The 57,671-nt window shown below is 58.2% G+C and carries 40 protein-coding genes and 7 pseudogenes; 30 read left to right on the top strand and 17 right to left on the bottom strand.

The features are described 5' to 3' along the window. Positions 1–286: 286 nt before the first annotated feature. The 3 genes from QA645_RS40600 to QA645_RS40590 form a co-directional block, all read right to left on the bottom strand. Entirely contained in the window at positions 287–571 is a 285-nt protein-coding gene (locus QA645_RS40600) for a hypothetical protein (protein ID WP_283046589.1), read from the bottom strand. Positions 572–1,171: 600 nt separating this feature from the next. After that, positions 1,172–2,854, bottom strand: coding sequence for an HrpF/NolX family T3SS translocon protein (locus tag QA645_RS40595; protein ID WP_283053588.1), 1,683 nt, complete (start codon positions 2,852–2,854; stop codon positions 1,172–1,174). A gap of 630 nt (positions 2,855–3,484) precedes the next feature. Next, positions 3,485–4,156, bottom strand: coding sequence for a secretin N-terminal domain-containing protein (locus QA645_RS40590; protein WP_283046588.1), 672 nt, complete (start codon positions 4,154–4,156; stop codon positions 3,485–3,487). 224 nt (positions 4,157–4,380) lie between these two features. Here QA645_RS40590 and QA645_RS40585 point away from each other — a divergent pair, with 224 nt between their 5' ends. The 11 genes from QA645_RS40585 to QA645_RS40535 all read left to right on the top strand — a co-directional run bounded on the left by QA645_RS40585 (position 4,381) and on the right by QA645_RS40535 (position 13,061). Beyond that, a complete protein-coding gene (locus tag QA645_RS40585) occupies positions 4,381–4,896 on the top strand; it encodes a nodulation protein NolB (protein WP_283046587.1) in 516 nt (171 codons plus the stop codon). Between the two features lie 9 nt (positions 4,897–4,905). After that, positions 4,906–5,772, top strand: a complete 867-nt coding sequence (gene sctJ, locus QA645_RS40580; RefSeq protein ID WP_283046586.1) for a type III secretion inner membrane ring lipoprotein SctJ — start codon at positions 4,906–4,908, stop codon at positions 5,770–5,772. An 88-nt stretch (positions 5,773–5,860) separates the two neighbouring features. After that, on the top strand, positions 5,861–6,415 hold the full coding sequence (locus QA645_RS40575) for a nodulation protein NolU (RefSeq protein ID WP_283046585.1): 555 nt from the start codon (positions 5,861–5,863) through the stop codon (positions 6,413–6,415). After that, positions 6,412–7,035 (top strand): type III secretion system stator protein SctL, encoded by a 624-nt coding sequence (gene sctL / locus QA645_RS40570; protein WP_283046584.1) that lies wholly within the window; start codon positions 6,412–6,414, stop codon positions 7,033–7,035. The genes QA645_RS40575 and sctL overlap by 4 nt, the downstream gene beginning before the upstream one ends. A 44-nt stretch (positions 7,036–7,079) precedes the next feature. Beyond that, entirely contained in the window at positions 7,080–8,387 is a 1,308-nt protein-coding gene (gene sctN, locus QA645_RS40565; RefSeq protein ID WP_145669995.1) for a type III secretion system ATPase SctN, read from the top strand. After that, complete coding sequence (locus QA645_RS40560) at positions 8,363–8,914, top strand: hypothetical protein (RefSeq protein ID WP_283046583.1); 552 nt, start codon at positions 8,363–8,365, stop codon at positions 8,912–8,914. The genes sctN and QA645_RS40560 overlap by 25 nt, the downstream gene beginning before the upstream one ends. Then, positions 8,914–10,032, top strand: a complete 1,119-nt coding sequence (gene sctQ / locus QA645_RS40555; protein ID WP_349253161.1) for a type III secretion system cytoplasmic ring protein SctQ — start codon at positions 8,914–8,916, stop codon at positions 10,030–10,032. Before QA645_RS40560 ends, sctQ begins: the two co-directional genes overlap by 1 nt. Continuing rightward, positions 10,025–10,690, top strand: a complete 666-nt coding sequence (gene sctR, locus QA645_RS40550; protein WP_061849753.1) for a type III secretion system export apparatus subunit SctR — start codon at positions 10,025–10,027, stop codon at positions 10,688–10,690. The genes sctQ and sctR overlap by 8 nt, the downstream gene beginning before the upstream one ends. Position 10,691: 1 nt before the next feature. Continuing rightward, on the top strand, positions 10,692–10,967 hold the full coding sequence (locus QA645_RS40545) for a flagellar biosynthetic protein FliQ (RefSeq protein WP_061849752.1): 276 nt from the start codon (positions 10,692–10,694) through the stop codon (positions 10,965–10,967). A 244-nt stretch (positions 10,968–11,211) separates the two neighbouring features. Continuing rightward, entirely contained in the window at positions 11,212–12,027 is an 816-nt protein-coding gene (gene sctT / locus QA645_RS40540; RefSeq protein WP_283046581.1) for a type III secretion system export apparatus subunit SctT, read from the top strand. Then, positions 12,024–13,061 (top strand): EscU/YscU/HrcU family type III secretion system export apparatus switch protein, encoded by a 1,038-nt coding sequence (locus QA645_RS40535; RefSeq protein ID WP_283046579.1) that lies wholly within the window; start codon positions 12,024–12,026, stop codon positions 13,059–13,061. Before sctT ends, QA645_RS40535 begins: the two co-directional genes overlap by 4 nt. A gap of 175 nt (positions 13,062–13,236) precedes the next feature. On the opposite strand, the gene QA645_RS40530 is transcribed toward QA645_RS40535, so the two are convergent. The 3 genes from QA645_RS40530 to QA645_RS40520 are packed head-to-tail and all read right to left on the bottom strand — an operon-like array spanning position 13,237 to position 16,036. Beyond that, positions 13,237–13,869, bottom strand: coding sequence for a CpaD family pilus assembly lipoprotein (locus QA645_RS40530; RefSeq protein WP_283046577.1), 633 nt, complete (start codon positions 13,867–13,869; stop codon positions 13,237–13,239). An 8-nt stretch (positions 13,870–13,877) separates the two neighbouring features. Continuing rightward, positions 13,878–15,323, bottom strand: coding sequence for a type II and III secretion system protein family protein (locus tag QA645_RS40525; protein ID WP_283046575.1), 1,446 nt, complete (start codon positions 15,321–15,323; stop codon positions 13,878–13,880). Further along, positions 15,320–16,036, bottom strand: a complete 717-nt coding sequence (locus tag QA645_RS40520; RefSeq protein ID WP_283053582.1) for a response regulator transcription factor — start codon at positions 16,034–16,036, stop codon at positions 15,320–15,322. The genes QA645_RS40525 and QA645_RS40520 overlap by 4 nt, the downstream gene beginning before the upstream one ends. Positions 16,037–17,605: 1,569 nt before the next feature. On the opposite strand from QA645_RS40520, the pseudogene QA645_RS40515 reads away from it, so the two are divergent. Beyond that, a pseudogene (locus QA645_RS40515) lies at positions 17,606–17,948 on the top strand (HU family DNA-binding protein). A gap of 765 nt (positions 17,949–18,713) precedes the next feature. Here the strand turns inward: QA645_RS40515 and QA645_RS40510 are convergent. After that, the gene (locus tag QA645_RS40510; RefSeq protein ID WP_082813831.1) at positions 18,714–18,920 is read right to left on the bottom strand and encodes a cold-shock protein; all 207 of its coding nucleotides are present in this window, start codon (positions 18,918–18,920) and stop codon (positions 18,714–18,716) included. A gap of 831 nt (positions 18,921–19,751) precedes the next feature. Here QA645_RS40510 and QA645_RS40505 point away from each other — a divergent pair. Next, a pseudogene (locus tag QA645_RS40505) lies at positions 19,752–20,343 on the top strand (helix-turn-helix domain-containing protein); the annotation flags it as partial. Positions 20,344–20,990: 647 nt separating this feature from the next. Here the strand turns inward: QA645_RS40505 and QA645_RS40500 are convergent. Then, on the bottom strand, positions 20,991–23,642 hold the full coding sequence (locus QA645_RS40500; protein WP_283046573.1) for a PAS domain S-box protein: 2,652 nt from the start codon (positions 23,640–23,642) through the stop codon (positions 20,991–20,993). A gap of 884 nt (positions 23,643–24,526) precedes the next feature. Between QA645_RS40500 and QA645_RS40495 the strand changes: the two genes are divergently transcribed. The 8 genes and pseudogenes from QA645_RS40495 to QA645_RS40460 form a co-directional block, all read left to right on the top strand. Continuing rightward, positions 24,527–24,847, top strand: a complete 321-nt coding sequence (locus tag QA645_RS40495; protein ID WP_283046572.1) for a hypothetical protein — start codon at positions 24,527–24,529, stop codon at positions 24,845–24,847. Between the two features lie 1,426 nt (positions 24,848–26,273). Then, positions 26,274–27,113 (top strand): strawberry notch-like NTP hydrolase domain-containing protein, encoded by an 840-nt coding sequence (locus tag QA645_RS40490; protein WP_283046570.1) that lies wholly within the window; start codon positions 26,274–26,276, stop codon positions 27,111–27,113. Beyond that, positions 27,113–28,177, top strand: coding sequence for a toprim domain-containing protein (locus QA645_RS40485; protein WP_283053580.1), 1,065 nt, complete (start codon positions 27,113–27,115; stop codon positions 28,175–28,177). The genes QA645_RS40490 and QA645_RS40485 overlap by 1 nt, the downstream gene beginning before the upstream one ends. A gap of 2,014 nt (positions 28,178–30,191) precedes the next feature. Beyond that, a complete protein-coding gene (locus QA645_RS40480) occupies positions 30,192–31,127 on the top strand; it encodes a DUF2493 domain-containing protein (protein ID WP_283053578.1) in 936 nt (311 codons plus the stop codon). Between the two features lie 749 nt (positions 31,128–31,876). Then, a complete protein-coding gene (locus QA645_RS40475; RefSeq protein ID WP_283046568.1) occupies positions 31,877–32,653 on the top strand; it encodes a DUF4239 domain-containing protein in 777 nt (258 codons plus the stop codon). A gap of 258 nt (positions 32,654–32,911) precedes the next feature. Beyond that, positions 32,912–33,061 (top strand): annotated as a pseudogene (locus tag QA645_RS40470) (transposase); the annotation flags it as partial. Between the two features lie 300 nt (positions 33,062–33,361). After that, positions 33,362–33,718: pseudogene (gene tnpB, locus QA645_RS40465) on the top strand (IS66 family insertion sequence element accessory protein TnpB). Positions 33,719–33,840: 122 nt separating this feature from the next. Continuing rightward, positions 33,841–35,037: pseudogene (locus QA645_RS40460) on the top strand (IS66 family transposase); the annotation flags it as partial. Positions 35,038–35,062: 25 nt separating this feature from the next. On the opposite strand, the gene QA645_RS40455 reads toward QA645_RS40460, so the two are convergent. The 4 genes from QA645_RS40455 to QA645_RS40440 form a co-directional block, all read right to left on the bottom strand. Then, entirely contained in the window at positions 35,063–35,227 is a 165-nt protein-coding gene (locus QA645_RS40455) for a hypothetical protein (RefSeq protein ID WP_283046566.1), read from the bottom strand. Between the two features lie 138 nt (positions 35,228–35,365). Further along, positions 35,366–36,115: a hypothetical protein gene (locus QA645_RS40450; protein ID WP_283046564.1), complete on the bottom strand. Its 750-nt coding sequence runs from the start codon at positions 36,113–36,115 to the stop codon at positions 35,366–35,368. Then, positions 36,003–36,962 carry a recombinase family protein gene (locus tag QA645_RS40445; protein ID WP_283046562.1) on the bottom strand — a complete coding sequence of 320 codons (960 nt, stop codon included), beginning with the start codon at positions 36,960–36,962 and terminating at the stop codon, positions 36,003–36,005. The genes QA645_RS40450 and QA645_RS40445 overlap by 113 nt, the downstream gene beginning before the upstream one ends. Then, positions 36,943–37,134 carry a hypothetical protein gene (locus QA645_RS40440; protein ID WP_283046561.1) on the bottom strand — a complete coding sequence of 64 codons (192 nt, stop codon included), beginning with the start codon at positions 37,132–37,134 and terminating at the stop codon, positions 36,943–36,945. The genes QA645_RS40445 and QA645_RS40440 overlap by 20 nt, the downstream gene beginning before the upstream one ends. A gap of 300 nt (positions 37,135–37,434) precedes the next feature. On the opposite strand from QA645_RS40440, the pseudogene QA645_RS40435 reads away from it, so the two are divergent. After that, positions 37,435–37,629, top strand: a pseudogene (locus QA645_RS40435) (transposase domain-containing protein); the annotation flags it as partial. A 1,080-nt stretch (positions 37,630–38,709) separates the two neighbouring features. Here QA645_RS40435 and QA645_RS40430 read toward each other — a convergent pair. Next, positions 38,710–39,147 carry a VirK family protein gene (locus tag QA645_RS40430; protein WP_283046559.1) on the bottom strand — a complete coding sequence of 146 codons (438 nt, stop codon included), beginning with the start codon at positions 39,145–39,147 and terminating at the stop codon, positions 38,710–38,712. Between the two features lie 1,809 nt (positions 39,148–40,956). Here QA645_RS40430 and QA645_RS40425 point away from each other — a divergent pair. Together QA645_RS40425 and QA645_RS40420 are read left to right on the top strand one after the other, a co-directional pair. Next, on the top strand, positions 40,957–41,178 hold the full coding sequence (locus tag QA645_RS40425; RefSeq protein ID WP_283046557.1) for a hypothetical protein: 222 nt from the start codon (positions 40,957–40,959) through the stop codon (positions 41,176–41,178). Positions 41,179–41,981: 803 nt separating this feature from the next. Further along, the gene (locus QA645_RS40420) at positions 41,982–42,302 is read left to right on the top strand and encodes a DUF736 domain-containing protein (protein WP_283046540.1); all 321 of its coding nucleotides are present in this window, start codon (positions 41,982–41,984) and stop codon (positions 42,300–42,302) included. Between the two features lie 601 nt (positions 42,303–42,903). Here QA645_RS40420 and QA645_RS40415 read toward each other — a convergent pair. Continuing rightward, positions 42,904–43,089 (bottom strand): annotated as a pseudogene (locus QA645_RS40415) (IS5/IS1182 family transposase); the annotation flags it as partial. 104 nt (positions 43,090–43,193) lie between these two features. Between QA645_RS40415 and QA645_RS40410 the strand changes: the two are divergent. Then, positions 43,194–43,919 carry a sulfite exporter TauE/SafE family protein gene (locus QA645_RS40410; protein ID WP_283046556.1) on the top strand — a complete coding sequence of 242 codons (726 nt, stop codon included), beginning with the start codon at positions 43,194–43,196 and terminating at the stop codon, positions 43,917–43,919. Positions 43,920–44,054: 135 nt separating this feature from the next. Here the strand turns inward: QA645_RS40410 and QA645_RS40405 are convergent, their stop codons facing one another. Continuing rightward, a complete protein-coding gene (locus tag QA645_RS40405) occupies positions 44,055–44,567 on the bottom strand; it encodes an Mpo1-like protein (protein ID WP_283046554.1) in 513 nt (170 codons plus the stop codon). A gap of 860 nt (positions 44,568–45,427) precedes the next feature. Between QA645_RS40405 and QA645_RS40400 the strand changes: the two genes are divergently transcribed. The 3 genes from QA645_RS40400 to QA645_RS40390 all read left to right on the top strand — a co-directional run bounded on the left by QA645_RS40400 (position 45,428) and on the right by QA645_RS40390 (position 51,227). Continuing rightward, complete coding sequence (locus QA645_RS40400; RefSeq protein WP_283046552.1) at positions 45,428–47,899, top strand: NEL-type E3 ubiquitin ligase domain-containing protein; 2,472 nt, start codon at positions 45,428–45,430, stop codon at positions 47,897–47,899. 1,111 nt (positions 47,900–49,010) lie between these two features. After that, positions 49,011–50,714: an NEL-type E3 ubiquitin ligase domain-containing protein gene (locus QA645_RS40395; RefSeq protein WP_283053576.1), complete on the top strand. Its 1,704-nt coding sequence runs from the start codon at positions 49,011–49,013 to the stop codon at positions 50,712–50,714. 291 nt (positions 50,715–51,005) lie between these two features. Beyond that, entirely contained in the window at positions 51,006–51,227 is a 222-nt protein-coding gene (locus QA645_RS40390) for a hypothetical protein (RefSeq protein ID WP_283046550.1), read from the top strand. Between the two features lie 500 nt (positions 51,228–51,727). On the opposite strand, the gene QA645_RS40385 is transcribed toward QA645_RS40390, so the two are convergent. Next, positions 51,728–52,693 carry a LysR family transcriptional regulator gene (locus tag QA645_RS40385; protein ID WP_283046549.1) on the bottom strand — a complete coding sequence of 322 codons (966 nt, stop codon included), beginning with the start codon at positions 52,691–52,693 and terminating at the stop codon, positions 51,728–51,730. 163 nt (positions 52,694–52,856) lie between these two features. Here QA645_RS40385 and QA645_RS40380 point away from each other — a divergent pair, with 163 nt between their 5' ends. Both QA645_RS40380 and QA645_RS40375 read left to right on the top strand, forming a co-directional pair. Further along, positions 52,857–53,930 (top strand): aromatic ring-hydroxylating dioxygenase subunit alpha, encoded by a 1,074-nt coding sequence (locus tag QA645_RS40380; protein ID WP_283046548.1) that lies wholly within the window; start codon positions 52,857–52,859, stop codon positions 53,928–53,930. 8 nt (positions 53,931–53,938) lie between these two features. After that, positions 53,939–54,973, top strand: coding sequence for a PDR/VanB family oxidoreductase (locus tag QA645_RS40375; protein ID WP_283046546.1), 1,035 nt, complete (start codon positions 53,939–53,941; stop codon positions 54,971–54,973). 361 nt (positions 54,974–55,334) lie between these two features. Here QA645_RS40375 and QA645_RS40370 read toward each other — a convergent pair whose 3' ends face one another. Continuing rightward, positions 55,335–57,611: a hypothetical protein gene (locus tag QA645_RS40370; RefSeq protein WP_283046544.1), complete on the bottom strand. Its 2,277-nt coding sequence runs from the start codon at positions 57,609–57,611 to the stop codon at positions 55,335–55,337. Positions 57,612–57,671 lie beyond the last annotated feature (60 nt).

Genomic DNA, 57,671 nt, shown 5'->3' with positions numbered 1-57,671 from the left:
GTCGGCTACTTTCTTGATGGTCGTGAGGTTCGTTGAAACGACGCGAAGTTCAACGTCTCTTTCAGTCGCCTGCGTGCTAGCGGTCGTCAGTGCGGTGATCTGCCTTTGGAACGCAGCCTCTGCGGCCACGTCCGCAGCCCCGGCGCCGGCCGCCGCAGAGACAGTGCCAGCAGCCCCGGTTGCAGTCGAGGTATGAGATGCACCAACATTAGGCATGTTATTTCTCCTCTTTCGGAATGTTGCCGCTACCAGCGGCTCCTGTTCCCTAACGGCGCAACATGCGACGTCAGGAATTCTCCTCTGTCTCGGCCATGGTATCTTGGAAACTCGTCATGGCATTGTTTGCAAGTTGGAAGGCCACCGCTCCGAGAGCGACGTTGAACGCTTGTCGCAAAGCGGCATCATGCGAGCCACTGTCTGGATTAGACGCGTCGTTGACAGGACCGCTTGCACTAGGCGATCGGTCATGTTCGTCATGGGGGTCACGTGTGTGCGCCCCTTTTTTGCCGCCACGAGCCGCATGGAGGTCAGTATCAAGGCCCGCACCGGCGTTTGAACTCGGAATGCGCATCGGGTTCTCCTATCTCGATTCGATCCTTCCAAGGGAGGCGATCTCGGTGATCCTATTGTCGGGGCGTTAGCTTTCGACAAGCTGACGAGGGGCAGAAAATTTGGCTGGTTTTGCCGGATCGAAATCCGAGTTGAGAGCGCCTCAACAGGCAGAGATCAGATAGTTCGTACCAACGAAAACCATCCCGATTCTCGGACCGCTTGAGCCGCGCGGCCTCGCGATCATCAAACGAACTGTCTTGACACGAAGATCAACACCTCAAGGGATAAAAAGCTGAGCGGAGATGTTCCGGCTCACCATCGCCGCCACATCTTCACCTCCTTCGGCATTTGCTCGCGGTCAGGTCGTCGGAGACGACGTGCCTCGAAGGCAACCGGAATTGCTAAGGTTGCTGGGACGATTGAACTCGCGATTGTGCGACGCTTTCACCGCAGATCGATTACTTTCTCGCTGCGCCGGCGCAGCGTCGACCGACTAAACAAGTCACCGGCAGTGTGCGTAAGGAGCTCCAGGATGCTGACAAAGCTTGCGGGGCCCATCCACGCGGAGGCCGCGCAAGCTCGCCCAGCTTCTCGACGCGATTAAAAAGAGCCCACCTGACTAAGTGTAAACGGCTTCAGCTTGCATGCCCTCTGACTCAATGCGCCCCTTTACGTTGTTCAAATAGTCTTCCGCGTAAGACTGCGCCATCGAAACCGGCAGGCTGACGCCAGCCGTCGCGGCCTCCTGGATTGCCTGTTTCGCCAAGCCTTCGCGCATAGCTATTTTTACCTCGGGGCCGGAGATACAGCCGACCGCCTGCGCCGCAAGACTGAGCCCCGCTTCTTCCAGCGCTTGCTTTAGGTTGCCGCCTGTGATGGCGGTGTGCAAGAGATTGGCTGCTTGCGACTCGCTCTCGAGCACCATTGAGGCGAGATCCGTCAATTCGCCCAAGCCTGGGATGAAACCAAGTACACCAACTGCCGTCGCTGCCCAGTCGAGCACGTTCGAACCCACCTTCAGCACGCCGTCAAGCGCGTGCATGAAAGCGCCTCCGTTTTTTTTGGGTGATTTGATCTCGGGCTGGTCCGTCACGCCCATCATCATGTCTGCGACGGCGGACTGCTCGACAGCCGTTTGAGCGACATGCGTCTTCAACTGGTGAGCGCTTCGGTTTGCTGCCGACATGTTGTTGAAGAACTGCTTGAAATCGTTGTTGCTGATGTTGCCGGAATCAACGGTATGGCCTCCGCCGAAGTCGAAGAACTTGTGGTGGGTATGATAGCCGGTGATCGCATTGTTCATTAGGCCGAAGATGAGAGGATCCGAGAGCAACTGGGAGGCCGCCTTTCGCACATCCGGAGCGAGACTCTTATCATCGACCATGCTCGCCAGCTTGTCGCGGGTTAGGTCACCCTTCTCGAAAAAAGCCCCTTGGTTCTTGTTGATCGTACCTAGCGTATCCAACTCGGCTTGCGTCAGGTTCATCGATGATGAAGCAACCTGCAAGAAGTCCTCTTTGTGAACTTTATCTACCGAGCCACCGTACAACTGTTTCCATTCGTCCGGATGACTAAGGAAGTATTGCGCCGCCGCGAGAACCTGAGGGGGGGATTTGCCGGTTTTGGCCTCGCCATCGACGATCTGCTGGAAATCGGCCAGGCTCAGGTTCTTGGGCAGGTTATCGGAATACAGGTAGAGTTCGCGTAATGCATCAGTCTGGGTCATGACCGATGGCTGGCCATTTCCGGTGCCATCCGATGGAATGTAGTTATGCTCGTAGCTCTGGGCCTGCTGCCCCTGGAATGCGGCAACCTGTGAGTGATGGTCGGAAAAGCCGGAGAGATCGCCTGCCTTGATCTTTCCGCCGCAGCGGCCATCGCCTTGCGAGCCTATTGCATAGAAGAGCTCCGGGTCCTGCTGCAGTTCCTCGATCGCCCCCTTTAGATCCGGCGGTGTCGAGGGATCGTTGGCCAAATCTCCGAGGGACTTCCAATCGAGCGGACATTTGTCTTTATGGCGGTTCAGCACCGACACAATCCGCAATTCGGCCTCAGTCAGCGTGCCGCTGTTCCATGTGATCCTTGAGCTGGGCACCGGCTCGGTTGCACTCGCAGCGGGGCTGCCAGCAGAGGGGGGCTCCGGGACCTGCCCGGATGCAACCAGTGCGGCCCTGAGATCTGGTGGTAGGATATTCCACGCCTCCTGCGCGAGTCCCTCCGCTAATTGTTTGGCCGACTCTGCCGGCGACAGATCTTGTGGCGCGGGGCCGACGGTATCTTTCAAGGAGTAGTTCGCCAGCATCGTCTCGAAGCTAGAAAGCTCCTGCGCCGACGGCAGCTCGGGAGCGAGCCCTGAGAAAGCTGCGGTTGAAGTAGGGGCTAGCGATAGGTCGGTGAGTGACATTATACATCCTGTGGTGTGAGATAGCGCCACGGTCGTGTGGTGCAGCCCGAGATCGCGAGGAAGTAGTATTGATGGGCAGAGTCCGACAGCTCCGATCAGTTGCCCCCGGTTAATCGGTGCGTCACCAGCCTGACTTCTGCGAGAACCTAGAGCAGCGTCGTCGTCTGTGTACTTTGCTCGATATCGTAGGATTGATTAGCTTTCGAGAAGCTGACGACGCTTAGAAGAATTCACAATCAGACTAGAAGGCGCCTAATGCTGCAGCGTCTTGTTGAGTGCCCCTATTGCGCTGAATTTGTTGCGCGGTCGCGCGTCCTGCTGCGGGCATCGGTAACAACAAGAACTCGGTGGATCAGTCGCATTCGCTGGTTCGTGCAAAAATGCCACCCTGATTTCGCGGCGTCCCATGGTCGACCGGCTGGAACGCGGCACACCGGCGTCTCCGCGGCAGGAGCTACCGAAAAGCTGACCTTGACCAAGCATACGGCGAGCGCACTGCGCTCCTTCGCAAGTCAATCCAGGCGTAGCTCATCTCTGACCTGGACCAGGCGCCTGAACCGCGCTGTCATGTTGTGGCGCCGCAGACGAGAGAGGGATTTCAGGTCGTCCATCACGAATGACCGTACTTGAGGCCCCGCGAAACAGCATCAAAACCGACTCGTGTGCCCGCTTTTCCACCATCGTGGAGTTTGGCCGCGCCTGTGCCTCCGTCACTAGGCCTTTGAGCGTTTCGTCCACAAGCGCGATAAACCGAGGGGGACCGGAAGCGAAGACGAGCCCATCTCCCGGTGCGGCTCTCACGACGTAGCGCTCGTCGGAGATGTTAAGTGCATCCAATGCCGACTTCAACGAATTCAAAGTGATCGGATTCAAGACAAGCAGACGGCTTTGCGCCTCGCTTGCGTGGGATACGTAAAGCACCAGCCCATCGTAGTACCATTGAAGATTGTAGAGATTAGTCAAACGGTCCAGGAACTCTCGCGGTGCAAGGTCCGGCATTCGCCCGCGAATTCGTCCCTTCACCTCGGGGCTGACATTGACTCGGATATTCAAATTGTTGCCGAACTCCTGCAATGCGGCCGCGAGGTCCTGGTCCAGAACCGTGTAACTATAGGGAGCCGATGGCAGCGACAGCGGGGCGGCGAGAGCCCTAACGAGACCCAAAAAAATGAAAATTCCAATGTATAGAAGGCTCTTCAAGATCTGCAGCCTCGTGGCTCGGATGAGGATCAACGGTGTTTGGCGCTAGAGAACGCGCGCCAAAATTTGTCCGTCAATCTGAAGCCGAAAATTCGGCGCAAATTGGAAGCCAAGCGCAATTTTAAATGACGGTGTTCGAGATTCCTGTCAGCTTTTTGTCAGCTGGCTTCTCTAGGCTGGTGGGCCGACGACGGCAACACAGCTAATCTCATCACGAGAGAGCAATGATTTCTTCTACGATGTTGGGCATTATACCGATCTCTGCCAACCCCGCTGAATGTCCCTCTGAGGTCTGTTCATCGGCGCAAGACAGGTTTCATGAGAGTCTTGCGCAGGCGGCTTCGAAGCAAGATCCGGCCTCTTCGGTGAGTGGTGGCGTGCCGGCTCCGTCGGAAGTTGAACGTGCCGTCACACAGGCAAGTCCGCTCGGCGAGCGCGTTCTTCAGAATCTTTCTGCAATGCACAGAGGCAGGCTATTTTCTGCGAATGCACTTCCTTCGGCGGCCGCCGGCGACCCGGCTCGTCCGAAGAGTCTCGAATTCGGGCCGGCCGCGCGGCCGGTCTTGCGTTCGCACGAAGTTGAAATGCATCCGGTCGGCAAGCCGGAAGACGTGGATCATTTCCAATCGACATTGGCAAATCTGAAGGATGCTTACAACGGTGTCATTCAGGTTTCGCTCGTTTCCAAGAGTGCTGGCGCCGTAAGTTCATCTCTGAACAAGCTGCTATCAGCGGGCTAGGCGGCGTCGATGGCTCTCTTGACGCAGAGAAGGATCGATTTCGGGGCTCCGGCAGGAAGGTGGTTTCATGCATTTCTCCTATTCCCGCTTCTGCTCTCGTTGGCCGGTTGCAAGGCCGATCTCTATACTAAAGTTCAGGAGCGCGAAGCCAACGAAATGCTTGCTCTTCTCCTTAGCAAGGGCGTCGATGCCGTCCGTGTTGTCGGTAAGGATGGTACCAGCACGATTCAAGTCGAAGCAAAGCAACTTGCCTTTTCGATCAACCTGCTGAATGACCAGGGCTTGCCGCGCCAACCTTTCAAAAGCCTTGGGGAGGTGTTCAAGGGGGCGGGCCTGGTTGCCTCCCCGGTCGAGGAGCGCGCCCGCTATGTTTACGCTCTAAGCGAAGAGTTGTCGCGCACGATCAACGATATCGATGGTGTTCTCTCGGCTCGTGTGCATGTTGTTCTGCCGAAGAATGACCTTTTGCGACAAGATGCTACTCCGTCCTCGGCGTCGGTCTTTATTCGACATGACTCCAATGCAAAGCTCTCCGCCTTGCTACCCCAGATCAAGATGCTCGTCGCTAACAGCATCGAAGGGCTATCATACGACAAGGTAACAGTCGTGTTCGTGCCGGTTGAGCGGGCTCAACATGAGCTGTTGTCTGTGCCAGCAGCTGCTGCGGGGCAATCAGGCAAGCTTGTGTCGACCCCCTTTCTTGCGGTGGGTATCGGAGGGGCCGGCGCCGCCTTGGGCGTCTTATGCTACTTGCTGCTGAGCACGCGTGTGCGCCAGCTCGGTCAATTCTTGCGGAAAGTGGCAAATCTCGGCCCAGGTGCGAGTATGCGCGCGGTCAAAACTGCCGGTAAAAAGCTGAACTCGGATTCGAGATAGGCGGAATCTAGTGGCAGTATTGATGACATCGACAGAACCAAATCGTTCGCCAGGCCCACATACAGATCGCCCTCGCGAGTTTGCTGCCTTGATCCATCCAAGCCGTTTTGCCGCGCATCTCGATCCGTTACTGACGCCTTCCACAGTGCTGCAGTTGCAGAAAACGCCCAGACTGCAGGAAAGGCTAGCCGCTTTACTGCTCGGCAGTGAACTGGTCTCGAACGGAAGTAACCGGGGAAGAGACGTTCTGCTCGGGCATGATCCGCGTCGCGCGTCACTACTTGCCGGCAGTATCTGGCACGCCCGTTCGGTGCTCAACTTGGTGTCAAAGCATGATCTTGCTCTTCTGATCGAAAATATTGGTGCGGAAGCACATCTTTGCGCTATTCGACACTTGTCCAGTGCCGTCGCAACCGAAGCGATTGTCGATCCGGAGCAACTTTCGCAACGGATTGAACATGACGGATATGCCTGCCTTGGTGCCTGGCTCGAACAAGCGTCGGAACTTGACCGTGCCCGCGTGCTTCTCTGCTTGCCTGTCGGGACCGCCGCGGAGCAGCCAGCCGCCGAACACCACGAGGCCGCAGGCCAATTGCTGTCCTTGGTGATGGCTCAATTGGCCGCGGAGAGACGGCCCGCATGACCAGGAATGACCTAGCATTGCCAGAACGCCCGCAGATACGCCCGCTGGGTCCCCTCATACCAGCCTCGGAACTTGCTATCTGGTCCGATGCGGTACGGACGCGCGCGCTAGCAGAGCGGTATCTACAGCAGGTTCGCAACTGGGCAAGGAAAGCTTATCAGCGCGAGCGGGCACTTGGCCACTCCGAAGGCCTGAGGACAGGCTCGGACGAAATGGCGCGGCTGGTTGCCCGGGTTGCTTGTGAGGTCGCGCGGCGAAAAGCCGTGCTAGAACAGGAATTGCCACAGCTCGTCATGGAGATCTTATCTGGCCTGGTAGGCTCCTTCGATCCGGGCGAGATGTTAGTGAGGTCCGTTCGTCATGCCATCGAGCAAAGATATGGCAGCGCGGAAGTTTGTCTACATGTATGTCCTGTGAACGCCGATGCGCTGATACGCGAATTCGCGGCGTTTGATGGAACGGATGGTCGACCGAAAGTTCGAATTGATTCGGACCCGACTCTGACACCGGATCAGTGTGTATTGTGGAGCGAGTTTGGCAATGTCGATCTAGGACTTGCCGCGCAGCTCCGCACATTGCGGCTGGGCCTTAGCCGGTCTTCACAGGAAGGCCAATCTTGACCACGCAACCAACGGACCATGACGATGCGGCTGGTGAAGGAGCTATGCACGCGGCGTTATCATCTCTGAGATCTACGGCAAAGCACGTCAATACGCGCGCCGTGCGCGGACGGATCACAAAGGCCGTCGGCACCTTGGTTCATGCCGTGTTGCCGGGAGCCCGTGTTGGGGAACTGTGCCTGTTGCAGGATCACAATACCGGATGGTCACTTGAGGCGGAGGTTATCGGTCTGCTCCCCGAGGGCGTGTTGCTCACGCCAATCGGCGACATGATAGGCCTGTCTAACCGCGCGGAAGTGGTGCCGACCGGGCGGATGCAGGAAGTCTCAGTTGGCCCCGATTTGCTTGGCCGCGTCATCGATAGCTTCGGCCGGCCCCTCGACGGCAAGGGTCCGATAAAGACGGCTCACACTCGCCCCCTCCGGGGTAGGGCGCCCAACCCAATGAGGCGGCGTGGCATTGAGCGGCCCTTTGCGCTCGGTGTCCGCGTGCTCGACGGACTTCTGACGTGTGGCGAAGGCCAGCGGATTGGGATCTATGGAGACGCTGGTTGCGGCAAGTCGACACTAATGTCGCAAATTGTTAAAGGCGCGGCCGCCGACGTGACCATAGTTGCGCTCATAGGAGAGCGCGGACGTGAGGTGCGTGAATTCATCGAGCGCCATATTGGCGATGCACTCGGTCGTACGATTGCCGTCGTTGAGACTTCCGACCGATCAGCAACCGAGCGCGCGCAATGTGCTCATATGGCGACGGCACTCGCCGAGTACTTTCGTGATCAGGGATTGCGCGTCGTTCTCATGATGGATTCATTGACACGCTTTAGCCGGGCGATGCGTGAGATCGGGCTTGCCGCGGGAGAACCTCCGACGCGGCGCGGCTTTCCTCCGTCCGTCTTTGCGTTGCTGCCGGGTCTATTAGAGCGTGCCGGTATGGGCGAGCACGGCTCGATCACGGCCTTCTATACCGTGCTTGTCGAAGGTGACGGCACAGGCGATCCAATCGCCGAAGAGTCTCGCGGTATTCTCGATGGTCATATCGTCCTTTCACGCGCGCTCGCCGCACGAGAGCATTTTCCGGCCATCGACGTGCTGTCGAGCCGAAGTCGAGTGATGGATGCGGTCGTCTCTGTGCCACATCGCAAGGCCGCCTCTGTCTTCCGTGACCTGCTCTCGCGCTATAATGAGGCCGAGTTCTTGATCAAGGTCGGTGAATACAAGCAAGGGGGCGATCCGCTAACTGACCGCGCAATAGCCTCCATCGAGGAGCTGCTGAATTTCTTGCGTCAGGGGCAGGATGAGCTGTCCACTTTTGAGGAGACCGTCACGTGGATGTCGCGTCTGATCGCTTGAAACCGCTCGAAGCATCAAAATTGCGGCTGGTGAAGGACATGAGGGAGCGAAGCGCGCTTCGTCAGTTATCCAATATGCAAGCCAAACGCCAGATCGCGGTTGAAGCCGTGGAGAGAGCCTCCGAGAATCTGGTAAGCGCCGAGAAACGCCGCGCAATGCTCGAAGCTGAACTTTATCTGGCCTTGGCATTGTCTGATACGATGTGCGTCAGCGAACTCGATCGTCGGTGCCATCTCGCCATTGGGCGACTCACGGCTGAGATCGCTGTGGCACGTCAGGCGCTTGAACAGGCGCGCATCACTCAAGATGAGGTCCAGGCCGCGGTTGATGAGGCGTGGGCCGTGTGGTCCAAGCGTTCGGCGGCGAGTCAGAAATGGCAGAAGATTGAGTGCGATGCTCAGCGCACGACCAATGCTCGTTCCGAGTACGCAGCTGAAATCGAAACGGACGATGACATCTTGCTGCGGTACAAGGGCGGATCGCGCAGCAGGGCGGCTGGCGATTCAATCTTTGGCGATCCAATCTGATGGCTGCTTGTCTTATGCCGGAGCAAACTTCCCCTTCTGTGGAATTGAGCGCCGATAATGTGCTGGGTGAACCCGCTCTGTTCGATCCTCCGGTAAGATTGTCGCATACCGTTGTCTCATGGCTCAATGAGATCGCCGCTCGACGCACGATTCTGAAGAGCCACCTTGGCGATACGCCGATATCGATGCGGATGAACCGGCTCGTCTGGCAGGCACAGCCATCGGCGGCGTCGATGCTCGACTGCGTATTTCGCATCGGGGCCGAAACGGCCATCGTCTCGTTGCCACGCCCGCTGGTGTTGTCGCTGATTTCGACGGTGCAGCATGGCCTTAGCCTACCTTCGGACCCAGCCCGCTCTCTCGTCCTCGAACTTGCGCTTGAACCGTTGCTCGTTCAACTGGAGAACTTGTTAGCGCAAGATTTGCAAGTTATCCGGATCGACGAAGCAACGACGCAAGGCCCTTATCTGGAACTGGACATCGCCTACGGGTCGCTTACGAGCAAGGCGCGCCTTTTCCTATTCTCGTCCCTCGAGGGTCGGGTCCCGCCTGCATTCTGTACGTTAGGCGAGTTGCTTGGCCAATTGCCCCGAGAGATGCATAAGCTTTCTCCGGAATTGCCTATCATGGTTGCCGGAGAAATTGGCTCGCTATGCGTGTCCGTTGGGCTTGTTCGACAAGCACAAGCTGGCGACGCGCTGTTGCCGGAGGTCATTCCCCTTGCACGCGGCCAGGTCATTCTCACTGCCGACAAATTGTGGGCCCCGGCCGAGGTCGCTGACGACAGACTGATCCTACGGGGACCGTTCCGCCTGCAACTCCACCCTTTAAAGAGTGCATATATGACGACACGACCCCAAGCACAGCCAACCACCGCCCTTTCGGAAACCGACATCGACAGTATTGAGATTACGCTGGTGTTCGAATGCGGCCGTTGGCCAATCCCGCTGGGTACGCTGAGGGGCGTCAACGAAGGACATGTGTTCGAACTTGGCCGCCCCCTTGACGGTCCGGTCGACATTGTTGCCAATGGTCGATTGATCGGTCAGGGCGACATCGTGCGTGTCGGGGAGGAATTGGCTATCAGGCTACGTGGCAGGTTGGCAGTCAATGACTGACATTCAGCCAAGCATCCTTGCACTTGTTGCACTGACGATCGGCCTCGGTCTGCTGGCGTTCGCAGTCGTTACAACGACGGCGTTCCTAAAGGTTTCTGTCGTTCTCTTCCTCGTGCGTAACGCACTCGGGACCCAGTCCATACCGCCGAACATCGTTCTGTACGGTGCTGCGTTGATCCTTACCGTCTTCATTAGCGCTCCAGTGTTGGAGCAGATTTACAACCGCGTTACGGACCCGCAACTTCACTATCAAACCCTCGAGGACTGGGCGACAGCCGCAAAGGAAGGGAGTGAGCCGCTGCGCGCTCACCTGAAAAAGTTCACCTCTGAGGAGCAGCGCACGTTTTTCCTTTCTTCTACAGAACAGGTTTGGTCTGAGGAGATGCGCAGTAAGGCAACAACGGATGACTTTGCGATCCTTGTACCGTCGTTTCTAATCTCAGAACTTAAACGTGCGTTTGAAATCGGTTTCCTTCTCTATCTTCCATTCATAACGATTGATCTAATTGTAACGACGATCTTGATGGCCATGGGCATGTCAATGGTGTCGCCCACAATGATATCTGTTCCCTTTAAGCTCTTTCTGTTCGTCACGATCGACGGATGGTCGCGGCTCATGCATGGATTGGTCTTAAGCTACGCCACGCCCGGAGGTTAATATGGACGAAGCCAGCATTCTTACTCATTTGAGCCGATCTCTCGTCCTCTTTATGATTTGGGTTCTGCCACCGCTCTTGGCGGCTCTCGTGGCCGGATTGGGTGTTGGCATCCTCCAAGCGGCAACACAGCTCCAGGATCAAACCTTGCCTCTTACCGTGAAGCTCCTCGTCGTTGTCGCCGTGCTCGTTCTGTTTTCTCCGGTGCTAAGCGCCCCCCTTATCGAACAAGCCCAACATATCTTCGCTGAATTTCCCTCCCTCACATCGAGATATTAGGAGAGAATCCAAGGCGAAGTTTGTGGTGAAGCCTCACTGGTGGACTGTAGGGACTGCGCAGGCTTATCGAGCGTTAGCCGCAAGCATGAACTATGGAAACGTGAGCGCGCCGCGCAGGACCCGGTTCGGCCGTACTCACGTAAGGGGCCACCCGGCCGTCGATCTCTGAGGCTTTGTCACGTCAAACATCATGGCGCAGCGAGCGGAGCTGCCTTGGATTGGCTAAGGCGTACCAGCACATCAAATGAATGGCTTGCCACCCACCGAGACGCTAAGTCTAATCCAGACCGCGCTTGAATTCGTCGTTGCAGCCGGCCTTAGTGCGGCCCGGGCCCTCGGCATTATGTTGGTGCTTCCCGTATTTACCCGCCCCCACATTAGCGGGATGATCCGCACAAGCTTGACGATCGTGATGGGTCTGCCATGCCTTGCGCATATAGAAGCCGGATTGCAAACGCTGGATCCGGCCACCCGTATGATCGCCGTCGCTTTCCTTGGTCTCAAGGAGATATTTATCGGCCTGGTTTTCGGGATGTTACTAAGCGTACCGCTATGGAGCATACAGGCAGTTGGCGAAATCATCGACACCCAGCGAGGTGTTTCGAACCAGTTGGACGATCCTGCGACGCGCAGCCAAGCCTCGGCCACGGGTCTTTTTCTTGGCACTGCTGCGGTTACGATTTTCGTTCTGTCTGGAGGTCTGGAGACGATAGTCAAATGCCTCTATGGCAGCTATCTGATCTGGCCCGTGTATCGGTTATTACCGTCCCTGACCCTGCAAGGCGCAATGGAGTTTATAACGCTTCTCGACCATATCATGTACACGACCCTGCTGGTCTCGGGACCCGTGCTGGCTCCGCTGCTCTTAATTGAGGTATCTCTCATGTTGCTCGGGCGCTTTGCGCCGCAGATTAAGCTGAACGATCTCTCCGCCATCATCAAGAATGTCGCCTTTGGGGTCATCATGGTCAGCTACACCGTCTTCCTCATTGAATATATGGGAGCGGAGATTATCCAGTTCTACGGCGTGCTGGAGTGGCTCGAGAAGTTCTTCAAATGAACGATTCGGGCGAAGAAAAAAAGCTTCCGCCAACTCCTAAGAAGTTACGGCAGGCGCGCAAGAAAGGACAGATCCCTCGCAGCAATGACTTTGTGAGCGCGCTCAGCATCTGCGCCGGGTTCGGCTGCTTATGCCTCAGAGCGGGCTCGATCGAAGACGTATGGCGTGAAGGGGTGCAGCTCGTCGACAAGTTGCAGGGGCAGCCATTCAATAGTGCGGTCCAGCAGGCATTGGTCGGATTGATCGAACTTTCGATGATCAGCGTTGGCCCAATCATCGGTGCGGCCGTGGCTGCGGGCATCCTCGCCGGTGTCTTGGCTAATGGTGGGCTGACGCTCTCCGTGGAGCCACTAAAACCAAGTCTTGAGAAATTAGATCCTATCAAAGGACTGAAACGGCTTTTTTCTCAGAGATCGCTTGTCGAGCTTTGTAAGTCGCTGATCAAAGTGTTCGTTCTCGGCGCAATCCTGTTCTTCACCGTAATCGCGACTTGGAAGGCGCTGGTATACTTGCCTATCTGCGGTTTGGGTTGTTTTGGCTTTGTCTTCAAAGAGTTCAAGTTCGTGATTGAGATCGCTGCTGGGGCGTTTCTGATCGGCGGCTTGACCGATCTGCTAATTCAGCGGTGGTTGTTTTTGCGTGACATGCGCATGACACAGAGCGAAGCAAAACGCGAAACTAAGGAACAGGAAGGCAATCCTCAGATAAAGGGTGAACACCGTCGCCTCCGTCGCGAATCGGCGAACGAGGCGCCGCTCGGCATCCATCGCGCTACATTAATACTGACGGGACCGGGGATATTGATTGGGCTGCGCTATGTTCGTGGGGAGACTGGAGTCCCTGTATTGGTGTGCCGCGCCGAGGGTGAACCTGCTTCGCAGTTGGTTGACCAGGCGCGGACCCTGCATCTGAGCATTATCCGGGACCCCGCGCTGGCGCGGCAGCTGAGCCGAAAGGCTACGATGGGCAAGGCCGTTCCGATGGAGTGTTTTGAGAGGGTTGCTCAGGCAGTTTTTGCAGCCGGCCTGGCCTAGATTTACGGAAACTCGATGCGTTCGGGCGGCGCAGTCAAAGACCCCAACTGACGGGCTTGGCGGGGTCTGAAACCGACGCGAGGAAGGGTAGCTGCTGTGGCGGCCCACGCCTTAGAGGACTACCGAGATGGTCGACGGTGGCAACCAATGCTCATTCTGCGCAGGTACGAGCCGCTCATTGGGCTTCTGCGGGAACCCGGGTGTGACTTTCGTCTTCCGAGTTGCTCTTGTTGCCCGGCGTGAGGCTCCCCCGTGCGGTAAGGGGAGCTACCGCGCGATCACCGCTGGTTGGCATGACAGCGTTATTCTCCAACAAGTCGGCCGGATCATTGAGCATGACGCCAAGGTTATTCCGGATCGAGCAGCCAAGCGTTGGATTGAAAGAATTGTCGCCCACTGAAGGGCCGACGATTGAAAGGCTTGGACAGAGCGAAGGATGTGCTTCGTGGGTGATCGCTTCGACTCGGACGCCGAAATGGGAGGGCTGATCTACCGGGAAAGCGGACAGGCGAATATTATAAGATGGAACGCCCATCGCGCGTGCCTCGTGTGCCACCTGCGTAACCAGCCGGGGCGAGCCACTGACCTCCAGATGGAGTGCATCCCGTCGACCGCGACTGGCATTCGCAATGAAATCACGCAGGCCGTACCTCTCGGCACGACCAAGAGCCTGTAGTCGCAAGACCGCTGTCTTCTGCTCCACCTGGATTCCTTGCTCAGGCGTCCCAGAATAGGTCGCATCAGTATGAGTGCATCCGCCCACGGTTGCCGCGACAGCGATCAGGTGACCCAGGTTTCGCAGGCTCATCGCGGTTCTCATTCAATAGTTAAGCCGGCCGCGCCGGTTGCGCCTGGTTCGGTGCGGGGAGCATCCCGGCCTCGCGGCGAACTTGCCAACGTATTCGTCAACGTTCGACCCGCGTCTGATGGTGGTCGGATGCGGTCAGTCGGCGCGCTTATCTTGCCGGCAGACGATGCTGGCCGCACGATGTAGGGGGTAACAACGATGACAAGTTCCGTCTCCTGCTTCTGAAATGAGGAGGAGCGAAACAGCGCACCAAGGATCGGCACATCGCCCAACCCAGGAAACGTGGTGATGTCTGTGTTGAAATTGCGCCTGATCAGCCCCCCGATTGCAAAGCTTTGACCGCTGGCAAGCTCGACGACAGTACTGGCACGTCGCGTGGAGAGGCCGGGCAGAGACATTCCGTTGATGCTGACCTCACCTTCTTTAGATAACTCGCTGACTTCAGGCTTCACGCGGATATTGATCTGATTATTGTTGAGAACGGTCGGAACGAACTCCAAGCTGATTCCGAATTGACGGAATTGAACTGAGACTTGCCGATTGTCCTGCATGACCGGTATTGGGAATTCGCCGCCAGCGAGGAAGCTTGCTGATTCGCCGGACATTGCGGTAAGATTTGGTTCCGCCAACACTGACGCGAGGTGCTCGTTGGCGAGTGCGTCAAGAACAGCACTGATGTTCGTGCCGCCAGCGCCAAATCCGATACTTGCAGTGCCGCCGCCCTGACTCGCACCGGAACCGCCAGGCTTGCCACTGCTAAACCCGAAAACGACCGCGCCGTTTTGACCCGATGCAGAAAGGCTGATGCCAAGCTCCTTCATGGCACTGCGTGAGACCTCCGCCACGCGCACGCTCAGATTAACCTGTAACGAGCCGGCGACCTGGATCTTGTTGACGACCAGCGCGCCCGCCCCCAGAAACTGCTCTGTGATCTTCTTGGCACGCTCGACGATGTCTGCACTGGGCGCCGTCCCGCTAAGAATGGCGCCGCGCGGCGTATAAGTGACTTGGATCGGATAGTCTCCGAGCTCGGCCTTCAGTGCGGCACGCAGATCCTCGACAGGTTGGGTGACGACAACGCGAAACTCGGCTAACGCCTCTCCATTGTCGTTCAAAGCGAACAGGCTGGTCCGTCCTGACTTTTTCCCAAAGACGAAGATGGTCGTATTCGATGGCGCCTGGTAGTCTGCTATCGTCGGGTCGGCAACAAATATGCTGGCCGCTGCCGCCGGAAGATGAACGGTCTTGCCCTGCGAGGAGGAAAGATTCAAAGTTCCGCTAAGGCTGTCAGCCGTCGCGCGCGGCGCACCCTGATTAGAGTCGCGGTTTATCTGTGCTGCGGAAGTGGGAGCAAGAACGAGAGGGACCGTGCATACGGCATACAGAAGGCACGCAAGAAACGTGGCTGTAACCGCGATCGGCCGTCGACTGCGAAGATCCAGTGCGAACTTCAAGGGAGCGCCGTTTTCAAGTTTGATCGGCGAGGCAGCGGATCGTTCTTCAGTTCGAGCGCGTATCCGACGCCCCGCGCGGTTTTGATCCGTAGCGTCGCGCCCGACTTGTTCAAATGTGTCCGCAACCGATAGATCCCCACTTCTAAGGCATTGGTTGAGACTTCGTCGTCGAACGCATAGAGGCCTTCCTCCAGCGACGCACGCGGCACGGTGCGGCCTGCTCGGCTCAGCAGATGTTCAAGAATGCAGACTTCGCGGCGTGCAATTCTCAACGGCCGATCGCCAATTGAGACTTGCCGTCCGATAGGATCGAAATGTAAGTTGCCGAAGGAGACGACGGGGGCCGTCATTTGCGTCGATCGTCGCAAAATGGCGCGCATGCGAGCGATGAGCTCATCGAAAGACACCGGTTTGGGCAGGAAATCGTCGGCACCACCATTGAATATCGCAATCCGGGTGCCGAGATCGTTGAGGCTGCTCATGATCATAGCGGGCATTGAACATCCTTCGCGTCTCAATTGTTTCAGCCAGTCCAAGCCATTTCCATCCGGTAGAACCAGTTCGAGCAAAAGAATGTGATAGCTGGCGCAACCTAGCGCCGTCTCCGCTTCGTCAAGCGTGTGGATTACATCAACGGCAAAACCGCGAACCAACATTGTTTCCTTGGCGGCTCGCACAAAGGCGGCATCACGATCTACCAGGAGAATTCGCATTTCATCGCCTATCTTGCGACTGCGCCAGGACCTGGGCGCATTACGATCGACAACGAACGTCGGTAAACCCACCACATGCTTGAGCATGTCGAGTTGGAGAGCAACAGACTGAAGAGAGAATTCAATCGCACGAGTTCCTGATTGCTCCTTCTAAAGCGCGGCCATGACTTATGGGGCTTCAGGTAAGATCGGCAAAATCGTTTTTTTTTATGGTAGGCATCCAACCGGCGAATAGGTCGTAGCGAAATGCACGTAGTCAGCGCGCCGCGTCAGGATCACAGAACGAATCACGGCTTCAGCGCAAGCCGACGATGTCAAGCAATGGCGATTACAGTCCATCACAAGCAATGGCAAATTGGGGGAGCAACGATCTGAAGCTTGATCGTGAAGCGCCGGACGACAGAACTTCGAGCATCTCGCATCGCTGCTGATGGGCCAGTTTGGCACGGCGCTCCGTTATGCGTCCCAGGTCTGCGTCTATGGGCTCAGGCCGTCTTGCCGGATCACTGGTTTGACAGCGTTGGCGTCGGACTCTCGTCCCCGGCGGATCCGCAAGCCTTCGACCGCAATAGATTGCAGCCATGTTGCACGCCCCACGTTGCGGGACTAGTCGAGCCATCAGAGCTGGTGCATCGTGGCTCCAAAGCTAGTGGGGCACGATCATGGAGCATGGCTTTGCCGGTGAGAGCTGGATCAACCTGCCGGACACTATGGTTGGCGGTTATGTGCGCAAGGGAGAAGGATAGTCTATGCTAGCGAACTCGTACCGCACGATAGAAAGCGCTGAGCTGCAGACGCCGGTTAAGAAGCGCTAGCAATTCCGTTCCTCAAGGCGCTTTGCGGTCTTCAATGCCAGTGCGACGGCTCTGCGGAAATCACGGCCAGTGCTGCCACAGCGGCTCGTCGAACCAGCTGTCGAAGCCCTGATCAAGCCGACCGGCTTTGATTCAGCGGCGATCGTATTTCTATGCACCGAAACGTGTAGGGGCCCCGCCGCAAGCCTATCTTAGAGCCGATCGATTGGCATCGCACTGCCCGTCATGAGGTCCGCCATGTGAGCGGTCATTTTCACCGCCGCGATCTTCGACCCCTTTTGGTATCAGACAGCACGCCTTGACAAGCTAGGTCAGCTGTCCGCCGCGCTTGCTGTGCCTCGCTCGGCATCGTTCCGACGTGCGGCACGCCAATTGCTTCGCCATGTGATTAGAAGGCTGCGCGAGGGGACAAGTCTTCGCGCCGCAAACCAGCAAACAGCGGACGACATCCAGGCTATTCGCCCAATGCGATTGTGAGCGCGACAGCGGAGAGTGAGACAGCGTGAGCCTTTGGCGGATTTGAGAAGGAGGGATAGTTGTACCGTTTTACGACCGAGCTTGGTCTGATGTTAGAAGCGATCATAATGCCGGAAATTCAGTTGAAGTCACCTTTGTTGGGGCTCCAATAGGTTTAAGCGCGTAAGTTGAGCAAAACCGACGTTAAATTATCCTCGCGGTCTCGCCCTGCTCGAAGTTATGGGGCCGGCCTAGAACATCTACTTCAAGGGTTCTGCGTCTCGTCTCGGTATGCATCATGGCCAAGATGACCAAAAACCAGCTGATTGACGCAATTGCTGAGAACGCAGCTCTCCAAGGCCGACACAAAGGCCGTCATCGAATAGATGGCAACTGTGGGCTACAAGGAGCTGAACGAGGCCGGTGAGTTTGTTGTTCCGGGTTTCGTAAAAATGTCCGTCGTAAGCAAGCCCGCTACTGAAGCTCGCAGCGGAATCAACCCCTTTACAAAGGAGCCGCTGGAATTCGCGGCGAAGCCGGCTAGCAAATCCGTCAAGGCGTCACCGATCAAGGCTGCTAAAGACGCAGGCGGTATGACAGAGAATGCGCAACCCAAGCTTAGATCTGGCGACTGCAGCTAATCGCTAACGCTGCACCATCGAGCGAGTGCTTTGTCAGTCAGGCCTTGCGATCCTTTTTGCGTGAACGGAAGCGGAATCGGTCGGGCTGTGGGGCGGGAAGCACGCGAAGGATTGCGCGCCCTGAATTCATAATTATCAGCAAGCTTCAAGAGACGTTGTTTGGTGAATGGATCAGCTCTTTCAGCAATGTCACGGACTTGCGAAGCCCGAGCCCGATAGAAATCCTCGTTCATGAAAAACCAATCCCATGTTGCCTCTAAAGGCTCGAGATCTCTCGCCTAATTCGGCAAGCGGCCTCTTCTTCTTTGTGCCATAGCAGAACCGGCTTCTAGTCGTTTAGGCGGTGCCACGAAACAAAGCTCCAGCGATGATATGCATGCCTCTTATAATATACACGTCTAGGAATACGGGTGAGAAAACGTTGTATGTTGATCCCTATCTATCTTTCCAGTTGCTCTCGCTCGCCGGTGAGCTTGTTCATTTGAGGTGACTGCGATGGTCAGAAAAAGCTGGGCAGCTCCGCGTACTCATGCTTCTGCGAATCTCTGGCACAGGGCTGACGCCCGTTTTGCGTCGATGAGCCTGTTCGCTGCCGTGAATGATCATACAGATGCTCGACGGCCCTAGCTCGTGTCTCGACAACGCAATTAGGTTGATGGACGAGGAGGCGGCCTCAACGGCGCAGCGTGTTGAGGCCGGAATGCTTCTTCTTGATCGAGTCCGGGACGCAGTTCAGTTCGCCTTTTGCCATCCCTGCCGACGAGCTCATCCAATTCTGAGGTCTTCGGCAGAAAGTTTCCCAGAACGACTAGCCTTGGGCTCGTAGCTAATTCGGGCGCCTTCCGCCAGGCCGGTATGGCCGGCCCTTTCAACGGCACTAATGTGCACGAAGATGTCTGGGCCTCCATCGTCTGGTTTGATGAATCCGTATCCTTTGGACGTGTTGAACCATTTCACAGTACCCATTGCCACTGCAGCATCTCCAATTGAGTCAACTCAATCTAACCGACAGCTGAGGCCGGCATCAAGGGCGATAAAGCAAGAAGGCTGGCTTCTCATAGCAGGCAACCGATACTACGCGCTTGCATGTGGCGCGACCGTTTAGATGGACCGCAATGACCGACACTTTGTATTGGTTGGTACGGAAACGAACACGGCATTGTCGTGCTCGTAACATCATTAGTGTGAACGTTGTCGGGCCAAGATTCGAAGCGCACATTCGCTGGAAAAATGCAATTTCCAGCCAGAAGCAGCAGGTTTAGTGCATGAGATTTGGATAGGACGCGATATGGTGAAAGACGGCGAATGGTCCGCAAAATTCGCAGTCATTGTGATCTCGTCCTCATCTGCTTTTTTTGATCGCGACCACTGCCGCCTATTTCTCGTCGCCAAAGATCAAAATGGCGGAGGGATCCTGTATCTCACCATGCCTCAACGTCAGTGAGGACACCTCACCGGAGTATTGTTGCGCCACCGCTCCTTATCCGTCAGTCATCCTCAAGCGCCATTCACCACCGCGATTCCGCGGGGTGGCAGCCGCGCCGACTGATAGGGCTCAGTCTGAGCTGAAGCGATGTACACAGTATAGCCTTTGCAAAATCACGGTGCTTCCAGGCGAAGCGGCAAGAGCTGCAGTTTGACTGCAGTGGCGCTAACTTTGCAGGGATGTCGGGTTCATCATTAGCTAAGATCCTCATCGCATAAAGAAGATTGGACATCAAACTGCAATCGGCCTAGCTCAGGAGCGCCTCATGCTTCTGCGCGCCACCCACTAACAACAGATCGCCTCCTTCAACTCGCTTTCTGAACCTAGCGATTGCAAGCAGTTCAAATCCGAGCGTAAAATTGGGTGAGTTGAGTTACAGTAAGGGGAAGGAGATTTACGGCGAGAAAGAACCTGCTGCCTACGTGCATCAGGTTATCAAAGGTGCGGTTCGAACCTACAGGGTGCTTGCGGACGGTCGGCGGCGGATTGGTACGTTTCATCTGGTCCGCGATATCCTCGGACTTGAAAATGGTGAAAGACATTCGTTCGCAGCAGAGGCAGTCGTCGCGACGACGGTTCGCTTGATCAGGCGCACCAGCCTTGAGGCGCGGCCGAGAACGATGCGGTCGTCTTCCGCAATTTGCTCGGGTGACGGCCAAAAATCTGCAGCACGCCGAGAACCGTATGCTTCTGCTTGGACGAAAAACCTCGCTGGAAGAGGTGGCCGCCTTTTTGCTTGAAATGGACGAGCGATCTGCCTCGGCCGGCGCATTGTCCTACCCCCGGGCCCGCCGCGATATTGCCGACTACCTTGGCCTGACACTCGAAACTGTGTCGCGGGCCTTGTCCCAGTTGCACAGGCCGGAGGTCCTCGAGTTTCTCGGAAAAAGTCAGCGCAAAATCGTAATCCGCATCCGTCGGCAGAGCTCGCAAGTGTTGGTTCACAATGATAATCGGCCCGGAGCCACTTCTCGTCCAACTGGAGAGGCCCGGGCCTGGCGATTTGAAGCTGCAAAATAGTGCAGGGGGATCGGCTCCTCCAGGCGCACCGGCTATTGCAGCTGCAAAACGTCGAATCCGGATGGGCCTTGCGGATTGCCAGAACTGCTCAAAAATAGTCCTGATGCCTAGCTCGGCCGGCCCGAGCTCCCGGCTATTTGCTGCTTCGTAGACCGGTAGCCACAGTTCGACGCCGCTTGCTCGCGAAGTCTTAAGGTCGCAAATAAAAGGCTTCGGCTTGTGGCCGTCTGCGGGCCCACAGTCTCTCGCGATTATCGCTGAACGCTCCGCCTTCCTGGGCCCGCGCTTTGGGAGACGTGAATGTTCAACTTGGCCAGCTAAGACAGCAGCCCACTCGTCCTGGCCGTCGGGATCGGAGGGCAAGAGCCGAAGGCCTGCTCTGTAGCATTTTTGCGGGCCGATCCGAATGCGCTGAAGTCCAGATCCCGTCAGTGAAAGGATCCGTTAGAGATCGGCATCTCGCCGTGGGTTTAGACAATGACGCCATCGTCCGTGCGGCCCGTTGACCTTCCTCCGTGCCGCTAGTCAAAGTCCAATCACGACACGACTGGCAGGGCAAATTGAAAGGTCGCGCCCGGCCCTTGCTTGCGGACGATTGAGAGGCGCCCTCCGTGAGCTTCTACGATTGAACGACAAATCGACAAACCCATTCCAAGGCCGGTCGACTTGGTGGTGAAAAACGGATCTAAGATGCGAATCCTATCATCCTCAGCGATGCCGACGCCGCAATCAGTCACGGAGAGCTGCACACGTCCCTTACTGTCCATGGATGATTCTATCACCAGCTCGCGGGCCCGGTCGTCAACTTCTTGCATCGCCTCGATCCCGTTCATCACCAGATTGATGATGACCTGTTGCAGCTGAACCCGGTCACCAAGGACCGTGGGAAGCGCGAGCGCTAACCCAGTTCGCAAGGTCACTTGGTGATTAACTAGCTCACGTGTCACTAGCGCTATAGCTTCGTTCACGACCTCATTGACATCGAGCGGTACCATCTCGATATCACCTTTCTTCGCAAGTGTACGGACTCTGCGGATTACCTCGCTTGCCCGGACCGCATCCTCAATGATCCACTCCACTGATCTGAGCGCGGCGGGAATATCCGGAATTTCGCGGCGTATCCAGCCGAGGCACGCATCGCCGTTGCTGATAATGGCCGCGAGCGGCTGGTTTACCTCGTGGGCTATGGAGGCTGTTAGTTCCCCCAGCGTCGTCACGCGCGTGACATGCGCGAGATCTGCCTGTGACTTCCGCAGCTCTTGTTCTGCCTGATCTGCGCGAATCTTCGCCGTGATGTCCGTGGCGACGCCACGGTAGCCACGAAAGCTGCCGTTTTCATCAAAAAAGGGCTTGCCGCTGGTCTGGAAGTAAATGGCCGAGCCGGTCGCGCTAATGGCGCGATAAATCAGATCGCGAAATGGGAGATGTGCGTTGACCGTCGCCTGATGCTGCCGCCACTTCTCAGGTTCTTCTTCAAAGTCGCACGCGATTTCCCAGCGAGGCCGGCCAATGGCCCCTGTGCCCAAGAGCCCCGTAGCGCTGGTGTGCTCCGATAGTGTGAGCCGGTGATCCGGCCCGGTCTCCCATAGCCAGTCGGAAGCAGTTTCCGCGTAGTCACGAAAGCGTTGCTCGCTCTCACGCAGCGCAGCAAGAGTGTTTTCTAACTTTTCCCTAGCTGCGTGTTGCTCGGTGACGTCCATATGCGTTCCGATGAGTTCGACTGTCGCGCCGTCGCTTCCCAACACAGCGTGCGCAACGGCGTGTATGTGCCTTATCGCCCCATCGGGATGACAGATTCGAAAATCGTATTCGAAGTTGCCGGCTTTCTGTTCAATAGCCTGACGCTGTACTTCCTGCTGCAGCGGTAAATCGTCTGGATGAATACGCGAGCGGATGGCCTCAAGTGTCACGGGCTCTTCCGGGTCGAAGCCGAATAGACGACTGACTTCGGCGGAGCGATACGCAAAACAGCGACGGTGGCAGTCCCAGGACCATGTGCCCGTGCGACTGAGCTGCTGCGCGTCGGCCAGATAAGCCTCACTACGGAGCAGTCGCCGTTCCGTCTGCTTCGCTGCCGTGATGTCCGTCGCCGCCCCGACGAACTCGATATCGCCAGATGCCGTTCTCGTGGCCCGTGCTCGTGCGTGAATGTGCTTTATTGATCCATCGGGCATCAGCAGCCGGTATTCGTGCTCGAAGTCCTCGCCTCGCGCTGCTCGATCCAACGTCTCTTGGACCGAAGCCTTGTCGTCCGGGTGGGTGCGGTCAAGGACGTGTTGCGGTGTCGGTTTGATGTCAGGATCGTATTCGAAAATCCGGAAGTTCTCCTTCGACCAAAAGACTTCGTCGGCAGCGTTCCAACCGAAGCTGCCGGTGTGACTCAATTCTTGCGCCTGGGCCAAATGGGCTTCGCTTCGCTGCAGCGCAAGTTCTGTCCGCTTTTGTTCAGTGATATCTTCGCAGGCAATGAGGACGATGGGCTTGTCATCGGCCCACAGCATGGCTTTGGCGTTTTCGCGCACCCACAGCACCGAGCCGTCTTTTCTGACTTTCTGGATGTCCCAGGTGCGCGATTGGCCGATATCTGTAAGACAACTCCCAATGCATTTGCGAACGACCTCACGATCGTCTTCCGGAAAGACCTTCAGCACGGATACGCCGATTAGTTCGGCAGGCGTATAGCCGAGCTGGGTCGCTCCGAAAGTATTGACGTTCAGGACCGTCCCGGCTTCATCGACCATGAAGTACATGGCCGGGTTATGCTCAAAGATTGCGCGCCACAGTTTCTCGCGGTTATGCAGATCGGCCGCACTGTGCCGTAGCTTGGCCGCGGTCTCACGCGCAACTTCCCTTTGGTGGCGAACTTTTCCTATCAGGTGCGTTCCGACAATCGACGCGCTCAGGAAAGCGACAACCACCACAAGGTCTCGGGGATCATCGATCCGAAAACTCAAACTCGGCGGCGTAAACACGTAGGCTAAGCTAGCGACGGAGACGATGGAAAGGACCAATGATACGATGAAGCTGCCCATCAGCGAAAACAGCAAGATCACCACCAGATAGGCGAACGCCGTGGCTGCGAAAGGGCTGTTGATATACAAGGAAGCTAGCGTCACTGCTGCTAGCGTAATGCTGCCGACGATAAATTGCGTCCCTGAACGTTCCAACGCGGTGAGCTGGTTAAACATGCTTGTCGCCGTCCGGTCCTTCTGGCGGAGAGATCAATGATCAGGCTAAAAATACAGCAATTTATTCGACCCGGACAGGCGCTCCTGGGCGCTTTCTACGACCTCGCTAAAATAAGCACAGCGGAAAAAGGCGCATTATAAACCTATGTATATTCCTCTAAACATTAGCTATTGAACGCTCACGTAGGAAATTACCTTCGTTTTGAGTTTTTAGCTGTTCTCCTCGATGGTAAAGCAGCATGTTGCAGCCCGGAGTTGTTGCGGAGACCGGCCGATGGGTGGATCGTGGGCCATCCAACGTATTCGAGCGGCATCCTTGGTGTTACCATGACGAGAAAGTCTGCTGGCTCGGATACGGGAGAACGGCTGCTTTCACTGAGCCGATAGCGTGTCCAGGGGACGTTCTCCAGCGCCCGACTGAGAATGGCATGGCGTCGACGGCACTCGTGAGCCACATAGTGGTCCGGAAATGCGCCTGGTATCTGCCGCCGTGCCGGCAGGGGCAGATCGTGGCCGGCCGCGGCATCCAGCTGACTAAGCGACACTTGGACTCGCTACAAAGTCGCATCGTCGATGGAGCCAGCCGCGATGTCGCTGAGGAGCTAAACGATGGCTACAGGTTCGTGTCGATCGTTATCTTGCGGTCACCAGCATTCCATGCTCGATCTTGCCGCGTCGGCTTTTCTCACTGTCATCGATGTCGATACATCCCGCGCCGCTTCTGTTTCCATGCGGTCTCTGGAGCAGCGGAAATGCTTCCTTTACTTTCGAATTATCGCATTGGTCGCGATGCCAGTAGGATTTCGATTTTCCTCACCCTAACAATAGTGCGCTTGGCAGCGCCGTTGAGGGGATTTTCGCCGTAGTCAGCAGGAACTATTCGAATGTTCCTTCGGCAGACGGGCGACGCAATCATCTCGAGCGTGCCGCAGTCGTCTTCCAGTGCCCTTCCGTTCAGCCGCTGGGGCAATGGACTTGGCGAACACAGCGGCGATCGTCCCGTGCCGATCTGCAATGCAGCGGTAGCCAATCGCGGCAGAAAGGCATCTCTCGTTCCGAATCTCGATAGGCTTACCGATGAACTTTCGCGGGGTGGCATGAAGGTCATCCGCATCAATCATCTTGGAATTGATCGGGCTGAAGTTCTTAGCGATTTCCTTGGTGCTCGGCGTCTCCGGCTCTCTGGAAACGGCCGCCGGTTTTAGCGTTGCAGCGGCTTTGTCGAAGTAAGATAAAGTGTTTCTTATCGTCTTTCACAGTCGCGCAGCCTACTACTTGCATGACAGGTTCCACTCCATCAGCAGCGAGCGCCGGCCGTGGCGAAAATAGTATGATTGCGGGCGCCACAAAGGTACCAAAGGTACCGGCTTCAAAAATGCTTGCTGGTACTTCATCGGACTTAGTTACGCGTCGAACAGAGCCTTCGGTCACGCCGCGAGTGTTTCTGGGTTACACGTCCGAGGATGCGCGATTGGCAAAGCGAATTGCGGAGCCCTAGAGGCCGTTGGCATCGTGGTGTCGTGGGACAAGTGGTTGCATGCCGGAAGGGGGATGCAGATCTCGAAGAGCCCGCTGAAGCCCTTCAGGGGCTTCGCATTGCGCGTTTCGCAAGCCTCGCTCGGATTTTTCGATGATCACCATGCACACGATTGTCCAGAACAGCCTGGAGGTGGGATTGGACGCGGACGAATTTGCTTTGGCCATCGCCCATTAGAAAGCGCCGGGCGCAGGTTGCGGAGATCAATCAGCAACTCATCGGTGTATCGACCACCACATTGATCGCGCACCCGTCCTGAGCCGAAAGCAACATCCGAAACTTATGTTGCCTTCAGATTGCTGAATCCGAAGTATGCTTCTGAAGAGCGCAAACCACCATAATGCCGAGCGACGGAGTCGTCAGTACGATCTGCCGCAGACCGTTAGCAAGGCGCGCTGCAGAACATTCTGCCCGGTGGCATTTGGCCTCGCGATGTGGGCTTGATCAGCGGTCCCTAAGGAGGGAGCTAATGGACATGACAACGCAGAGATTGCTACGTCACCGGCGCCACATCGCAGACAACACCAGGGGACGGATAACCTCGAAGTTGCTCATTGAAGATCTCGAGAAAAGATAGATAGCCGAGCGTCTTCTGGATGATAGTGGCAGCCTATCTGGGCCGCTCCGATAGTCGACACGCAATCCGGAATCGGAGCACGGCTAGAAGCCGGCCTTCAGGGCGAATTTCGCATTAATGACAAAAAAGTTAGGGGCGGCAGCGAAGACGACTTGCCGGTCGTTGTTCATCGAATGATCGCAGCAAGGGACGGGTTCTTCCGCCTCTCTGATTTCTTCCGAGGCTCTTGCCCATTCGGCAGTGCGCACCTGGTCCGGCGCGGGCGTTTGCACGGCTCCCTGTGATGGAGAGGAAGAGGGACGACGGGCTGTTTGAGCCCGTCGGATTACGAGAGAGCACCGGCGGATCCATCTGCATCCGCTCTCCTGAGGTTTTCCATATGTTCAAGCCATCAGAGTCGACGGCCGCAGCGTCCGCAGCGTTTTCGCGCGCGGCAGCTTCTTCTGTTCTTCGCGCGGCCCGCGTTCTACTTCCAAGCCCTCACGGTTTCTGCTTCGAGCTGGTCTTGGGGGGCGCCATGGGGCCCGGATTCGGTCTCATTGTCGCGACCGGATCTCGGGTTTGGAAAGCGGCCAAGGAAGCCTGCGAGGCGGAAGCCGTCCCGTCCCTTCGCAAATATGGATCGGTTAACCCTGGCAACTCAGGATCGCCGATTTCCATGTTGCCGATGCTTTGGAAAAACTGGGGACGTATCAAGACCCATACGCACCGCTGCGAAGATAGGCGGGCCGTGGAGCAGTTATCGACGCAGCGCCGCGTCGGCCGCATATTGATCGACAACGGGGTGTTCGGATACCGAGGCGGCGTTTGGACTACCAGGCCGGGCAAATCAATAGAAGGTGCGCAGCCTGTCTGGACCGCGCTTAGGATGGAGCGGCTGCTCATCACGCTTGTCCCACGGTTCCGCCTGATCCTGATCAGGCTCACTGAAGGCGTCCTTCTTGCAGCCTACGCCACGCTGCGCGCCTATCGACGACGAAAGAGAGTTTCGGGCCTCAGGCGCATTGTGGAATCGTTGGGCTCCGATTTCGACGGTGTGACTGCTTTCGACGAATCCGATGTATCGGCAATGAGGGCGGACGCAGCGCTTGCGGCGCTCGCGGACCGGCGGCTCGCTTTCAAACTCGCAGAATGCCTCGGGTGCCGTTGCGTACAAGCGATGGATGTCCACCGAATTAAACTCTCCGGGTTCAACGACACGATGCCGGATCGTCTCAAGGCTTACAGCCTCTTTTACGAGATCACCTCTTGGAAGCTGCACGTGTTCATCCCCGCAGATAGAATCGGAGCTGAGATCATCACTAAGGTCCTCGAGCACGCTCCGTTCGAGTGGGGCACCGAACGGGAGGCCGAATGATGGGACGCCACCCGCACGATCTGGCACACCATCTCTCGCGCGAAGCCGAGGCGGTGTGCCGCTACTATCTCTCCAACGGCCGGCGCCAAGGCAGCTACTGGATGGTCGGTGACGCCCGCAACACACCAGGCCGCTCGATGTTCGTGCGCCTGATAGCCTCGCGCAAGGGGCCGGCCGGCAAGTGGACGGACGCCGCAACGGGCCAACATGGCGACCTCCTCGACATCATCCGCGAAAGTTGCGGGCTTCTCGATTTCCGCGACGTCGCGGACGAGGCACGACGATTTCTCAACTTGCCTCGTTCGGATCCTGCCCCATCGCTCAAGGTTACGCACAACAAGCCGCTGGCTGGCTCGCCCCAGGCGGCCGCGCGCCTCTTCGCGATGGCGCAGCCGGTCGCCGGAACCCTCGCCGAATCTTATTTGCGCAAGCGGGGCATTGCAGCTTTGGTCGAGGATGGCGAGCTGCGCTTCCACCCGCGCTGCTATTACCGTTCCGATGATGATTCGGGGACGGAGATCTGGCCGGCATTGATCGCCCGTGTCACGGATCTCAAGGGGCGCGCCACTGGCGTGCATCGCACGTGGCTCGATCCTGACGGGTTCGATCGCGTACGCCTTGGAAAGGCGCCGATTGACACGCCGCGGCGTGCCATGGGCGACCTTCTCGGCAATGCAGTCCGATTCGGTGTGGCCGATGATGTGCTTACGGCCGGAGAGGGTATCGAAACGATCCTTTCGCTTCGTTGCGCAGCCCCGGCGATGCCGATGGCTGCGGCGCTTTCGGCAAACCATCTTGCCGCCTTGCTCCTTCCGCTGACGCTACGCCGCATCTACATCGCACGTGATGCCGATGCGGCCGGCGATCTTGCTGTCGCGGCCCTGACCGAGCGCGCCATGCAGGCCGGCATCGAGACGATTGCGTTATCACCTCGGCTTTCAGACTTTAACGAAGACCTGCAAACCTTCGGCCTCGGTGAGCTACGATCAGCCTTGCAGCTCCAATTTACTCCGCAGGATGCCATCCGCTTCATTGGACCGGTTGTAACGAAATGGTCGCGCTGACGCCTGTCAGCCCTTCCAACGGTTGACGTGGTGCCAATACATCCTGAAGAATGATGCAGGATCAGCGAGGGCCAAAGGTTTGCTCCGGAAGAGTTCTGCTGCCCGTTCCCGGGGGGCTTTGCTATGCTAGCTCCCAATCAATGCGCTCCGCTCCCGCCAATATATATTTCTAAGAGGCGCTGCTCTTGGGCGAAGTCAACATCCATCGGCGTTCAGACGGTCGAGGAACTTCTCGTGCTATGGAGCGTCGCTTCTTTAGAACGTGCGCACTGCACAGAAGTCCGCAGCCTGCTGTTTCTTGCCGACAAAATATCCGTGCCGACGACCGAAGGCCATTGTCCCCGTTGGCAAGTCAGGATGCTGCCCAAAGAAGGCTCACATCGGGCTGTGAGATGTCATTCCGTCAGACGAGTACAGGTCACAAGGGTGAGGCCATCTTGAACCAAGGGCTAGGAAGCCCCAATGCGGCGAGACCTGCAAAGCAAACTGGGCGATGTGATTGTCTGGTTGATGCCGGCACAGCCTCAAGCCGAATGCGATGGAGCCAGACGTGAAACCGCGCATCAACGACTTCATTCGCGGACCTGAGAGAGGCTTGCAAGGTGCATTGATGCGATCTGGGCCAACGCCTAAAGCAATGCCTCAACAACGCGGATTACATATCCCTGCCTAGCAATGAACACACCGCCAAAGCGCTGAAACAACTTGTATCTGCCGTTGCGGCAGGTTGTGCCATCGAAAAGCCCACGACGAAAGCTACGGTGCATCAGCGGATAGGCCATCGCGCCGTCTTAAACATGCGCGCTCTGCATCACGATGAGCGCAATAGCTTGCTTGCCACGCGCAGCGCCTCTGAGCTCGAAGAATCGGCCACAGGCTCAGACGTAGCTGGTTAGTTTTCGTTCAGGAGCTCGGAGCACCGTTGAGGTTACCCATTAACTCAAGCCATGCGCCCCGTGCGGGAGATCAAGGCATTTCGCACCAAGTGTCATCACCAGCGCATGACGCCGATGCTCCAGCCATCAGAGCGCTCTCTCGACGGGGAGCCGCAACTCCGCCGACAATCGGACGGCGCTGCTCTTACAGGCGAACGCGATCATATGAGGGACACAAGGCTTGATTGAGGCGGAAAAAGATAGCCGAGCACATGCTGGCCTCGTTGTCGACCAACTCGTTGCAGAATCCGACAACCCCCACCCGCCAGCAGGTCGCGCATCATTTTCGGCCGGTGTGCAAAAAGACGGGATTCGCTGGGTCGGAAGAATCGACGATGCGAATATTGAAACATGTCTCACACGAAATCCGGAAGGCGCAGTCGGTGCTCGAACTTGTCAACCGCCGCGAGGGGCAACCACAATAGTCGAACTGCCGCTCAAACGTTGCTACTCGATCGTCACCCGAGGCGCCGTCGCCCGAATGTGTGATCGAAGGAAACGTCAGCCAAAAGAGCACTGCATTTGTCGCGTACTCGATCGTCAGATTAACGTGTCGAACTTGGCCAGCGCTGGTTCTGCACGGTTGAGGAAACGGATGCAGCAGCAGTAGGATGGCGGCACGCTGACGGGCGCTGGCGTCTGTCGTCGCTTCGCTAGCTAGCCCAAGCTTCAGCGAAAGTCAGCATTCGTCGACCTGGATGAGTTCGGCTCATTCTCATCTCCTCGTCCAATTTGCAGCATATGCATTTCTGCGCTCAATGCGTCCGGGTCGCGCTCCATCAGCCGGCCGGTCATGAAGGGTCCTGTTGAGGGCTTGCGGCTAGAGCCGCTCCCTGGCCTTCTAGAGGCGATCGGACGGCAAGCGGCTCGGCCCTGCAATGGCAGAGTTCGCGACTATTTTCCGCAGGCGCGTTCCGCGCCTTTGCATCGCGAAACAAAATAGCCGCGCTTCTGCCATCCTCCGCTCCGCTTCGGCCCTGCGCTTCGCTTTGGGTTCTGGTCCGTACCGCCCGCCGTCAGGTGATCGCTACGAAGGCCGCGATGGGCGCGGCCGACCCGGCGAAGGACCTCAAACCATGATGACCGACAATGATGATCCGCAATTCCAGGCGACCCAAGCTTCATCCCCGACCGATCGCGCTCTTGCCGAACTTCAGCTCTTCGGCTTTCGTCCTTTTCAGGACGAACCCGATCCACGACCGCTGCCAGACAGCAATTCGATCACCGGCGCCATAGCCGACATCTTCGATGCGCTTGTCTCGACCTTGAATGACACGCGCCTGGAGCCCGATCTTGAGGATTTGCTCTGGTCGACCGTCAATCTTTTCCATCGCGCGGCGAACCGCATCGAACGCGAGCTCGACGCCAATGAGCAAGCGCAGCAGAGGAGCCAGCGCGACCAGAACGGCTCGGAAGTACGATCCGTGGAGCTCGAACGACTCACTGCTGAAGGCATCACGCTCATCGAACGCCGCAACGCCATGGAACTCTTTCGCGACCAGGCTGCCGAAAATTTCGAAGTTCACACCGGCTCGCCCTGGCGATCGCGCACTGGCTCAGTCGTCAACCATCGTACCCTTACCGCCGCGATGATCGACAGCCGCGACTTTCTTGCTGCCAGACGCTCGGCCGAAACCGAGGTGATGCTCCCTCCTGGGCCCAAGATTGCGCTCACCGGTGGGCTCGATTTCAACGACGTCAAGCTCGTCTGGGATCGGCTCGACAAGGTTCGCGCAAAGCATCCTGATATGGTTCTGCTGCACGGCGGCTCGCCGAAAGGCGCCGAATTGATCGCGGCAAAATGGGCTAGCAATCGCAGGGTTCCGCAAATCGCTTTCAGGCCGGACTGGACGAAACATGCGAAGGCCGCACCATTCAAGCGCAATGACACGATGCTGGAGGCCATGCCAATCGGAGTCATGCACTTCCCGGGCACAGGCATCCAGGATAACCTCGTCGATAAGGCTAAGAAGTTCGGCATCCCGGTCTGGAAGTTTGGCAGGGACGGCGCGTGAGCGCCGTCTTCATCGGCGCTGAAGCGGGGCAATCCGGTAAACAAGCCAATGTCGCAGTATTTTCCCTGGAGAGCTGGAGGGCGATCTGTTGAGAGCCCGGAGCATTCCGCAGTTGGCGATCCGCTTCTGCCAAATTGGGAAGTTCAGGCAACCAGGCAATTTCCGCCGATGCCTTTCGGAACTCAGACGATCACCGGTTGCTTCGGTATACTGTCAGCTGACGACCATTTCGCCAGGACCTGCTCGTGATTTGAGGGCCTAGGCCTACCAGCTCGACCAAGCTCGTTCGAGAATGGGCCCATGTTGTCTAGACGATCGTGCTGAAAGCTTACGCGTGTCTTCCTCGCCTGCCGATTGCGGACGCGCGCCAACCCGCGTGAGTTAACTATCTCGCTACCTAGTAGGGCTGTCAGATCACCTTTGGTGCACTCGTTGTCGTCATGCCAGCCAGAGCGTCGGCGTGAGACGGTGCCGCACACATGCGCGTCTCCGAAAAGATGGCCACTGGCTTGGGCGTCACCCGATCTCGTATAGTAGCTGCTGCTGAGCCGAGCGCTTCCCTGACGATGAGCTCATTATTAGATTTCAGTACGACGGCTGTTGGCTGAAGTCCTTAGGCGAAAGAAACGCCGCCCGACAATCATTCTGTCACGGCACAAGGTGGTGCTTGCACTCGTAGTATATATTGGGAGACCCAATGCTCATACGTTCCAATCGGAATCGCCACTTGCAACAGAGGATCGCCTAGCATGATCAAAGCTTGGCTGGACCTTCCAATATTTGAATTGTTCGCGGTCCTCATCGCCCTTTACGCAACGTCTGGCGGTGTCATCGTGGTCGCGTGTTTCAGCCCTGCAACGGTTTTACCGGTGCGCCGCTTGGAAGGCGTAGTCGCACCATTTTTCGGCACTGTTGGAGTGTTGTTTGCGTTCCTCACCGGCTTCTTGGCCAATGATATAACCGATCGTAACCGTCAAGCGGCGCGCGCGGTGCAGTCAGAGGCGGCGGAACTGCGCAACATCTATGCTGTCAGCATAGCGTCCGTATCGGAGATGGGTAGTCTCCGCGCAGCGCTTGCGAAATATATCGCCGCTCTCGTGAACGACGAGTGGCCGGCAATGGCGCGCGACAAGACCGCCCATTCGGTTGAGCCCGCCTATGCCGCTTTGATGCGAGAAGTGAGCGATCCGCGGATCGCTCAAGCAGCGGGCGGGGCGGTGCAGACGGCCTTGATAAATGCCGCAGTCGGAGCGGGCACGGCGCGCTCGGAACGGCTCGCGTTAGCCTCCGACCGAACGATCGATGTTAAATGGATTCTGGTCCTCATTCTTGGCGTGGTGACACAGATATCAATCGGCTTGGTGCACCTGAAGAAGGTTGGTGCGCAGATTGCGGCGCTAACCGTGTTCTCAATTGCGGCGGTGATGGCGTTGGGGCTGATTGGTCTGCAAGAGCGTCCTTTTTCGGGTGATATTCGAGTAGAGCTGGGACCTCTGGCAGAGGTCGCCAAAATCGCGGCGGAGTGAGGGTGCATTAGCTGAATGTGCTCAATGCAAGCTATTCCGCTTTGACACAGGTGCAAGGTTTGTCTTACCCGCTCGCAGCATCTGCGCTTGAGGCGGCAAGGAGATCGAACAGATCCTTATCAGCGGCCGCGCCATCGAACTGTGCGTAAATCCGAGTGATGCGGCAGATGGTGCGTAAGCGTCGTTCCGCTCCCACCTTCTCGCGGCCCATGGGATAGGCGAGTTTCACGATCTCTTTGAAGGGATCGGCCTGTGTCTATGCTTGACCATACGCTTAAGTCGGACGTGACGGCGCGCCGGCTGGAAGTGATCACGGAGACGGGACGCCGTCGTTGGTTCTCGAAGGACGACAAGGCCCGGATCGTCGAGGAGACGCTGGTACCAGGTGCGGTCGTTTCCGAGATTGCCCGGCGACACGGGCTGACCCCGCAACAAGTGTTCACCTGGCGCCGGCAAGCACGCCGGCAGCCGACGCCGATGGCTGACGATCCGCCGTTTGTACCGGCGGTGGTAGACGCCATGGCACCAGTCGCGGTTGCTGGCCATGAGCGCAAGATAGCGCGACGCAAGGCCAAGCCGGAGGTCCGGGCTCGCCGTTGCGATGCCGGGGGCATCGAGATCGAAGCCGAAGGCGTCACTATCCGGGTCGGCCGCGGCGCGGACGTGGCGATGATTGCGGCTATCGTCCATGCGCGGAAAGGCAAGCCGGTGATCGGCCCGTCCGGAACTGTCCGGGTGACGGTGGCAACCAAGCCGGTCGACTTCCGCAAGGGAATTTAGGGGCTTGCTATGTTGGTACGCGAGCACATGAAGGCCGATCCGTTCTCGGGTGCTGTTTATGTGTTCCGTGCCAAGCGGGCGGACCGGACCAAGCTGATCTTCTGGGACGGTACGGGTTTGTGCCTGTTCGCCAAGCGGCTCGAGGAAGGCGTCTTCCGCTGGCCGAAGATCGAGGATGGCGTGATGCGTTTGTCGGCGGCGGAATTGTCGGCGCTGCTCGAAGGGCTCGATTGGCGGCGTGTGCACGCCGCACGGGAGACGGTCGTCCCGACGCAAGCCGGATAATTGTGGGCCGCGCTGCGGCGAAGTGAATCAGGAGCATCGGGCACGTCGTCAGGCGGGCGCGAATATGCTCTGATTTGCCTGTGAGCGATAACCTTCCTGATGATCCCGAGACGCTGAAGGCGATGCTGCTTGCCGAGCGGCACGAGAGCGAGCGGCTGCGCCAGATCATCAAGGAGCTGCAGCGTCATCGCTTTGGCCGGAAGGCAGAATCGCTTCCCGAGGAGCAGATGCTGCTCGGTCTCGAGGACGTCCAACAGGTTGCGGCCTGTACGGAAGCCAGCCAAGACGAGACAGCTCCGGAAGGCCGGGCGGAGCGCGCACGCAAGCGCCGCGTCAACCGCGGAGCACTACCGGCGCATCTGCCGCGGATCGAGGTCGTGATCGACCTCGACGCCAAGATCTGCCCTTGCTGCAAGGGCGACCTGCACCAGATCGGCGAAGAAAGGAGCGAGCGGCTGGACATGGTGCCGGCGCAGTTCCGCGTTGTCGTCACCCGACGTCCCAAATACGCCTGCCGAGCCTGCGAAGATGGCGTCCTGCAGGCCGAGGCTCCGGCTCGCTTGATCGAGGGCGGACTGCCGACGGAGGCAACCGTCGCCCAGGTTCTGGTGTCCAAATATGCCGATCATCTGCCGCTCTACCGGCAGGCCCAGATCTATGCCCGCCAGGGCATCGCTCTCGATCGATCGACGCTGGCGGACTGGGTTGGGCATGCTGCCTTCCATCTGCGCCCGCTGCATGAGCGCCTTCTCACGGTGCTTCGAGCGAGGTCCAAGCTGTTCGCCGACGAGACGACGGTGCCGGTGCTCGATCCCGGTCGAGGGCGCACCAAGACCGGCCAGCTCTGGGACTGTGCCGCCGACGACAGGCCCTGGGCGCGCCTCGATCCGCCCGGCATCGCCTATGTCTATGCACCCGACCGCAAAGCCGAGCGGCTGTTCAGCGCAACTTCTACGAACTCGCCACTGCCGGCCCCGCTCCAATCGCGAGCGAGGCGCTGAAGCACATCGCCGCATTCTATGCGATCGAGAAGGAGATCCGCGGCCGCAGCGCGGAGGAGCGTCGCCTCGTGCGGCAGCAGAAGAGCCGACCACTGGCCGATGCCTTCGAGGTATGGCTGCGCAGCCAAGCTGGCTCTCATCAGCCAGAAGATCAAGCTCGCCGAGGCCATCCGCTACGCTCTCTCGCGCTGGCAAGGCTTAACGCGCTTCATCGATGACGGCCGCATCGAACTCGACAACAATACGGTCGAGCGATCAATCCGTGGCATCAAGCTCAGTCGCAAGAACGCGCTGTTTGCCGGATCCGACGAGGGGGCGTTATACTGCTCATCTGTCGATCACCTTATAAATCAAGAACATTTTGATGCGGATCATGAGGTGACGGACGCCGTGATCGCCTAGCATCGGCTTCACGCTGCACCGTGCCGTTCTCGATATCTGAGATCCGAATGATCCAGGGGGCGCCTTTGCACAGTTGATTTGCTGCTAACGTGCCGTGGTTGATCATACGGCGGATTGTTGACGGGCTGATCTTAAGGATTGTCGCCGCTTCATCGAGCGTCGCTTCACCGCGCTCGGTGCGCTCGCCATCGCGGTATGGCGCGATACCGTGGGTCTTGCGCAGGCCACAGACTCTGGTTCGTGTTCAGCTGTTGCCCTTTCCGGTCGATTTGCCGGCTCGATTTAAGACGGCCGCGATCGACTGGTCCGGCATCTGGCGGGCCAACACATGGACGAGATCGAGCGTATCAGCCGCTACTGCCCAGCGGGTCAGCCCGACCTTATTCTTCTTTACGATTAGTCGTGTGTGATCGCCGCCTTGCCAATGGATGACAAGGGAGAGCGTGTCGTCCGCGATATCGACGATGATCTCCTTGACCAATAAGCGAATGATCTTCTTCCGCGTCTCGACCGAGGCTCCCGGGCTATCCCATGCCCGATTGAGGTCTTTCCCGAGTGCCATCAGTCCTGCGCGATCCTCAGTAGAGACCATCGGCATCTGCTCGGCAGCGAGGCGCGCAAGCTCATCTTCGAGCTCGTGCATTTGGACCAGCTTCTTGTTCCAGCGTCGCTCGAGCTCTTCGGCTACGAGCCGGTTATCCGGATCGACCGCATCATACTGCCGGCGCGCCCGATCCGCCTCGTATCGGGCCTGCCGACACGCGTTCTCGACTTGCTGACGTTTATCGCTGTGCTCCTGACCTTGCGTCTCAAGGACGGCCAGCGCCGCTTCGATTCCAAGCGGCTGCAGGCGGTCAAGAACCTCATGGGCAACGGAGCGGTCAACCCGCATGCCACCGAAGCCGATGCAGTTGTTGGCGGCTTTGGTACTGAACGGCCCGCGACAAACATAGCGTTGGGTGTTGCCGCCTTTCCCGGAGTAAGTGACGTGCAATCGACGGCCGCACCGAGCGCAGCGGAAGAGCCCAGCCAGCAAGGCTTCGCCGCGCCGGATGGACCCGCGGCCTACCGCGCCGGCCGAAGACGTATGCACCGGCATAGACCGGATTGGTGAGCAGGTGGTGCAGCGTGTAATAGACTGGCGCCTTCCACTCGGTCGTTTGCCTGCCATGGCCTTGAACAACCGCTGGAACGATGACTTGCTCCTCTCGGAACCAGAGCAGCACTTGCCGAATCGACTGAAGTTCGGCGAATTTGCGAAACACTAGGGCGATGCTGTCCTGGACGCGCCGATCCGGGTCCTTCTCGATCCGGCCATCTTCGGCCTTGACGTAGCCGACTGCCACGGTCAGCAGGAGCTCTCCACGGCGTGCCTTCTGCTTGAGTGCCTCGAGGGAGCGCTGCCGGAACACCGAAAGCTCCATCTCGCTCATCGTGCCCTTCATGCCAAGCAGGAGGCGATCGTTGATCGAGCGTGGATCATAAATGCCGTCTTCATCAACAATCAATGTTCCGACTAACCCGCAGAACTCAAGCAAAGTATGCCAGTCGCGGCCATTGCGCGCGAGCCGCGACGCCTCCAGCGAAACGACGGCGCCTACCCGACCCTCGCAAATTGCTGCCAAAAGCTTCTCGAAGCCGGGTCGAGCCGTGCCGGCACCAGATCGGCCGAGATCATCATCGACGATTTGCACATCGCTCCAGCCCAATTGGCGAGCCCGGTCGGCGAGGGCATATTGGCGCCGCTGGCTCTCGAGGTTGTTCGCGACTTGGTAGGACGTCGACTGGCGGACGTAGACAATGGCGTTGCGGCCAAGGTGTTCAGCGCTGATCTTGCTCATCGCGCACCTCCGCGAGGCTTCGAGCCGGGTGCCCGGCAGTTTGCGTGATCGCCGCTTCGACGAGGAGACACCGCAACAGCGCTATTGCCTTCAGCCGCTCCTCGTCCGACAGTTCGGGCGGCGGTTCCGCGATGGCGAACAGATCTGATTGCATCCGCAGCGGGATCTTCATTGGCATCTCCTTCAGGGATGGAATCCCCCAAAGGAGAGGCTACGAGATAATCGAGAAGGGCACGAAGCTCGAGGAGAGCCTGAAGCGGAAGTCGGGGTGTGGCAACGATCGCAATCGAACCGGCTTGTGGGGCAATCATCCAATCTGGAACGTGCAGCGTCCCGTCATGCGGCTGCCGGATTAAAAAGTGGCGAATGCCGTTATGTTCGTGCTCTCCGACCACAAGAACGGTTTGACCAACGAGCGGGTGGAATGGATAGGCTACAACAACATCGAACGCCAGATTCCCGGCATTATGGCGCTGCTTCCGACGGCGGCGCGGAACATTGGGCTGTCATCGCGTCCTTGGTCGAGACTTGCAAGATCAACGACGTCGATCCGCTCGCCTATCTCACTGACGTCCTGACCAGGATAGTCAATGGGCATCCAAACCGCGACATCGACCAGCTACTGCCCTGGGCCTACCGAGTTCAAGCCCTCAAAGCCGTGGCCTGAGAACGACGCTTACGATGGTGCGATTTGGATTTATTTCGACGCAATGACCTCGAGGCCGTTCGGCGATGTGACAATCTACAAGCATCCTGGCGGCTGATTTGTGCCCTCAGGCTTTTGAGGCTGCGTCGATGAGCTCGAAGACGCGTATCTGCAATGTCGTGTCGCCCGCAGCCTCTATCATAGCTGACTGGCGGGAATGCTTGGCACCGCGGTCACTGAATTGTGGCTGGAGACGAAATCGCGGCACCGGGATCCCTCAACAAGGGGCCGAAGTGTGCTGCACTGAGCGACCGTTCGGGATCGGCGACGGAGACAACCTCCCCTTTTCACGCGGTCGTATCGTGACGTGGAGCGTGGTGATGCCTACGACCATCGTTAAGGCATTCTTCTTTGTGGCGCAACCGCATTAAGGGGCGGAGGGTCGCCAGCCAAGTGTTTTCGCCGGCGGCGAGCACGATTAGCGAATTGGCCGTCTTCGAGTGTACAGCACACATAGTCGTGGACGATTACAAGAAGTCGGTGAGGGCGGCTTTCGCGAAAGAAGTCCCTAGCGTCGGCGTCGGCATGCCTCAGGGTAACGGGTGCAAATATACGGGCCACGGTGATCCGGGCCAAGATCAATACAGCCATCCTCGCGCGGCACGCAAGGATTTGATGGTTCGGTGGCGAGCGTATCAGTGTGGAGATCTAGCGCAGTCTCATTTGCGACATGGACAAGGAAGGACACCACCGCCGCGAGCGCAAGAGCGATCGCAAATATTAGCCACAACTGTTTCATTCCGAACGTCACGTCCTTAGTCGCTGCGCTCATACCGCAGCCTGACAATCGAAGGCAGCGTGAGGGCTTGTTACTAGTAGATCCACACATAAGGTGTCCGATGGCGGCGCTCGTTGCGTCTTCGATTTCGGCGGAGAGCAATAGATAGCACTGGCCCGGCAAGTTGTTCCACACACACAGATTCTATGTGCTGTCGCCAGTGGTCTATCTGATAAAATGCTGACCAAAATTGTTCAGGGGGGGGCATCTGCTCACTGAACCCGGAACAAACTGCAGCCGGGCCGCCGCAGTATTTCTTTCGATTACCACACAAACCTAGCGCCATCTGGCACCTCGCAAGCGAATTCACCTTGATTCACCGCTTCGGCCGCGCCGGCGGCGAGTTTGGAGGCTCGCACCATCAGCTTGCCTTCGCGGCTGAGGTTGTGGCGGATGTATTCGGTAATAGGATGTCCCGAGCTGTCCAAGGTTTGATGCGCATTGGCGAAGCTGATCCCGTTCAGCGCGCTCACCCTGAAGGCGTTGATAATCAGCCCGCCCTGCACAGCCGGTCCGGGCTGGCCATCAACGGTGGTACAGCGACTGAGGTCTAGTATGACCCTCACTTCCTTGCCGCCCTGCAGTGCACTTAGCACGTCGGCGTATTTCGGCGATGGCTCATCGGCCTTCGCGATCGTGCTTACGCTTGTAGCCAAAAGCAAGGACAACAGGATCGACAGACGTTCGCCACTGAACTGCATGTGCTCTTCTCCACAAGGCCCGCAGACGTAAGTCGCAACCGGCCCGATGTCGTGTTCCGAAACGCTTTGGCGGATCCCAGACGTCAGGCGAGGTCGCGTTCGCGACAAACAACATGTGTTGCAATCGCACGCAAGCGATTGCGAGCGTAAACCTAACGTCACAACCTCGTATGTAAGCTTTGCGAAGTGGTATCACCATTGCGGTATCGTCCTATCTGCTCCGGCTGCAGCCAAGGGATGAGCGACACTAAAACCGATGAAATCCGGACTCTCGGATGCTTGCAGGGCCTTCAGAAGAAATCTGCCTCGCCTTGCATTGTGAAGTGGCCGCAGCAGCGGCGCGGTCTTCGCCGCGGGAGGCTTGCTGATGCGTCGCCTACGTAACGATACGGAGGTCGATCGTCGTATTATCTTGATCTACGAATTGCATCATCGCCACATGACGACATACAGACCAATCTACGATCCAAAGCTCTGGCGAGGTCGCGCGCACGCAACGCGGACGAAAGCCGATGCGCTCCCGCCCGGCAGACCCAGAGATAGGCTCCTGAAGGTAGCCGAAGAATACGACAAGTTGGCCCGACACGCGCAAGAGTGCGGCGCGTTCAGAAATGGTGAAGGCTTATGTTCGTGTGACGATTTCTGATGGTGCTCGGAACTCTAACCAATTTGATCTGCCTCATCCAAGGGCCAGCAGATGATTGTACGATCGCCGGTTGATTCGCTCGGGTGCCGGCACCTCTGCGGCTCGCGAACGCCGGCACACATGCGCACTACTGATCACGCAACGTGAGCGTCCGGTTGAGCAAATTGTTCTGGTGCACACACTTTCGTCGATAACCCATGTCAGAGTCGGCCCAGCGATCAGGAGAGACAATCAGAATTGATTCAGATCGAAGAAGGTATCGTTGAGCACACGCTCGCATCATTGACAATCAGCGCGCTCCTGAATCGAGTCGCTCCCACCCACGAACAGGTCATACATCACTTGGATATCGCGTGCGAGAGAGCGGGTCTCATTCGGACGCACGCATCTACGATACGGATGTTGGAGCGTATCTCACGTGAAATCGCTCAGGCTCGGTCGGTGCTGGATTTCATCGGCCGAGGTGAGGTGCAACCACACTGAGTTGGCGAATGAAGCTCCTCATCCTTGTGGTTGTCAGACTTCAGCGAGGGAAGTAATCAGGGAGCCAAGCTTAGTTCATTGACACGCCAAGCCCGTATCCGATCTCTACTTTTATGCCAATTCATATGGCTTGAGGCCGGCATTTCGGGTGGCAACGGTGCACTTGGCGCGGTTGGATCCCCCTGCTGGAGCGCCACACATTGCAAATGCGCGTCCGACCAGATCAAAGCGGAGTAGGCTCGATCCCTAGCCGGCGGGCAATCCGTGTCGGCATTCAGCCACTTGTCATCTTTGAGCTCACCAAATGAGTGCTGCGGGTGCCTACAGACGTGATGTCCAAGCACATTTCCAGGATGCTCGGACATCTATTCGGACGTGATTCCGCGCTCTGCCGCGTTCCAGTCGGCGGGTAGCAGAGCATGCGAAGCTGAAAACGAGCTTTCACAACAGCAAACCCGGCTGGGAAGCTATGCCGGCCTGGGTTTGGCCTCGGCCGTCTTGGTCGAATTCAAATCAAAATAGCAAGCTGCGGCCGGGCGCCTCAATCGCCCCAGGAAATCGCATTTTCCGTACAAGACGGATTTGCGTCTCGATTTCATCATTTTTTGGATCTATTCCATAAAGTGCGCCGTGGTGGTGGTGGAGGCGCAGTCGCTACTCTTTCAAACGGGACCACCACCGTGATCGCTCTTGGACTTGCCCTCAATCTCGCGGGGCTCGGTCTGCTGTTCTGGCTGACTGTTGCTCTCGCAATATACGCCCTCCCATTTTTTGTTGCCGTCAACGTCGCTGTGATGGCCTTGGATCGAGGCAGTGGCATTACTAGTGTACTGACTATCGCGATCGTCAGTGCCGCCTTGACGCTTGCTATTATTCAATTTGCCCATTCTGTGACACGGTAGGTCATCGTGCGCGGCGCGATCGGCGCGGTTTTTGCGATTCCGGCTGGAATCGCTGGTTACCATGTGACGCTCGCGTTATCGCAGATGAGCGTCACGTCGCCGTTCTGGTGTGAGGCCTTCGCCTGCGTCGGCGCAACCTTCATCGCCGGGAAGGCTTGGATGCAGATCGCTGCCCCTAACGGGCCAAGTGGGAGCCAGCCAGGACCAGTTTTGCCTCAAGCAGGGCTGGCGGACGAAAGACGTGAGGAATAGCCCTTGCCCCGCTGCATCTGGGCTTGCTTCCCATTCTAAGGATGCGCCCAGTTTGTCATTGATAAAGCTCCAGAAAAGACGGCGGTCTTCGTTGCGGTAGATCACGCTATGCCGATTCCATTCGGCGCTGTCAGTGGTCTGTGGGAGAGGTGCGGTCTCGCATTTGACTCAGCCACAATGCCGCCGTTTCCCGCATCCTCTTTCTTTCTCTACCTCGAAACCGGCCTGCTTCTTGTGTTGCGAAGCCGCCTCTGCCAGGTCTTGTTCCGCTTAAGTCTGTGTTCAGCGCTCGGACGCACCTTTGCCTCGTTGGCTTGATCTGGCCGAAGACCGGCTGCGCCTCGATCGTCTGAGCCGCAACGCCACCGGTAGAGACTTTCTTCCCCTGGGCTACGCCCATTCCTCGCGAGGCAAGAAAGTCTCCCCGCCGGCATCCTCCGCTCCGCTCCGGCCCGCGAAAGAGCGGGTGCGTCGCCGATCGTCTTCGGCCGTCAGATCGCCATCGAGGCCGCGGTGGTCGCGGAGCTCGAAACAACTCAAGGAGAAGTAACATGGCTAGCATCGGAACTTTCAAAAAGGTCGGCAACGACTTCCAGGGCGAGATCGTCACGCTGAGTCTGCAGGCCAGGGGCGTCCGCATCGTCGCCGAGGCCAACCGCTCAAACGAGAACGCTCCCAGCCACCGCGTCTATGTGGGCCGGGCGGAAATCGGGGCAGCCTGGTCGAAGCGCTCCGAGGAAGGCCGCGACTACCTCTCGCTCAAGCTCGATGACCCCTCGTTCAACGCGCCGATTTACGCGAACCTGTTCGACGATGAAGCCGGCGACGGCTACACGCTCCTCTGGTCCCGCCCCCGCAAGACCGGCGAGTAAGCGCTCGCGACGCCAACGCCCCGCCCGATCTCATCGGGCGGGGCCGCTTTATTCGCCCCCCGGGGGGCTAAAAATGAGACTAGGAGACTTGTGCCCAGAGGAAAGCCGCACCGATGCTGCTACCTTTTTTCCGTGATGAAGACGATTTGCTTGAAGCCGAAGCCCACACGCCGAACCCGGCTGCTTCGAGGACCGCTGTAAGCGGGGTCTTGCGGGAGATAATGTCGAGGAGTCCCTCTCGGCTATGCGGCGGGAAGTAGGTTTGGCGAGAAGGACATCGGTAGATCCTTTTTTAACAAGACTGTGCAGGGGACATGATGCGCCGCCGGGCGGGTGGGGTGCCAAGATGGATAGGCATGTGGCTGTTGTGCCCATAGGCAGACGCCGCGAAGACGGCATCATGCCTCCGTTTTGGTTGCCTTTCGCGCAATCTGCGCGAACTATTAAGCACTCGCATGAATACCCCAGGAGGAGGATAGCCTTAGAAGCCTGAGATGCTGGAACCTATCATTTCTGATGGGGTGCAATGCCGACACGCTGACAGCATGATGTTCTGACGTTTCTCGAAACCAGGGCGTGGACCGGATTGATGTGGCGGCAGTCAGAGCCCGATAGATGCAAGCTGAACGAAGGCAAAGTAATCGGCTGCAAGTTTATCGTAGCGCGTGGCGACGAGGCGACCTTGCTTTATCGGATTGAAGCAACGCTCGACCCGGCTCCGGGCGCGTTAGAGGTAGGGCGCAAAGCAACTCGGATCATTTCGATTGCTTTTCGGCGCTAAGTTGGCCTTGCACCTTCCTTGAGACAAGCCCTCCGACACACCGGCGAATGCATCAGTATGTGGGAGCATCCCGCATCCGCCTATTCCGGACACTTTGAAGCGCGATTACAATGCTCACAATCTTCTTTGCTACCGTTTCGCTTCTTTACGCAACAGTCGGCCAGGCGGGAGGTACAGCCTTTCTGGCGCTAATGGCGTTCTCATCATTTCCATCAACTCAGATGCGGCCGACGGCATTGTTGCTCAACATCGTTGCTGCGACGTATTCAACGTGGCTCTTCAATCGCGGCGCCTATGTTGATTGGAAAAAGCTGAAACCTCTTGTAATCGCTTCGGTGCCAACCGCCTTAATTGGAGGTTTCACGGTCCTATCCCCGCGGGTTTATAATGCTATTACCGGTGTCGTCCTTCTAATCGCGGCTGCCGTCTTGTTGCTCGGTCGAGCCAAGAAAGACGTTTCAGATTGCGACGCGCCACTTTTGGGAACGATGGCAACAGGGGCTGGCGTCGGCTTCGTTTCAGGCGTTACAGGTGTCGGCGGTGGCGTTTTTCTCGCCCCCATCCTAATCGCGTTGCGGTGGGCGTCGCCCAAACAGGCCGCAGCGTTATCCGCTCCCTTTATTTGGGTGAATTCCGCAATTGGGCTCGTCGGCGCAGTTTATGTCGGACAATTGCCTTCACCGCAGACCTGGCAATATGCGCTAGGTGCTCTTGTCGGAGCAATGATCGGAACTACCGTTGGTCTTCGTTGGCTATCGGAGAAGACAACGCGCTACGTGCTTGTCGTTATACTCGGGGCCGCCGCTATCCAGCTTATCGCCTTTCCGACAAGATAAGACTTTCACGCTGGAGAGACTTCGCCGCCTTAAGCGTAGCCGGCAAATGGAGGCAAACCGACTATATAGACTTCGCTTCAGTCAGTGAATCGGCCGGGACGGTCGACGGCTCGCGGAGCGACGTGACAAAGCCCGTCACCGGGGAGATGCTTGACGGGGCTTGCCGATGATGATGCGGAGATCGGGCCGAAAGCCGAGCGCGACAACCAACTTGGCCGTGACAAACATCGGTCCGACCAACAGATGGCTGGGATGGTCGACCGCTGCCGGTCTGCGGCGCTCAAATACCAAATGTCCAATGATCAACGATGAGACGCCGATCAGAATCAGGACTGCAGTAAGCGACCACATCCCGACAGTCGTCAGATGATTGAGGATCATCGTCGCGACTGCAAGCAATGCGATCGCGACGCCTACGATCACGGCGCCAAGTTCGAAATCGAGCGCCAGCCAAAAAATCAGCGCTGGCGTGAGCGCCATGGTCGCCATGCTGACTTGAACTCCCAATACCGTTACGAACCATAGACCGAGCGGAAGATTACTGGCCAGGAACAAGGACAGGATGCCCAAGACGTGCATCGCGCAATTCCAGGGGGCGCGATGATACTCCGCGTAATCCGCGAGCAGTCGCCGGAAATATGAGTTCAAGCGGCGCTCGCCTCGCCCGTTGTGTTCGCGACCACGGCACATTTTATCGTCTAGCAAACGCAATGCTCGCCTCCGCTCGGAAACATGCCCGTTGCTTAAGCGCGCTATAACCTCGCGTCAAATCTCCGAAAAACATGATATTTGACAGATTCGCATAAGCTGCTTGTCAGTTGGCGTGCAAATTTAATCCTCATAGGTGGGCGAATTGACCATTTAGCGCGGCTTGGATAGGCGCTAGCGCTCGACTCGTCGCAACTGGCCAGGTTTGCGGACAAAAGGCGAGCGCAGTTTGCGTGATCGTCGCGGCTTTGAATCCTCAGCTGTGATTTTCCGGTCTCGACGATGTCGCAGTGATCCGTCTGCCGGTCGAGCAGCGCAATATGAGGCATCTCGGTTACGACAGGCTCAATGTGCGAGACTCTGGATGCTTACCCCCCGCAAAAGAATGCGCTTGGGTCATGGCTCTTGCATCGGAGCTATTGGTCGATGTGCAACAAAGTCGAGCTGGAGAAGTTCGCTTTTGAGGCCTCGTCGGAAGATATGGGCATGCAGAGGCGGGCATTGCGGGCGTTACGTTCCGTGAACGGGGCAAGAAAACGACATTGCGATATTTCCCAGCATGACTTTTGCCGGCGCCCAGAAGCGCGGAGGTTCTGAAGAGAGGCTCAGAAATCAGCCTCACCGCCGTATGGTCCGGCCTCGGCAAGTCGAACTGCAGCTAGGGGCAGTTAGGCGGTAACGATCTCGGGAGATCTTAGAGGACAGATCCGATTATTCTCATTCCGCGTCAGCTTCTCGAAAGCTAAATCTCTTAGCGAGAACGTGGTTATCCAGGGCTTTCGATCTGCCAGGAGAATGGGATGGATCCGTTTAAAAACCTCAATCCATTCGAGGCCTCGGACATAGAGCGGTCGCATGACGACGGACTGCAAACGCAGCGGGCGAATCAAGCGGGTTTTCAGCAGCACCTGAACGAGTTGCATCCGCACGAACGCCAACCCTCCGATTCACATAGCCCCGGCCAGCCCTATGGTGTGTCGAACAGAGATGCAGAGCAGTTGAGCATGCCGCACGAGGATCGCGTCGGACAAAGCACCTCGCGGTCGCGGTCTGATCCACCCTCTGAGCAAGGGGGTGATCAGAATGTGCGTTTTGCGGCCGCGGATCGCGGTCGCCATTTGCGTGGCAGTTGCAGCCTGACAGATTGCCGGCAGGGCATGGATGCAGCTGCCGATTGGCCGACGGATAGTGTCGGTCAGGAGGAGTATTCGTGGGCTGAGGCCGATGATGTGGTGTCGGAGTGGCCAACGACACCCGCAATTGCTTGGGGGCACAGCCTCGAGGCATCGACCCTTAGCCGACAGCCCCGGCCGGACGATGGCAATACTTCAACAGGAGGCGGCCGGTTCCCCCTCGCGCCGGTCCCGGCGCAGTGGACCGGCGGCTTGCACGGCACGGGCGCTTCCACATCTAGCTCTGCCAGCAATCTGACGAACCTTGAAGTCCCCGTCCTCAGGGAAGGGCGGCTTGAGCAGATCCTGGACAATTGGGCTGGCGAACCGGGGCAGACGGAAAACGAGAACCGGCACGAGGCCGCAAGACGAATAAGAGCCTGGGTAGAAGCCGGAGACGTCTATGCACGGCTGGAGCTGCCACGCCTGGGCCTGACGACATTGCCCGCCGCATTTCCGCCCGGCCTCCAGTCGCTTGATGTGAGCGACAACGACTTGGTGCACCTGCCCGACACGCTCCCGGCCGGACTCCGGGCGCTCGGCGCCAGCGACAACCGCTTGACCAGCCTGCCTGATATGCTTCCGATCGGACTCCAGTCACTGGAAATCGGCGGCAATCTGCTGAGCAGACTGCCCGAAACTCTTCCGGAGAATCTCTGGACGCTCGGTGTCTGCAGCTGCCGGCTGACCAACCTGCCGGACACACTGCCGGCGGGGCTCCAGAACCTTGACGTCCGCGGCAACCTGCTGACCAGCCTGCCCAACACACTCCCGACCGGACTTCAGACACTTGCCGTTGGCGGCAACCAGCTGACTAGCCTACCCGAGAGTCTGCCGCCCGACCTTCAGGAGCTCGAAGCCGACGGCAACCGGCTGACCAGCCTGCCCAACGCCCTTCCCGGCGATCTCCCGTTGCTCTTCGCCCGCGACAACGACCTGACCAGCCTGCCCGACAGCCTCCCGCCTGAGCTTCAGAGACTCCACGTCGGAGGCAACCGGCTGACGAGCTTGCCTGAGAACCTTCCGGCCGAGCTCCAGGTGCTCGAGGTACGGGGCAACCGGCTGACTAGCCTGCCGGAGACGCTGCTAACCCAGCTGGGTTCTGAGTGCATCGTGTATGTAGAGGATAACCCGCTGTCCGCGCGGGTGCGGACGAATTTGGCAACAGCCCTGAATGCCCTCGGCTATAGCGGTCCGCGAGTGTTCTTCTCGATGAGTGAGGGAACGGCGGGCGATTCAGCGCGACCCCTGAGCGAGGCGGTAGCGGACTGGATGGAGGGCGAGCCGGAGGTGATCGCTGCATGGCGGAACTTCGCCGGCGAAGCGGGCGCGTCGGAATATGCGCTTTTCCTCGACAGGCTGCGTAGCACCGTGAATAGCGGCAATCCGGAATTTAGAAAAGCAGTAGCCGATGATCTGCGGCAAGCAGCGTCCAGGCCGAAGTTGCGTCAGCAATATTTCCAGCTGGCGTTTGGGGCGAGCGAGACCTGCGAAGATCGCATCACGCTGACCTGGAACGGCATGCAAATCGCACGCATGAACGCTGATGTCGAGGAGGGGACCTATGACAACCGTCTAGGCGAGCTCGTCGGCCAGGCGCGGGTCCTGTTCCGCCTGGGCGCGCTCGAGCCCATCGCTCGTCAGAAGGTCGGTTCACTCCAATTCGTCGACGAGATAGAGGTCTATCTTGCCTATCAGGTCAAGCTACGCGAGCGGCTGGACCTGCAGCTCATCGCTCCGGACATGCGGTTCTTTGATGTCTCCTACGTCACTGAGCACGACCTCACCGCGGCCGAGACCCAGGTTCGGAATGAGGAGGCGGCAGGATTCGCCGATTATCTGGCAACTCGCTGGCAACCATGGGAGACGGTGGTGAGCCGGATCGCCCCCGAAGCCCACGCACAGATGCAGGACCGGCTGATCGCGGCGATGGACGAGGATTTCCAGAGTCGGCTCGAGCAACGGCTCGCCGATCACGACCTGACCGGAAACAGCGATGCCGAGTTGCAGTTCGGAGCAAAGATCCGCGACGAGATCGCTTGCGAGATTAAAGGCGAGCTGATGCGCGAGGTGCTCAGGGACCACGGCGTTGAGCTGTGAAGCAGCTATCCTATTGCGAGGGACGTCAATCTCTTCCCACTCAGCCCTCGCTACGCCATGGTGGTTTTCGATATGTCGGCGCGCAAATGGAACGTTTGTTAAAGACTCGGCGGCAGGATCTAAGTGCAGGGGCTCGATCGATCTTCTCGAGGGATTGCAACGGACCATTCGCAGCAGCAGAGCAACTGCAATCCATCGCTCTCGCCGCGACCGATACTTTTGCTGCGCAAATTGCCCCTTGGCAATTAAGCTATCCATATTGGCCAAAGACGCGGACCGATTGACTGGCGCATGACTCAAGAGGTGTATCTGCCTTGTGCATCATGACGAGCACCTCAGGGTGTCGATTCAGAAGTCGGAAAATGCTATCGTTTTGAGGATGGGCAGTCCGGCCGAGCGTCGCATTCGACGGCAAAAATCTCAGCAACCGCAGCGGACCGATCTTCGACGAATAAAGTCGAACTGAGGTGACCCTTCACCTGAAGTTCCGCGGGCATTGTCGAGTTGGCCGGCGCCGATCCCAAGCTACTCGCAGTTGATATCGCGCTGCGACGCCAACAAGCGGCCGCAAGATGCGCCCCAGCGAACTTCTTCGCATCGATGCCGATCGCAAACTACAATGGCATCGTGTCACCGCGTAAGATCATCAAGCCTAAAAGGTAGGCCGGCATTGAATGGATCAGTTGGCGATGATCGGGCCGACTTTGTATAACACTCTAGGTTTGCCATAGCATGCTGAAACAAGCCGTTCGACCGATCAATGCCGAGCTCAGGCCCCGCGCAGGGCACGAGCAAAGCGTGACGTTGAGACTTCCTGCCCGAGTCCTGACGAGCAGGGAAGCTATACGCCACCTTGCCTTCGACGCGCACCACATTCGCCGAGCGTCGGCTGCGGGCATGCGCTGCCAACTAAACTGGCGGTTCGAACCTTCCTTTGACGGTGGCTTGGCTTTAGTTGGGCATGACGCCGCAGCTTCGAAGGACCAATATGGTTTCCATCGCCGTATCACTAGCGACTCCCGTCAGCTCGTCGAAAGCTAAACCCCTCAGAACAGGAGAGACTGTCTACCGAAACTGACACGCTGATTTGACCGAAGGAGAACGAGCATTGATGAACACAGGGCGGGCCGAGTCGAGCGCTGGTACTCCTTCAGAACAAAGCCACCGGCAAGGTTGCCTGTGCGGTCTCACTCAGGCGGCGGCTGAGTGGGTCCAAGCCTTGACTGGAGCGCGGGAGTCCGCTCGTTCGCAGGAGTCGCAGGATCAAATCCTGGACGCTTGGGCTGGCGATGTGAATCAGGGGCTGAACGAGAACCGGCAAGAGGCGGTAAGGCGAGTGCGAGCTTGGCGACATAACGCCAATGCCTCTACGCCGCTGCCGCTGAATCTGTCGTCGCTGTCCCTAACAACCTTGCCCGCCCTTCCGGTGCAGGTCCAGCAGCTGGACGCCAGCGGCAACCAGTTGACCCATTTGCCCGCGGCTCTTCCGCCTGCGCTCTGGGATCTGAACGCCGACGAGAACCGGCTGACCAACCTTCCCGAAACACTCCCGGCTGGACTGCAGCAGCTCAGCGTCACCGGCAATCTACTAACGGCCCTGCCTGATACACTCCCGCCTAGGCTCCTGCGGCTCTACGCGAGCGTCAATCTGCTGACTCATCTGCCCAATACGCTCCCGGCTGGGCTGCTGCGGCTCTACGTCGCCAACAACCATCTGACCCGTCTGCCTGATGCCCTTCCGGCAGGGCTCCGGCAACTCCGGGTCGAAGGCAACGGGCTGACAAGCCTGCCGGAGACGCTGCTAACCCAGCTAGGCTCTGCGTGTAGGATTGAACTGGCGGGTAACCCGTTATCCGAGGGGGGACGGACGAATCTGGCGGCAACCCTGAATGCCCCGGGTTATAGCGGTCCCCGGGTCTTCTTCTCGATGAATGAGGGAACCGCGAGCGGTCCAGCACGACCCCTGACGGAGGTAGCAGCAAACAGGATGGAGGGCGAGCCGGAGGCGATCGCCGCCTTGCAGAAATTCGCCAAAGAGCCGGGGGCGCGGGAATATATGCGTTTCCTCAACAGGCTGCGAGAGACTGTGAGTTATAAGCATCTAGAATTCCGAAACACGGTATTGGATGATTTGCGGCAAGCAGCGATCAGGCCGGGGTTGCGCCAGCAGTATTTCCAGCTGGCGTTTGGGGCGAGCGAGACCTGCGAAGATCGCATCACGCTGACCTGGAACGGCATGCAAATCGCACGCATGAACGCTGATGTCGAGGAGGGGGCCTATGACCATCGTCTGGGCGACCTCGTCCACCGGGCGCGGGTCATGTTCCGGCTGGGCGCACTCGAGCGGATTGCTCGTCAGAAGGCCGGCTCGCTCCAATTCGTCGATGAGGTCGAAGTCTATCTCGCCTATCAGGTCAAGCTACGCGAGCGCCTGGATCTGCGGCTGATGGCTCCGAAGATGCGGTTCTTTGATGTCTCCTACGTCACTGAGCACGACCTCACCACAGCGGAGAAGCAGGTGCGGAATGAGGAGGCGGCGGATTTCGCCGACTATCTGGCAACCCGCTGGCAACCTTGGGAGACGGTCGTGAGGCGGATCGCCCCCGAAGCCCATGCACAAATGCAGGACCGGCTGATCGAGGCGATGGACGAGGATTTCCAGAATCGCCTTAAGCAACGGCTCGCCGATCATGACCTGACCGGAAACAGCGATGCCGAGTTGCAGTTCGGAGCAAAGATCCGCGACGAGATCGCCTGCGAGATTAAGGGCGAGCTGATGCGCCAAGTGCTCAGGGACCATGGCGTTGAGCTATGAAGCAGCCATTCCTTTGTGAGGGACCGCCAAAAAGCTTGAATGAGGGCTCGCCATCGCCTTTTAGATTGTTTGCGCACGATCTTTCCGGAAAACCCTTCTTTTCTGGACCCACTCTAAGAGGCGATGCGCGATGGCGTTGAGTCCTCAGCGTTTGCGTCGAGCACTCCCGCCACCCTGATTTTGTCACGCGGGATTTTATTCCCCGTTCGCATTGGCTTGGCTATAGTGCTTCTGCCTCACCTGTGTCCTCAGTTGGGGAGTCTAAAGCGCGCTTAGATTCGGATGTCGTTGTTGTTCGAGCACGATTTTCTCGGAGAAATTTTAGACGAGACGGCGCCGACGCTTGATGCCGATCGGAAGCGCCATGCGTCATCGATCTTACGGCAGAACGTCAAAATGATCACCACGCCGGCACCAGAGGCGGTCGTCAAGCGATGTGTGGTCTCATCCGACTTCGCCAACTGGCGGACTTCGTTGTCGAACCTGCGTTGTTGCTTGCAGATCTGCTCATAGATCCACAGAATAGGCTCGATCACACTGAGAAGCTGATGATCCTCACCCAAAGCTCGCGTAACAGATTGCGAAACTGTAGTCCTATCTTGCCTGGAAACAGCAAGCCATTTGATCGAGCTTTCGGACTTGGTTCTCGATAGATCGACGAATGGTCACGAGCCGAATCTCGCGACAGCATAGCTCGGATACTCTCATTTTCCTCGCTCTTGACCTTGACCTCACAATACGGACCGTCACGGACCAGCTCGGCGAGCCCTCGCGCCAATCTGATCGCTTTTGTTCACGCCTGCAGACAAAGCCGCGTGCGGATGTCGCGCGTCGATGCAAACCACCGGAGGATCGACCCGATGAGTTTCATGCCTCCGCCTCCTTTTATAGGACGGCCGCCAGAAATGGCTCCGTCGTGCCGATCGTCGAAGCCGGCGGAGCTAAAAGAAAACGGGAAGGTCCGTGCGAAATCCAGCCGGAGAAGAGAAAATGCATGCCGACGGTCCGGAGATTCAAACTCGGGCATTGACGTTGCCCCGGCTGCGCCCGGAAGGCGCGGTGGGTGCGGTTTTGTACGGCAGAGTGCCGGCAATTCGGGCCATAAGTTGCCGCAGCCACTGATGGGCAGCGGAATGATGCGTCCGGGACGTCCAGGTCATGCCGATTTGAAACGGTTCGGGGAAAGGACACGGCGTTGCCACGACGGATTTGGCGATGTTCGAACCGATGCGGCTGGGCACGGTCGAGACCAGATCCGTGCCGGGGAGAATGTGGGTTAGATCGGAGATGCTCGGCACCGTGACCACCTGGTTGAGCGACAGGCCGCGTTCATCGAGCCTTCTGAGGTAGCCTGAGCGCCAGGTTCCTCCATAGGTTACGACGGCGTGGTTCGTTTTGACATAGTCGTCGACGCGCAACTTCCGGCCGGCGAACAGATGGCCCTTGTGCATAACGCACACATAATGGTCATCCAGCAGATGGCGATGATAGAAGTTTTCCTCCTGCACCTCGTAGGGGCCAATGAGAAGATCGGCTTCGCCGCGTTTGAGATACGCCATCCCTTTCGCGCGCGCCGTCTTGATCTCCAGCAGCAGGCGCGGCGCCCGGCGTCTGATTTCTGCGATGGTACGCGGCAGAATGATTGAGCGTTCGTAATAGTTGCAGGCGATCGTGATTTGCCCGGACGCGCTTGCGGGATCGAAATCCGTCGGCCGCATTAGGCCCTCGAAGCCTTCAAGCAGGCGGCTGGCACACTCAACGATCTCGACACATCGAGGCGTTGGTGCGATCCCGCCATGCTGGCGCACGAACAGCTTGTCGTGAAACGCCGCGCGCAGCCGGTCCATCGTATAGCTAATCGTCGATTGGTTCGTACCGAGCACTTCAGCGGCCTTCGAAAACGAGCCCAGTTCCGAGACCAGGCGCAAAGTGCGGATCGCAGCAAAATCAATCGCAAGTGGATCCCAATCCTTTGCCATCGCCTTAAGTCCCTCGTCGCGAAATCACACCACCCTATCGAAAGAGTAGATAACGGTTATCAACTCTGTCCGATTGTCCGATCACTATTGCCAACGTAATCTGCTCGAAAATGGGAGTTAAAGCGGCGGGCCCGCGACCATCGCCTCAACCATGGAGAAGCCTATGAACGCACCCAAAACCTTTCCGCTCAATGCCTGGTACGCGGCTGCATGGTCACATGAGATCGCCCCCGAGCTGTCCGCCCGCAAAATTTGCGGCAAGGACGTCGTGCTTTACCGCCGCACTGATGGCCTTGTCGCGGCTTTGGAGGATGCCTGTTGGCACCGGCTGCTGCCGCTATCGCTCGGACATCTCAAGGGCGACGACGTCATGTGTGGCTATCACGGGCTGGTGTTCAATTCGGCCGGCCGCTGCTCCTACATGCCCGCGCAGAAAACGATCAATCCGTCAGCCTGCGTGCGTACCTATCCGGTGGCTGAGCGGCATCGTCTGGTCTGGCTGTGGCCTGGCGATCCAGCGCTGGCGGACCCCGCCAAAATTCCAGATTTTCATTGGAACGATGGCACAGAATGGGTCGGCGACGGCGGCACGTTCTATCAGCTGAAATGCGACTATCGCCTGGTTGTGGACAACCTGATGGACCTCACGCACGAGACCTATGTGCATGCCGGCAGCATCGGCGACGAGGCCATCACGGCCGCGCCCTTCGATGTGACCCACACCGATAACACAGCGACAATGACACGCTGGATGATCGACATCGATCCGCCCCCTTTCTGGGGCCGCCAGCTTGCACGCCCGGGCCGTGTTGATCGCTGGCAGATCGTGACTTTCCAGGCGCCTTCGATCGTCGTCGGCGACGTCGGCGTGGCGCTGACAAATACAGGCGCGCCGCAAGGCGACCGCTCGCACGGGGTCAGCGGCGCATTCTTAGCGGCGATCTCGCCCGAAACGGAGACGACCTGCCACTACTTCTGGAACTTTGTCAGGAATTATCGCAAGGATGACGCGCAGCTGACGAGCGAGCTCCAGCTTGCCCACGTTAATGGCGGGGCAGGGGTCTACGATCAGGATCATCGAGTCTTGGAGGCGCAGCAGGCTGCTATCGACAAGAACCCGCGTTCTCCCTTTTACGATCTCAACATCGATGCAGGCGCGCTCTGGGCACGGCGGCTGATCGACCGGGTGATGGCTAACGAGCATGCTCCCGTGATCGCTGACGCTGCGGCCGAGTGAGTGAAGTCATGGCCAAGCCGACCGAACCGATTAGCGCATGCCTTCGCGCCACGCGCGATCTCACTCCTGACGTCCGTCTCTTTGAGATTGAGCCGGACAGCCCATTAGTCAATGTAGGGCCTGGCAGTCACATTGACGCCCTCGTGCCGACCGACGGGCGACCGCAGCTTCGTAGCTATTCATTGGCAGGATCTTGTGCGGACGGACTCTATCGCATCGCCGTCAAGAGGCTCGCGTCGAGTCGGGGCGGGTCTATCGGCATGTGGCGCCTCAAGGCGGGCGAACGGCTCACGATTTTTAAGCCAAAAAATAGCTTCGAATTGAGCTACGATCGGCCGGACTACCTGCTGCTGGCCGGCGGGATCGGCATCACACCGATCTACACGATGGCGCTGGCGCTGAAGCAAGCGGGAGCGAACTTCCGCCTGCTCTATGCCGCACGGAGCCGTCGCGACCTCGCCTTCGCGGACGAGCTTGCCACTTCCATCGGGGAACGCCTTCAGCTCTTCGTCAGTGAAGAGGGACAGCGGATCGACATCGGCGGCGAGATAGCCCAACTAGACGCGCGCGGTGAGCTCTATGTGTGTGGCCCGTTCGGCATGTTGGAGGCGGCCAAACAGCTTTGGAGCCAATCGGGCAGGCCCGCTGCGCACCTCCGCTACGAGACGTTCGGCAATGCCGGTCGCCTCGCGGGCGCCCCGTTCAAGATCAGGGTTCCCCGATTGGGCCTGGAAATTGACGTCCCTGTAAATCGCTCCATGCTGGAGGCGCTTGAAGATGCCGGCGTCGACATGATCTTTGGCTGTCGGCGCGGAGAATGCGGTCTTTGCGTGCTGCCGATCTTGGAGGCGTCGGCTGAGGTCGATCATCGTGACGTGTTTTTCGGTATTGAAGAGCGGGCGATGATCAGCAGAATCTGCACCTGCGTGTCGCGCGCGGCGAGCGGCTTTCTAACCATCGATACACCTGATCGAACGCCAAACCAGCGTCTTTCCCAACGTCTCTCGGTGCAGGCCGGAGGGCTACATAAGATCCGCGAGTAACCCTGCTCGATCAGCACCGGCCCGGGCTACGCGGGCCGTGAGAGGCTCCTCGTCATATCGGCAAGGCACAGGCGACGGCGATTTCCCTCGTCCCGACCGGGTCCCGCCAGATCGAACGAAGCCGCGCGCGTGATTGGCGATTCCGGCAACGTTATTGGCCGCTTGGCTTCGGCACCCGGGTTGAAGCTGGTTCTGGAGCTGTCCCGCGAGACCTGGCCATGATTTACGAGCCGCGAAAGTACTTCCTCTCTGAAGCTTTCGGGATACCGACTGCTGTATGACCCTGACTACGCCCGCTGGCTCCCGATTTCGTCGGCCTGACTAATGGTGTCACCACATTTCAATACTCGATCGCGTGCCCCTAGAGCTCAAGTCGAGCGGCCTGCGTCGACAGTTGGTCCGCCTCGGCAAGCCGATAGTGTAGGACGTCGCTATGCACTGTGCTCAACAAGGACTTGCAGAATGCAGGCGTGAGCTTGCCGCGGTGAACCACGACGTCTTCGCGACCTGTCGCAGCCCGGGCGTTCTGCCACTGTCGATTGTAGCCGCGTTGTGCATTTGACTTGACGTGGCAAGCGGCGAATTCGGCGTCATCCAGCGTCGTCAACTGCCACACATGTACCGGCCGCTTCGTATGGATGTGCACCCACATCGGGCTCGGCATTGCACCATTGCGCAGCGCCTTGGGTTGCAGCTTGACCTCGAACAGCACCCCTGGCTCACCCTTTAACGCGCGCGGTAAACCGGCAGGCGTCAACTCCTCGGCCGCGCGCAACTGTTCAAGGTAGTTCTGCGACGGATAGGCATACGTCTTCATGCAATCGACCGCCATCGTGCCCCTTCGCTCGTTCAAAGCCGTCCCCAGCCCCTGCGCCTCGGACCGCAGCATCTTGAGCCGGACGATTTTGTCGTGCACTTCGCGCACTTGTGCAGGCGTGAGTAGGACACGTCGACGAGGCTCCTCCAACGCAGCTACACAGGCCTGCATCTCGGCTACCTGGGTCTTCAGGCGCCCGATCGCAGTATCCACGACGTGTTCGGCGTCCTCGGGCTTCATGTGGCGGGCTTGCGAGGCGGCCCTTTGCTGACCAGGCAGATCGAATTGCAAAAGTTCGTCCAACCGCTTGAGGAGCCCCGTCAGTGCTTCCATCGACGGCGGGGCCTGCCAGATCGCCAAGTGCGCCGTCTCCGACGATGACGCCCTCGCATGCGCCTCCTCCGCGGTCACGAGCCTCTTCGTACCGAATTCCGAGAGCACGACAACTTTGGCTGCTGGCGCCGCGGCGTTGGCGTCCATAGCGACATGCGCCTGGGTCTGCCCAGGCGCCGAGCTCCCAGCGCCAGCGGACCGCGTGCTCTTGCCTTTCCCCTTTCTCCGCGGTCTAGCGCCTTCGGCGGCTACAGCCTCGCCGATAGTGCTGGCGGGCATCGCAGCCCGAGGGTCGGTCGGCGGCACAATGACCGCTGACGCTTTCGGCTGCAGTGACAGGAAGCGCATGACCTCCTGCGCAGTAACCCACGCACCTTCCACTATCTGGCCTGACAGTTCCAATGGGAGGTTGGCTGTCCCAGTATCGCTTAGGTTTGCAACGATGTTGTGCCACGCCAGCCCAAGTTCCGAAAGGCGCTCCATAACTCCTTTCAAAACGGCGCAGTGCGCTGCGTCGAGTGCACGTCCGTTGCTGTTTAGAACAGCATCGCTCGTAGAGTTGAATGCCGGGAAAACGTCATCGATGAACGTTCCTAGCAGACGCACCCGCCCGTTCTCATCCATGAGGGCTTCCCTCGTGGCTGGCTCGAATGTGCTCATCTGCGGCTCAATCATGATTCGCAAGAGCGCGATCTGCGATTGCAAATGCAGGCACTTCATATTCAGTGCCCAGCCGGTGTGCAGCCGCAGGTCGGCCTCTTCGGCTTGCCGCATCTCAGCCGTGGTACTTGGTAAATTGTAAGTGGCGGTGCAGACGGACTGCATTCTTTCCAAGCGCAATGCCTTCTTTCCCCACCACTCCATACAGGCCGTATAACGGTTTGCTACGCTGGAGATCGCTCGACTCAGCTGGTCGAAGGGAGCGCTCGATTGGACCATCCGATCGAGCACAGTGGCCGCACTCTTCCTGCTCTGCTCCAGGGCGTAGATGGTCGGGGTTGCTAGTAGGTTGCATTGGTTCCCCGCATGGAGCACCTCGTCTCGGAGACGGCGAGCCTGATCGTCGGAGAGGATGCTAGGCGCCTCATGCTGGGGTAGCCTCGCGTAGTACTCCAGAACGTTTGAGCCTGCCTTGATGAGCTGGTCAATCAGCTCTTGTGCCACCAACGCGTTCGGCGCCGGCTGCACGGCCGCATTGCGGCAAGTATCAAGTTCTGCCAGCAGGCTGTCCATTTGGCGCTTCGCTGCCTTGATCTCGTCGCCGGTCCAAGGAATGGGGCCCGCCACATCGGAAGTTTGCAGCTGGCTTGCGACCGGCCCCGCTCCATCTTGAGCCCCAGAGCGCATCCGCTCCACGACGGAATTGAACAATTGGCTGCCCTCAGCATGGGCGAGACTTGATTCCGAGCGCGAACTGCTCGATCTCCACGTGCTGTCAGCTCCAGTAGCCTCAACGTGCGCTTTACCAGGTCGGCCAATGCCCGTCATATTCCACCTCCGATCCAGGGAGAATGCGAAGCGAATTTAGATAGACCGCCTGGCTGACGA

The organism is Bradyrhizobium sp. CIAT3101, assembly GCF_029714945.1.
Taxonomy (GTDB): Bacteria; Pseudomonadota; Alphaproteobacteria; order Rhizobiales; family Xanthobacteraceae; genus Bradyrhizobium.
This window is presented reverse-complemented; position numbering and strand designations above follow the sequence as displayed.

Coding starts and splice junctions, on each gene's coding strand:
- QA645_RS40380 (WP_283046548.1), top strand. CDS start 52,857: ATGAACGCACCCAAAACCTTTCCGCTCAATGCCTGGTACGCGGCTGCA.
- QA645_RS40595 (WP_283053588.1), bottom strand. CDS start 2,854: ATGCTGGCGAACTACTCCTTGAAAGATACCGTCGGCCCCGCGCCACAA.
- QA645_RS40490 (WP_283046570.1), top strand. CDS start 26,274: ATGGGGCCCGGATTCGGTCTCATTGTCGCGACCGGATCTCGGGTTTGG.
- QA645_RS40535 (WP_283046579.1), top strand. CDS start 12,024: ATGAACGATTCGGGCGAAGAAAAAAAGCTTCCGCCAACTCCTAAGAAG.
- QA645_RS40545 (WP_061849752.1), top strand. CDS start 10,692: ATGGACGAAGCCAGCATTCTTACTCATTTGAGCCGATCTCTCGTCCTC.
- QA645_RS40410 (WP_283046556.1), top strand. CDS start 43,194: ATGCTCACAATCTTCTTTGCTACCGTTTCGCTTCTTTACGCAACAGTC.
- QA645_RS40585 (WP_283046587.1), top strand. CDS start 4,381: ATGATTTCTTCTACGATGTTGGGCATTATACCGATCTCTGCCAACCCC.
- QA645_RS40530 (WP_283046577.1), bottom strand. CDS start 13,869: ATGAGCCTGCGAAACCTGGGTCACCTGATCGCTGTCGCGGCAACCGTG.
- QA645_RS40500 (WP_283046573.1), bottom strand. CDS start 23,642: ATGTTTAACCAGCTCACCGCGTTGGAACGTTCAGGGACGCAATTTATC.
- sctQ (WP_349253161.1), top strand. CDS start 8,914: ATGGCTGCTTGTCTTATGCCGGAGCAAACTTCCCCTTCTGTGGAATTG.
- QA645_RS40485 (WP_283053580.1), top strand. CDS start 27,113: ATGGGACGCCACCCGCACGATCTGGCACACCATCTCTCGCGCGAAGCC.
- QA645_RS40385 (WP_283046549.1), bottom strand. CDS start 52,693: ATGGCAAAGGATTGGGATCCACTTGCGATTGATTTTGCTGCGATCCGC.
- QA645_RS40520 (WP_283053582.1), bottom strand. CDS start 16,036: ATGCGAATTCTCCTGGTAGATCGTGATGCCGCCTTTGTGCGAGCCGCC.
- sctT (WP_283046581.1), top strand. CDS start 11,212: ATGAATGGCTTGCCACCCACCGAGACGCTAAGTCTAATCCAGACCGCG.
- QA645_RS40430 (WP_283046559.1), bottom strand. CDS start 39,147: ATGCAGTTCAGTGGCGAACGTCTGTCGATCCTGTTGTCCTTGCTTTTG.
- sctR (WP_061849753.1), top strand. CDS start 10,025: ATGACTGACATTCAGCCAAGCATCCTTGCACTTGTTGCACTGACGATC.
- QA645_RS40395 (WP_283053576.1), top strand. CDS start 49,011: ATGAACACAGGGCGGGCCGAGTCGAGCGCTGGTACTCCTTCAGAACAA.
- sctL (WP_283046584.1), top strand. CDS start 6,412: ATGACCAGGAATGACCTAGCATTGCCAGAACGCCCGCAGATACGCCCG.
- QA645_RS40455 (WP_283046566.1), bottom strand. CDS start 35,227: ATGATCAACCACGGCACGTTAGCAGCAAATCAACTGTGCAAAGGCGCC.
- QA645_RS40495 (WP_283046572.1), top strand. CDS start 24,527: ATGTTCCTTCGGCAGACGGGCGACGCAATCATCTCGAGCGTGCCGCAG.
- QA645_RS40480 (WP_283053578.1), top strand. CDS start 30,192: ATGACCGACAATGATGATCCGCAATTCCAGGCGACCCAAGCTTCATCC.
- sctJ (WP_283046586.1), top strand. CDS start 4,906: ATGGCTCTCTTGACGCAGAGAAGGATCGATTTCGGGGCTCCGGCAGGA.
- QA645_RS40600 (WP_283046589.1), bottom strand. CDS start 571: ATGCGCATTCCGAGTTCAAACGCCGGTGCGGGCCTTGATACTGACCTC.
- QA645_RS40445 (WP_283046562.1), bottom strand. CDS start 36,962: ATGAGCAAGATCAGCGCTGAACACCTTGGCCGCAACGCCATTGTCTAC.
- QA645_RS40400 (WP_283046552.1), top strand. CDS start 45,428: ATGGATCCGTTTAAAAACCTCAATCCATTCGAGGCCTCGGACATAGAG.
- QA645_RS40475 (WP_283046568.1), top strand. CDS start 31,877: ATGATCAAAGCTTGGCTGGACCTTCCAATATTTGAATTGTTCGCGGTC.
- QA645_RS40420 (WP_283046540.1), top strand. CDS start 41,982: ATGGCTAGCATCGGAACTTTCAAAAAGGTCGGCAACGACTTCCAGGGC.
- sctN (WP_145669995.1), top strand. CDS start 7,080: ATGCACGCGGCGTTATCATCTCTGAGATCTACGGCAAAGCACGTCAAT.
- QA645_RS40375 (WP_283046546.1), top strand. CDS start 53,939: ATGGCCAAGCCGACCGAACCGATTAGCGCATGCCTTCGCGCCACGCGC.
- QA645_RS40370 (WP_283046544.1), bottom strand. CDS start 57,611: ATGACGGGCATTGGCCGACCTGGTAAAGCGCACGTTGAGGCTACTGGA.
- QA645_RS40440 (WP_283046561.1), bottom strand. CDS start 37,134: ATGAAGATCCCGCTGCGGATGCAATCAGATCTGTTCGCCATCGCGGAA.